Annotated in this window: 56 protein-coding genes (2 of these 56 cut by a window edge); 34 read left to right on the forward strand and 22 right to left on the reverse strand. The window is 68.5% G+C overall.

The annotated features are described in order from the left end of the window. Positions 1-127: the 5' end (the start) of a redox-sensitive transcriptional activator SoxR gene (gene soxR / locus FFS56_RS06365; RefSeq protein ID WP_082108542.1), read on the reverse strand. It extends 323 nt beyond the left edge of the window; 127 of the gene's 450 nt are visible here — the first part of the coding sequence; it begins with the start codon at positions 125-127; its stop codon lies beyond the left edge, outside the window. 119 nt (positions 128-246) lie between these two features. On the opposite strand from soxR, the gene fdxA reads away from it, so the two are divergent. From fdxA to FFS56_RS06385, 4 genes are read left to right on the forward strand one after another with little or no spacing between them, the layout of a single operon-like run. Further along, entirely contained in the window at positions 247-573 is a 327-nt protein-coding gene (gene fdxA, locus FFS56_RS06370; protein WP_046746806.1) for a ferredoxin, read from the forward strand. Continuing rightward, the gene (locus FFS56_RS06375; RefSeq protein ID WP_127011681.1) at positions 570-1,943 is read left to right on the forward strand and encodes an FAD-dependent oxidoreductase; all 1,374 of its coding nucleotides are present in this window, start codon (positions 570-572) and stop codon (positions 1,941-1,943) included. Before fdxA ends, FFS56_RS06375 begins: the two co-directional genes overlap by 4 nt. Continuing rightward, positions 1,940-2,449, forward strand: a complete 510-nt coding sequence (locus FFS56_RS06380; RefSeq protein WP_046746807.1) for a flavin reductase family protein — start codon at positions 1,940-1,942, stop codon at positions 2,447-2,449. Before FFS56_RS06375 ends, FFS56_RS06380 begins: the two co-directional genes overlap by 4 nt. Before the next feature lie 37 nt (positions 2,450-2,486). Then, on the forward strand, positions 2,487-3,116 hold the full coding sequence (locus FFS56_RS06385) for a superoxide dismutase (protein WP_046746808.1): 630 nt from the start codon (positions 2,487-2,489) through the stop codon (positions 3,114-3,116). A gap of 10 nt (positions 3,117-3,126) precedes the next feature. Here FFS56_RS06385 and FFS56_RS06390 read toward each other — a convergent pair whose 3' ends face one another. Further along, on the reverse strand, positions 3,127-3,447 hold the full coding sequence (locus FFS56_RS06390; protein ID WP_046746809.1) for a metal-sensitive transcriptional regulator: 321 nt from the start codon (positions 3,445-3,447) through the stop codon (positions 3,127-3,129). A 254-nt stretch (positions 3,448-3,701) separates the two neighbouring features. Between FFS56_RS06390 and FFS56_RS06395 the strand changes: the two genes are divergently transcribed. Then, on the forward strand, positions 3,702-5,348 hold the full coding sequence (locus tag FFS56_RS06395) for an FAD-dependent oxidoreductase (RefSeq protein WP_127011682.1): 1,647 nt from the start codon (positions 3,702-3,704) through the stop codon (positions 5,346-5,348). Here FFS56_RS06395 and FFS56_RS06400 read toward each other — a convergent pair. Continuing rightward, the gene (locus FFS56_RS06400; protein ID WP_046746811.1) at positions 5,345-6,352 is read right to left on the reverse strand and encodes a LacI family DNA-binding transcriptional regulator; all 1,008 of its coding nucleotides are present in this window, start codon (positions 6,350-6,352) and stop codon (positions 5,345-5,347) included. The genes FFS56_RS06395 and FFS56_RS06400 overlap by 4 nt on opposite strands. Before the next feature lie 81 nt (positions 6,353-6,433). Further along, positions 6,434-8,104 carry a glycoside hydrolase family 13 protein gene (locus FFS56_RS06405; RefSeq protein ID WP_046746812.1) on the reverse strand — a complete coding sequence of 557 codons (1,671 nt, stop codon included), beginning with the start codon at positions 8,102-8,104 and terminating at the stop codon, positions 6,434-6,436. Between the two features lie 226 nt (positions 8,105-8,330). Between FFS56_RS06405 and FFS56_RS06410 the strand changes: the two genes are divergently transcribed. Beyond that, positions 8,331-8,762 (forward strand): DUF1761 domain-containing protein, encoded by a 432-nt coding sequence (locus FFS56_RS06410; protein WP_046746813.1) that lies wholly within the window; start codon positions 8,331-8,333, stop codon positions 8,760-8,762. Positions 8,763-8,774: 12 nt separating this feature from the next. Here the strand turns inward: FFS56_RS06410 and FFS56_RS06415 are convergent, their stop codons facing one another. Beyond that, positions 8,775-9,671, reverse strand: coding sequence for an SDR family oxidoreductase (locus tag FFS56_RS06415; protein ID WP_046746814.1), 897 nt, complete (start codon positions 9,669-9,671; stop codon positions 8,775-8,777). A gap of 240 nt (positions 9,672-9,911) precedes the next feature. Between FFS56_RS06415 and FFS56_RS06420 the strand changes: the two genes are divergently transcribed. Beyond that, positions 9,912-11,174, forward strand: a complete 1,263-nt coding sequence (locus tag FFS56_RS06420) for a hypothetical protein (protein ID WP_046746815.1) — start codon at positions 9,912-9,914, stop codon at positions 11,172-11,174. A gap of 57 nt (positions 11,175-11,231) precedes the next feature. Here FFS56_RS06420 and purQ read toward each other — a convergent pair whose 3' ends face one another. The 3 genes from purQ to FFS56_RS06435 all read right to left on the reverse strand — a co-directional run bounded on the left by purQ (position 11,232) and on the right by FFS56_RS06435 (position 12,796). Next, entirely contained in the window at positions 11,232-11,939 is a 708-nt protein-coding gene (gene purQ / locus FFS56_RS06425) for a phosphoribosylformylglycinamidine synthase subunit PurQ (protein ID WP_046746816.1), read from the reverse strand. Continuing rightward, positions 11,936-12,184 carry a phosphoribosylformylglycinamidine synthase subunit PurS gene (gene purS / locus FFS56_RS06430; RefSeq protein ID WP_017831295.1) on the reverse strand — a complete coding sequence of 83 codons (249 nt, stop codon included), beginning with the start codon at positions 12,182-12,184 and terminating at the stop codon, positions 11,936-11,938. The genes purQ and purS overlap by 4 nt, the downstream gene beginning before the upstream one ends. 78 nt (positions 12,185-12,262) lie before the next feature. Further along, positions 12,263-12,796 (reverse strand): adenine phosphoribosyltransferase, encoded by a 534-nt coding sequence (locus FFS56_RS06435; RefSeq protein ID WP_046746817.1) that lies wholly within the window; start codon positions 12,794-12,796, stop codon positions 12,263-12,265. A gap of 234 nt (positions 12,797-13,030) precedes the next feature. Between FFS56_RS06435 and FFS56_RS06440 the strand changes: the two genes are divergently transcribed. From FFS56_RS06440 to FFS56_RS06460, 5 genes are all read left to right on the forward strand, one after another. After that, a complete protein-coding gene (locus tag FFS56_RS06440) occupies positions 13,031-14,341 on the forward strand; it encodes an extracellular solute-binding protein (protein WP_046746818.1) in 1,311 nt (436 codons plus the stop codon). A 77-nt stretch (positions 14,342-14,418) separates the two neighbouring features. After that, on the forward strand, positions 14,419-15,513 hold the full coding sequence (locus FFS56_RS06445) for a sugar ABC transporter permease (protein WP_127011683.1): 1,095 nt from the start codon (positions 14,419-14,421) through the stop codon (positions 15,511-15,513). After that, positions 15,510-16,400 (forward strand): carbohydrate ABC transporter permease, encoded by an 891-nt coding sequence (locus FFS56_RS06450; protein ID WP_046746820.1) that lies wholly within the window; start codon positions 15,510-15,512, stop codon positions 16,398-16,400. Before FFS56_RS06445 ends, FFS56_RS06450 begins: the two co-directional genes overlap by 4 nt. A 5-nt stretch (positions 16,401-16,405) precedes the next feature. Then, positions 16,406-17,836 (forward strand): GH1 family beta-glucosidase, encoded by a 1,431-nt coding sequence (locus FFS56_RS06455; RefSeq protein WP_171010930.1) that lies wholly within the window; start codon positions 16,406-16,408, stop codon positions 17,834-17,836. 127 nt (positions 17,837-17,963) lie between these two features. Next, positions 17,964-18,959, forward strand: coding sequence for a LacI family DNA-binding transcriptional regulator (locus FFS56_RS06460; RefSeq protein WP_046746822.1), 996 nt, complete (start codon positions 17,964-17,966; stop codon positions 18,957-18,959). An 88-nt stretch (positions 18,960-19,047) separates the two neighbouring features. Here the strand turns inward: FFS56_RS06460 and FFS56_RS06465 are convergent, their stop codons facing one another. Both FFS56_RS06465 and FFS56_RS06470 read right to left on the reverse strand, forming a co-directional pair. After that, on the reverse strand, positions 19,048-20,094 hold the full coding sequence (locus FFS56_RS06465) for a hypothetical protein (RefSeq protein ID WP_137771797.1): 1,047 nt from the start codon (positions 20,092-20,094) through the stop codon (positions 19,048-19,050). Next, positions 20,082-20,954, reverse strand: a complete 873-nt coding sequence (locus FFS56_RS06470) for a DUF1266 domain-containing protein (protein WP_046746824.1) — start codon at positions 20,952-20,954, stop codon at positions 20,082-20,084. The genes FFS56_RS06465 and FFS56_RS06470 overlap by 13 nt, the downstream gene beginning before the upstream one ends. A 124-nt stretch (positions 20,955-21,078) precedes the next feature. Here FFS56_RS06470 and FFS56_RS06475 point away from each other — a divergent pair, with 124 nt between their 5' ends. After that, positions 21,079-21,765 carry a TetR family transcriptional regulator gene (locus tag FFS56_RS06475; protein WP_233437372.1) on the forward strand — a complete coding sequence of 229 codons (687 nt, stop codon included), beginning with the start codon at positions 21,079-21,081 and terminating at the stop codon, positions 21,763-21,765. Between the two features lie 69 nt (positions 21,766-21,834). Here the strand turns inward: FFS56_RS06475 and FFS56_RS06480 are convergent, their stop codons facing one another. Both FFS56_RS06480 and FFS56_RS06485 read right to left on the reverse strand, forming a co-directional pair. Then, positions 21,835-22,653 carry a matrixin family metalloprotease gene (locus FFS56_RS06480; protein WP_046746826.1) on the reverse strand — a complete coding sequence of 273 codons (819 nt, stop codon included), beginning with the start codon at positions 22,651-22,653 and terminating at the stop codon, positions 21,835-21,837. A 234-nt stretch (positions 22,654-22,887) separates the two neighbouring features. Beyond that, complete coding sequence (locus tag FFS56_RS06485; protein ID WP_046746827.1) at positions 22,888-23,526, reverse strand: GntR family transcriptional regulator; 639 nt, start codon at positions 23,524-23,526, stop codon at positions 22,888-22,890. Positions 23,527-23,699: 173 nt separating this feature from the next. Between FFS56_RS06485 and FFS56_RS06490 the strand changes: the two genes are divergently transcribed. The 5 genes from FFS56_RS06490 to FFS56_RS06510 are packed head-to-tail and all read left to right on the forward strand — an operon-like array spanning position 23,700 to position 29,879. After that, on the forward strand, positions 23,700-24,977 hold the full coding sequence (locus FFS56_RS06490) for an NRAMP family divalent metal transporter (RefSeq protein ID WP_127011686.1): 1,278 nt from the start codon (positions 23,700-23,702) through the stop codon (positions 24,975-24,977). A 4-nt stretch (positions 24,978-24,981) separates the two neighbouring features. Then, on the forward strand, positions 24,982-25,746 hold the full coding sequence (locus tag FFS56_RS06495; protein WP_058631618.1) for a 5-oxoprolinase subunit PxpA: 765 nt from the start codon (positions 24,982-24,984) through the stop codon (positions 25,744-25,746). Between the two features lies 1 nt (position 25,747). After that, positions 25,748-26,548 carry a putative hydro-lyase gene (locus tag FFS56_RS06500; protein WP_046746830.1) on the forward strand — a complete coding sequence of 267 codons (801 nt, stop codon included), beginning with the start codon at positions 25,748-25,750 and terminating at the stop codon, positions 26,546-26,548. After that, a complete protein-coding gene (locus FFS56_RS06505) occupies positions 26,548-28,152 on the forward strand; it encodes an urea amidolyase family protein (protein WP_046746831.1) in 1,605 nt (534 codons plus the stop codon). Before FFS56_RS06500 ends, FFS56_RS06505 begins: the two co-directional genes overlap by 1 nt. Further along, a complete protein-coding gene (locus FFS56_RS06510) occupies positions 28,149-29,879 on the forward strand; it encodes a biotin carboxylase N-terminal domain-containing protein (RefSeq protein ID WP_127011687.1) in 1,731 nt (576 codons plus the stop codon). The genes FFS56_RS06505 and FFS56_RS06510 overlap by 4 nt, the downstream gene beginning before the upstream one ends. A 73-nt stretch (positions 29,880-29,952) precedes the next feature. On the opposite strand, the gene FFS56_RS06515 is transcribed toward FFS56_RS06510, so the two are convergent. Next, entirely contained in the window at positions 29,953-31,281 is a 1,329-nt protein-coding gene (locus tag FFS56_RS06515; RefSeq protein WP_046746833.1) for a solute carrier family 23 protein, read from the reverse strand. A gap of 111 nt (positions 31,282-31,392) precedes the next feature. On the opposite strand from FFS56_RS06515, the gene FFS56_RS20475 reads away from it, so the two are divergent. Continuing rightward, on the forward strand, positions 31,393-31,656 hold the full coding sequence (locus FFS56_RS20475) for a type II toxin-antitoxin system VapB family antitoxin (RefSeq protein WP_045262550.1): 264 nt from the start codon (positions 31,393-31,395) through the stop codon (positions 31,654-31,656). Beyond that, positions 31,653-32,048, forward strand: coding sequence for a type II toxin-antitoxin system VapC family toxin (locus FFS56_RS06525; protein ID WP_046746834.1), 396 nt, complete (start codon positions 31,653-31,655; stop codon positions 32,046-32,048). The genes FFS56_RS20475 and FFS56_RS06525 overlap by 4 nt, the downstream gene beginning before the upstream one ends. Before the next feature lie 18 nt (positions 32,049-32,066). Here FFS56_RS06525 and FFS56_RS06530 read toward each other — a convergent pair whose 3' ends face one another. Beyond that, positions 32,067-32,945, reverse strand: a complete 879-nt coding sequence (locus tag FFS56_RS06530; RefSeq protein ID WP_127011689.1) for a phosphoribosylaminoimidazolesuccinocarboxamide synthase — start codon at positions 32,943-32,945, stop codon at positions 32,067-32,069. Positions 32,946-33,163: 218 nt separating this feature from the next. Here FFS56_RS06530 and FFS56_RS06535 point away from each other — a divergent pair, with 218 nt between their 5' ends. The 5 genes from FFS56_RS06535 (at position 33,164) to FFS56_RS06555 (ending at position 38,237) form a co-directional block, all read left to right on the forward strand. Further along, positions 33,164-33,790, forward strand: coding sequence for a PadR family transcriptional regulator (locus FFS56_RS06535; protein ID WP_127011690.1), 627 nt, complete (start codon positions 33,164-33,166; stop codon positions 33,788-33,790). After that, on the forward strand, positions 33,787-35,358 hold the full coding sequence (locus tag FFS56_RS06540) for an MFS transporter (protein ID WP_127011691.1): 1,572 nt from the start codon (positions 33,787-33,789) through the stop codon (positions 35,356-35,358). Before FFS56_RS06535 ends, FFS56_RS06540 begins: the two co-directional genes overlap by 4 nt. Positions 35,359-35,424: 66 nt before the next feature. Then, a complete protein-coding gene (locus tag FFS56_RS06545) occupies positions 35,425-35,979 on the forward strand; it encodes a GNAT family N-acetyltransferase (protein WP_127011692.1) in 555 nt (184 codons plus the stop codon). A 54-nt stretch (positions 35,980-36,033) separates the two neighbouring features. Beyond that, entirely contained in the window at positions 36,034-37,512 is a 1,479-nt protein-coding gene (locus FFS56_RS06550; protein ID WP_127011693.1) for an amino acid ABC transporter substrate-binding protein/permease, read from the forward strand. After that, positions 37,509-38,237 (forward strand): amino acid ABC transporter ATP-binding protein, encoded by a 729-nt coding sequence (locus FFS56_RS06555; protein ID WP_058631627.1) that lies wholly within the window; start codon positions 37,509-37,511, stop codon positions 38,235-38,237. The genes FFS56_RS06550 and FFS56_RS06555 overlap by 4 nt, the downstream gene beginning before the upstream one ends. Positions 38,238-38,315: 78 nt before the next feature. Here the strand turns inward: FFS56_RS06555 and FFS56_RS06560 are convergent, their stop codons facing one another. From FFS56_RS06560 to FFS56_RS06575, 4 genes are all read right to left on the reverse strand, one after another. Beyond that, a complete protein-coding gene (locus FFS56_RS06560; RefSeq protein ID WP_208644310.1) occupies positions 38,316-39,617 on the reverse strand; it encodes an MFS transporter in 1,302 nt (433 codons plus the stop codon). After that, the gene (locus tag FFS56_RS06565; protein WP_127011695.1) at positions 39,614-40,093 is read right to left on the reverse strand and encodes a helix-turn-helix domain-containing protein; all 480 of its coding nucleotides are present in this window, start codon (positions 40,091-40,093) and stop codon (positions 39,614-39,616) included. Before FFS56_RS06565 ends, FFS56_RS06560 begins: the two co-directional genes overlap by 4 nt. A 256-nt stretch (positions 40,094-40,349) precedes the next feature. Continuing rightward, positions 40,350-41,627, reverse strand: coding sequence for a phosphoribosylamine--glycine ligase (gene purD, locus FFS56_RS06570; protein ID WP_046746842.1), 1,278 nt, complete (start codon positions 41,625-41,627; stop codon positions 40,350-40,352). Between the two features lie 68 nt (positions 41,628-41,695). Further along, entirely contained in the window at positions 41,696-42,370 is a 675-nt protein-coding gene (locus FFS56_RS06575) for a CoA pyrophosphatase (protein ID WP_127011696.1), read from the reverse strand. A gap of 50 nt (positions 42,371-42,420) precedes the next feature. Here FFS56_RS06575 and FFS56_RS06580 point away from each other — a divergent pair, with 50 nt between their 5' ends. Continuing rightward, the gene (locus FFS56_RS06580; protein ID WP_046746844.1) at positions 42,421-42,789 is read left to right on the forward strand and encodes a sterol carrier family protein; all 369 of its coding nucleotides are present in this window, start codon (positions 42,421-42,423) and stop codon (positions 42,787-42,789) included. A gap of 84 nt (positions 42,790-42,873) precedes the next feature. On the opposite strand, the gene FFS56_RS06585 is transcribed toward FFS56_RS06580, so the two are convergent. Beyond that, positions 42,874-43,692: a BtpA/SgcQ family protein gene (locus FFS56_RS06585; RefSeq protein WP_046746845.1), complete on the reverse strand. Its 819-nt coding sequence runs from the start codon at positions 43,690-43,692 to the stop codon at positions 42,874-42,876. A gap of 125 nt (positions 43,693-43,817) precedes the next feature. Here FFS56_RS06585 and FFS56_RS06590 point away from each other — a divergent pair, with 125 nt between their 5' ends. From FFS56_RS06590 to FFS56_RS06625, 8 genes are all read left to right on the forward strand, one after another. Further along, the gene (locus FFS56_RS06590; RefSeq protein WP_046746846.1) at positions 43,818-44,591 is read left to right on the forward strand and encodes a DeoR/GlpR family DNA-binding transcription regulator; all 774 of its coding nucleotides are present in this window, start codon (positions 43,818-43,820) and stop codon (positions 44,589-44,591) included. A gap of 172 nt (positions 44,592-44,763) precedes the next feature. Beyond that, entirely contained in the window at positions 44,764-45,798 is a 1,035-nt protein-coding gene (locus tag FFS56_RS06595; protein ID WP_046746847.1) for an autoinducer 2 ABC transporter substrate-binding protein, read from the forward strand. Positions 45,799-45,862: 64 nt separating this feature from the next. Continuing rightward, positions 45,863-47,401, forward strand: coding sequence for a sugar ABC transporter ATP-binding protein (locus tag FFS56_RS06600; protein ID WP_046746848.1), 1,539 nt, complete (start codon positions 45,863-45,865; stop codon positions 47,399-47,401). Then, positions 47,398-48,426 (forward strand): ABC transporter permease, encoded by a 1,029-nt coding sequence (locus tag FFS56_RS06605; protein WP_231589643.1) that lies wholly within the window; start codon positions 47,398-47,400, stop codon positions 48,424-48,426. The genes FFS56_RS06600 and FFS56_RS06605 overlap by 4 nt, the downstream gene beginning before the upstream one ends. 2 nt (positions 48,427-48,428) lie before the next feature. Next, positions 48,429-49,526 (forward strand): ABC transporter permease, encoded by a 1,098-nt coding sequence (locus FFS56_RS06610; RefSeq protein WP_082108545.1) that lies wholly within the window; start codon positions 48,429-48,431, stop codon positions 49,524-49,526. Between the two features lie 22 nt (positions 49,527-49,548). Beyond that, positions 49,549-51,036: an FGGY family carbohydrate kinase gene (locus tag FFS56_RS06615; RefSeq protein WP_127011697.1), complete on the forward strand. Its 1,488-nt coding sequence runs from the start codon at positions 49,549-49,551 to the stop codon at positions 51,034-51,036. Continuing rightward, positions 51,036-52,109: an aminopeptidase gene (locus FFS56_RS06620; protein ID WP_127011698.1), complete on the forward strand. Its 1,074-nt coding sequence runs from the start codon at positions 51,036-51,038 to the stop codon at positions 52,107-52,109. The genes FFS56_RS06615 and FFS56_RS06620 overlap by 1 nt, the downstream gene beginning before the upstream one ends. 1 nt (position 52,110) lies before the next feature. Next, entirely contained in the window at positions 52,111-53,811 is a 1,701-nt protein-coding gene (locus tag FFS56_RS06625) for a dihydroxyacetone kinase family protein (RefSeq protein ID WP_127011699.1), read from the forward strand. Between the two features lie 9 nt (positions 53,812-53,820). Here the strand turns inward: FFS56_RS06625 and FFS56_RS06630 are convergent, their stop codons facing one another. The 3 genes from FFS56_RS06630 to FFS56_RS06640 form a co-directional block, all read right to left on the reverse strand. Beyond that, positions 53,821-54,267, reverse strand: a complete 447-nt coding sequence (locus FFS56_RS06630) for a hypothetical protein (RefSeq protein WP_046746850.1) — start codon at positions 54,265-54,267, stop codon at positions 53,821-53,823. Between the two features lie 110 nt (positions 54,268-54,377). Beyond that, entirely contained in the window at positions 54,378-55,154 is a 777-nt protein-coding gene (locus FFS56_RS06635; RefSeq protein WP_127011700.1) for an inositol monophosphatase, read from the reverse strand. A 63-nt stretch (positions 55,155-55,217) separates the two neighbouring features. Next, positions 55,218-55,492, reverse strand: partial view of a VOC family protein gene (locus tag FFS56_RS06640; protein ID WP_046746852.1) — the 3' portion only. It continues 94 nt past the right edge of the window; 275 of the gene's 369 nt are visible here — the last part of the coding sequence; its start codon lies off the right edge, out of view; it ends in the stop codon at positions 55,218-55,220.

Genomic DNA, 55,492 nt, shown 5'->3' on the forward strand with positions numbered 1-55,492 from the left:
TGCCCGGCGTGCGGGTCGACGCGATGAGGCCGAGGCCCTCGTAGAAGTGCAGCGCGGAAGCGGCGACCCCCGTGCGTCGGGTCATCTCGCCGATCGTGAGCGGTTCGTCGGGTGCATGCGGACTCATCCGGCCGCCTTTCCTTCGATTTGACCTCAAGTGTACTTGAGGTTTTACGGTAGTCATGTGGCCCGGCAAGGGCTGATCGACCCGAACGAGGACAGCGTGACCCGAACGAAGACCCTGCGATGACCTATGTGATCGCCCTGCCGTGCGTCGATGTGAAGGACAAGGCCTGCATCGACGAGTGCCCTGTCGACTGCATCTACGAGGGCGAACGCTCGCTCTACATCCACCCCGACGAGTGTGTGGACTGCGGCGCCTGCGAGCCGGTGTGCCCGGTCGAGGCCATCTTCTACGAAGACGATCTGCCCGATGAGTGGCAGGACTATTACAAGGCCAACGTCGAGTTCTTCGACGAGATCGGGTCTCCCGGCGGTGCCGCGAAGACGGGCACGCTGACGTTCGATCACCCGATCATCGCCGCGCTCGCGCCCCAGGGGGAGCACGCATGACCGCCGCCGGATCACCCCCCGTGGAGCCGCGCATCGCCATCGTGGGGGCGGGCCCTGCAGGCATCTACGCCGCCGACATCCTGCTCGACCGTGTCCCCACCGCAGCGATCGACCTGTTCGAGAAGCTCCCGGCGCCGTACGGTCTCGTCCGCTACGGCGTCGCGCCCGACCATCCCCGCATCCGGAAGATCACCGACGCCCTGCACGAGGTGCTCGTGAACCCACGCATCCGGTTGCGGTGCAACGTCGAGATCGGCCGTGACGTCGAGATCGACGAGCTGCGTGCCGCATACGACGGAGTGATCGTGGCGACGGGTGCCGACCTCGACGTCGCTCTCGACATCCCCGGCATAGATCTCCCCGGCTCGTTTGGCGCCGCCGACTTCGTGGCCTGGTACGACGGGCACCCCGATGCACCGCGCACCTGGCCGCTCGCCGCCGAGTCGGTCGCCGTGCTCGGGGCCGGCAACGTGGCGCTGGATGTCACGAGGATCCTGGCCAAGCACGCCTCGGCGCTGACCCACACCGACACCCCTGATGCCGTGCTCGACCAGCTCGTGGCCAGCCCGTTGCGCGATGTGCACCTCTTCGCTCGGCGAGGACCGGCCGACGTGCGCTTCTCGGCCATGGAGTTGCGCGAGCTCGCCGAGCAGGACGACGTCGATGTGATCGTCGACCCCGAAGAACTCGCTCTCGACGAGCACGCCGAGCGGATGATCGCGCAGTTCTCGCAGCGGCGCATCGTCGTGCGCACCATGACCGAATGGGCCGCCGTCGACCCCGCGACGCGCACGGCCTCGCGCCGCATACACCTGCACCTGCGGCAACGCCCGGTGCGGCTGCTGGGGACCGACTCCGTGACCGGCATCGAGATGGAGCGCACCGCGTCAGACGAGCTCGGTCGCATGGTCGGCACCGGCGAGTTGCTGCGCTACGACGTCGGAGCGGTCTACCGTGCCGTGGGATATCGATCGACGCCCGTGCCTGGGATGCCGTTCGACACTACGCTCGGAGTCGTGCCGCACATCGAAGGTCGAGTCGTCGACGCGGAGGGCGTCCCGATCCCCCGGCTGTATGCCACGGGCTGGATCAAGCGCGGGCCGGTCGGACTCATCGGCTCGACCAAGTCGGACGCCGCGCAGACCATCGGCCACGTCGTCGACGACCTCGGATCGGTCGAGCTGGAAGCGCGTGACGATGATCCGATCGCCCACCTGTCGCACGCGGTCGACCTCGATGGCTGGCTGCGGATCGATGCCGCGGAGCGTGGGGCGGGAGCAGCCCGTGGCCGTGAGCGGACGAAGATCGTCGAGCGCGAGGAGATGCTGACGCATGCGAAGCAGGAACAGATGATGGAGGCCGGTCGATGACCGCGACACCCGTGCCCACCCCGATCGGCGAAGGGCTCAAGGCCGCGTTCCGCACGCATCCCGCCGGCGTCGCGATCATCACCGCGAGCACCCCGGACGGGCCGGTCGGCCTCACGGCGTCGAGCGTCGCCTCGGTGGCGGTCGACCCCGCGGCGATCGTGTTCTCCGTGACCAGGGCGACGGGGTCCGCGGGAGCGATCCTCGGAGCGGACACCTTCGTGGTGCATCTGATCGACGACGAGCACTCCGACCTCGCGCAGAGCTTCGCGGTCAGCGGCTCCGAGCGCTTCACCCCCGAGCAGGGGTGGGCGACGCTGCCGACCGGAGAACCGCACCTCCCCGAGGCCAGGGCGGCGCTGCGGTGTCGCACCATCGAGACCGTCGCAGTGGGGTCGTCGACCGTGGTCATCGCCGAGGTCATCGAGGTGCTGCCCGGTCCGTCCGGGCGTCCTCTGGTCTACCTCGACCGCCGATTCCACTCGCTCCCGCACGACCCCGAGCACTGATCCGCACCCACCGATAGCACCATCGAAAGGAAGCACAATGTCCACTCTCTACACGCTCCCCGAGCTCCCGTACGACTACTCCGCGCTCGAGCCGCACATCTCCGGCAAGATCATGGAGCTGCACCACTCCAAGCACCACCAGGCGTACGTGACCGGCGCGAACACCGCGCTCGAGCAGCTCGCCACCGCACGCAGCGCCGGCGACCTCGCGAACGTCAACAAGCTCGAGAAGGACCTCGCGTTCAACCTCGGCGGCCACATCAACCACTCCGTCTTCTGGCAGAACCTCTCGCCCGAGGGCGGCGGCGCTCCGGAGGGCGAGCTCGAGGCCGCGCTCGTCGACGCATTCGGATCGATCGATGCGTTCCGGGCGCACTTCACCGCGACCGCGCTCGGTGTACAGGGATCGGGCTGGGCCGTGCTCGCCTGGGACAGCGTGGGCGCCCGCCCCGTGATCTTCCAGCTCTTCGACCAGCAGGGGAACGCACCGCTCGGCGTGACGCCGCTGCTGCAGCTCGACGTCTGGGAGCACGCCTACTACCTCGACTACCTCAACGTGCGCGCCGACTACGTCAAGGCGTTCTGGAACCTCGTGAACTGGCCCGATGTGCAGCGTCGCTTCGAGGCTGCACGCACCGCGACGAAGGGACTCATCGTCGCGAGCTGACCGCTTCGCGTCAGGCGAGGGAGAGGAAGAGCTTCTCCAGTTCGGCCATCGACACCCCTGCGGTGTCGGTGGCCGCTTCCGTTCCTGAGCTCTCCGATGCGGCAGTGCCGCCCGATGCGGCCTCGTCGTCGGTCAGGCAGTCCTTCATGGCGGAGGCGATGATCTGGAACCCGGCCTTGTCGAGGGCCGAGGTGACGGCGGCGAGCTGGGTGACGACCGTCCGGCACTCGTCCCCCCTCTCCACGGCGGCGATCACTGCGCCGAGTTGCCCCTGGGCGCGCTTGAGGCGGTTGGCGATCTTTCGTTGGGTCTCGGCGTCTGCGGATGACATATCGCTCCCTGAATGGCGGCTGTGCGAACCACTATACCCCCTGGGGTATAGTTTCCTCGAATACCCACCGGGGTATCAGTGAGGAGCAAGAAGATGTGCCGAGCAGTTCGTTGCAAGACCTGCGGCAAGACCACCTGGGCGGGCTGCGGACAGCACGTCGACTCTGTACGTCGGACAGTGCCGGCGGCGCAATGGTGCACGGGGCACGCCGCCGAACCGGCTCAGGGCGGCTTCTTCTCGAGGCTGTTCCAGCGATGACCACGGCTGAACGGCGCCGGGTGGTCATCGTGGGAGGCGTCGCCGGCGGGATGTCGGCCGCCGCACGTCTGCGTCGCCTCGACGAACAGGCGGAGATCACGATCTTCGAGCGAGGGCCGGAGGTCTCCTACGCGAACTGCGGCCTGCCCTACTACGTCGGAGGGGTGATCGCCGAGCGTGATTCGCTGCTCCTGCAGACGCCCACGTCGTTGCACGATCGCTTCCGGCTCGACGTGCGCGTGCGCCACGATGTGGTGCGCATCGACACCGCGCGGAAGGTGGTCGAGGTGGTCGACCTCGAGGCGGGTCGTCGTTTCACGCAGCACTACGACACTCTCATCCTCGCCACGGGGGCCCGACCGCGTCGAGCGGCCCCGACGTCGGGCATCCCGGCGCACAGCCTGCGCACCGTCGAGGATGCGGACGCCATCGATGCCGCTCTCTCGAGGGCAGGGGTCCCGGTCGTGGTCGTCGGCGGCGGATACACGGGACTCGAGGCGGTCGAGAACCTCATCGCGCGTGGCGCATCGGTCACCCTCGTGCAGCGCGGACCCCGACTGCTCGCTCCACTCGATGCGGAGATGGCCGCCCCGATCGCGGCGGAGGTCCGAGCGCACGGCGTGGACGTGCGCCTGGGCGTCGAGGTCGTCGGCTCGGCCCCGGGACTGGTCATGCTGAGCGACGGCACCTCCGTTCCCGCGGACCTCGTGATCGACGCGGCAGGCGTCGTCCCTGAGACTGCGCTGGCAGAGGGCGCCGGCATCCGGATCGGCCCGACCGGGGGCATCGAGGTCGACTCGACGTGTCGCACGAGTGCTCCCGACGTGTTCGCCGTGGGCGACGGTGTCGAGAAGCACGATCTCGTGGGAGGGGAGGCGGCACTCATCACGATGGCGGGCCTCGCGAACCGTCACGGACGCCTGGTGGCCGATCTCATCGCGGGGCGGGCGGAGACCGCGCGACCCGCTCTCGGCACGGGAATCGTCCGGGTGTTCGGCGTGACGGCGGCGAAAGCAGGGTGGAGCGAGCAGCAGCTGCGCGCGGCGGGGCGCGATTTCTACGCGGTGCATGTGCACCCGGGGTCGCACGCCGGGTACTACCCAGGCGCCGAGACGCTGTCGATGAAGATGCTCGCCGATCCGACCTCCGACGCCATCCTCGGCGTGCAGGTCGTCGGGCGGGACGGCGTGGACAAGCGGATCGACGTGGTGGCCACTGCGATGCAGGCCGGACTCCCCGCCGCCGAGCTCGCGCATCTCGAACTGGCCTATGCGCCGCAGTTCGGCTCGGCCAAGGATGCGGTGAACATCCTCGGCTATGTCGCCGAGAACACCCGCACGGGGACGACTCCTACGATCCAGTGGCATGAGCTCGAGGCCGAGCTGCGAGCGGGCGCGACGCTCATCGATGTGCGTTCGCCGGCGGAGCACAGATCCGGCGCGATCCCCGGCGCCGTCAACGTGCCGCTCGACGAGCTCAGGGACCGATCCGGTGAACTGCCGGACGGGCCGATCGTCGTGCACTGCCAGGTCGGTCTGCGCGGACACATCGCTACGCGGATCCTCCGACAGCAGGGCGTCGCGGCACGCAATCTCGACGGAGGCTATCGCACCTGGCGTGACGCCGTCCTGCTGCCCGGCTAGATCAGTCGGGCGGTCGTTCCGCGCACGTTCAGCTCGTACGGCAAGGCTGACGGGATGTGCACGGCATCGGGGGTGGCGAGCTTCGCCAGCACGGCGTCTGCGGCGCGCTCCCCCTGGCCCAGCGGGAACTGGTCGACGGTGGTGAGACGGAAGAACTCGCCGAGCTCATGGCCGTCGATGCCCACGATCGACAACTCCTCCGGCACGCTGAAGCCGAGGTCGCGGGCAGCGAGCAGTGCTCCGATGGCCATCTCATCCGACGCCGCGAAGACCGCGGTCGGGCGGGGGCCCGGCCTGCCGAGCAGCTGCTTCGCCGCCCGGTAGCCGCCCTCCACCGTGAAGTCGGCTGGTTCGAGGAAGGCGTGGTTCAGGGGGATCCCTGCCGTGGCGAGTGCCTTCTCGAAGCCCAGACGGCGGTTGGTCGGGATGTGGAAGTCGATGTCGAACTCGGGGTTGGCTCCGATGTGCGCGATGTCGGTGTGGCCGAGGCTGATCAGATGCTCGGTGGCCAACTGCGCGACGGCGACGTCATCGACGGTCATGGTGTCGAGCTTCGGGTTCGGACCGCCGATCGCGATCACGGGGAGTCCGAGGTCGAGCAGGTACTGCGTCTCGTCCTCGTCGAGCTCGATCGACACCGCGATCACGGCGTCCACGCGCTGCCGTCGCAGGAAGGTGTCGAACACGTGTCGGCGCACGTCCTTGTCGGCGGTGATGTTGTACAGCGTGATGTCGTAGCCCTCGCGCATCAGCGCGGCCGAGACGCCGGAGAGCACCGTGCTGAAGAACCACCGGTCGAGGAACGGGACGATGACCCCGACGTTGCGGGTGCGACCCGATGCCAGGCTCGACGCACGGGACGACACCACGTAGCCGAGAGTCTGCGCTGCGGCCTGCACCCTCTCCTTCGCGGATTCGGACACGTGGCCGCGACCGCTCAGTGCGCGCGAGACGGTCGCGGTGGAGACTCCGGCGAGCCGGGCGACCTCATCGATGCTGGCCATGGTTCCTCTGTCGAAAAGCTCCGGTCGCGGTGTGTGTCGCTTCACGCGGGCGTGGGCGACGACAACCGCGACCGGAGGATGTCAGGCGTGGGTCGCGGTGGTGTACCAGACGGCCGTGTCGACCGGGATCGCGGCTCCTTCGAAGGGCTGGCTCTGCAGCAACACCAAGGCGTCGGCCGGCAGCTCGACGGGGGCGGTACCGAGGTTCGCGACCACGTGCACGTCACCACGGCGGAACGCGACCGCCTCGGGACCGGCGTCCTCCCACACCAGAGAGCCGCTGCCGAAGCCGTGCTCACGCCGTCCGGCCAGCAGGCGCTTGTACAGCGCGAGCGTCGACGCCGGGTCGACCTCTTCGACGTCGCGCGCGTAGGTCGCCCAGTCGGCGGGCTGGGGAAGCCACGACAGTCCGGTGTCGTTGAAGCCGAAGGCCGGAGCCTCTGCGTTCCAGGGCAGCGGCACGCGGCATCCGTCACGTCCGTAGCGTGCGCCGTTCGTGCGGAACCACGTCGGGTCCTGACGGTACTCGTCCGGGATCTCCATCGCCTCGGGCAGCCCGAGCTCTTCGCCCTGGTAGAGGTAGGAGGAACCGGGCAGAGCCAGCATCAGGGTCGTCGCGGCGCGAGCGCGGGCCAGTCCGGTCGCGGTGTCCGGCTTGTCAGGGGTGTTCGGTCCGATGCCCTCGCCCTGGGGGTTGTCGGAGGTGAGTGCGAGGCGCGTCGCGTGGCGCACCACATCGTGGTTCGACAGCACCCACGTGCTCGGGGCGCCGACCTCACCGAACGCGTCCAGCGACTCGCGGATCACGTCGCCGAGCTTCTTCGCGTCCCACTCCGTCATCAGGTACGGGAAGTTGAAGGTCTGGTGCATCTCGTCCGGGCGCACCCAGAGCGCGGTCTGCTTGAGGGTGGGCATCCAGGCCTCGCCGCACAGGGCGCGGTCGCCGTCGTACTCGGCGAGCACCTTGTGCCAGTCGCGGTAGATCTCGTGCACGCCGTCCTGGCCCCAGTACGGCACGTTCGACTCGCCGCCGCCCATGGAGTCCGCGTCGGTCGGGGGCGTGTAGTCGGGCAGACCCTCGGTCTTGATCATGCCGTGGGCCACGTCCACCCGGAAGCCGTCGACACCGCGGTCGAGCCAGAAGCGCAGGATCGAGCGGAACTCCTCCTGCACCTCCTCGTTGTTCCAGTCGAAGTCGGGCTGCGTCGCGTCGAAGATGTGCAGGTACCACTGGCCGGGGGTTCCGTCGGCCTCGGTCACGCGCTGCCACATGCCGCCGCCGAACACCGACTCCCAGTTGTTCGGCGGGAGCTCGCCGTTCTCGCCCTTGCCGTCGCGGAAGATGTAGCGCGCACGCTCGGGGCTGCCAGGTGCGGCCTTCAGTGCCTCCTGGAACCAGGGGTGCTGGTCGGACGAATGGTTGGGGACGAGGTCGACGATCACGCGGATGCCGCGGGCGTGCGCAGCCTCGAGCATGTCGTCGAAGTCGCCCAGCGTGCCGAACAGCGGGTCGACGTCGCGGTAGTCGGCCACGTCGTAGCCGGCGTCGCGCTGCGGGCTCGTCATGAAAGGACTGAGCCAGATCGCGTCGACGCCGAGCTCCTGCAGGGCATCGAGCCGGCTCGTGATGCCCGGCAGGTCGCCGATGCCGTCGCCCGAGGCGTCCGCGAAGGAGCGGGGGTAGATCTGGTAGATGACGGCGCTGCGCCACCACTCGGAACCGGGGGCTGCGATCTGCTCAAGCTGTGCCATGGGAACAGGCTAGTGCAAACGCTTACATTCATGCCAGGGCGGGGATCGAATCGGTTCGGCGTGCCCGACTTCCCCGGATCGCCCTGGCCGTTTGCATGACCGTTCCCCGCGCGCATGAGCGTCCCGGCTGTCCGAGTCATGCATCCGTCACAGGATCATGCAGGTGCCACCCGCCCTTCCGCCCGCCCCGGGAGTATGGTGAGGCATCCGACGAGTGGAGGCTGTCATGGTTCCCGAGATCAACTACTGGGCGGTCCTGCTGGCCACCGCATCGAGCATGGTCGTCGGCTCGATCTGGTACGCGCCGAAGGTGTTCGGCACACGCTGGTCGAAGCTCGCGAACGTCGACATGGACCGGCCTGCCGCGACGGCGGTGTGGCCCATCGTCACCACCGTCATCGTGAGCTTCATCACGGCCTGGGTCCTCGCCGGTGCCTCGTCGATCGCCTGGCACTTCTACGGCGGATCCTTCTTCTGGGGAACGATCGTCACCGCGGTCACGCTGTGGGCCGGGTTCACGGCGGCACGCTTCATCACCCATGACGCTTTCGAGGGGCGATCGACCCGACTCACCACGCTCAACATCGCGCATGAGCTGGTCACGGTCGTGGTCATGGCACTGCTCATCGGCGTGTGGCCGCCGGCCCTCGCCTCCTGATCGCCCTGAGCGTCACGGGGTCGGCATGCCGCCGTTCACGTTCAAGGTCTCCCCGGCCACGTAGCTCGACTCCGCCGAGGCGAGGAACACGTATGCGGGAGCGAGCTCGGCCGGCTGTCCCATGCGCCCGAGGGGTGTGTCCTTCCCGAACTCGGGGAGCTTGTCCTGCGGCTGTCCGTCGCTGGGCTGCAGGGGCGTCCAGATCGGCCCCGGTGCCACGGTGTTCACGCGGATGCCCTTCGGCGCGAGTTGTTCCGCGAGGCCCTTGGAGAAGGCGTTGATCGTGGCCTTCGTCGAGGCGTAGTCCACCAGGATGCCGGAGGGCGAGTAGGCCTGGATCGAGGTGGTGTTGATGATCGTCGAGCCCGCGGGGAGATGGGGCAGGGCGGCCTTGGTGATCCAGAACATCGCGTAGACGTTGGTCTTGAAGGTATCGTCGAACTGCTCGTCCGTGATGTCGGTCAGCGACTCCTGATACACCTGCTTGCCGCCGTTGTTGACGACGATGTCGAGGCCGCCTAGCTTCTCGACCGCCTCGGCGACGAGGGCACGGCAGTACTCCGGGTCGCGCAGGTCGCCGGGGATGGTGGCGACCGTCGCGCCGGCCTCCCGCAGGATCTCGGCGATCCGGCTCGCGTCCTCTTCCTCCTGCGGCAGGTACGAGATCGCGACATCGGCGCCCTCACGGGCGAACGCGATCGCGGTGGCAGCGCCGATGCCGGAGTCGCCGCCCGTGATCAGGGCCTTGCGTCCAGTCAGGCGCCCGGTGCCGCGGTAGGACTCCTCGCCCAGGTCGGCGCGCGGGGTGAGATCCGCGTCGAGTCCCGGCTCCGGCATGTGCTGCTTCCGCGGTTCGATGTCGGAGTAGAGCGCGGACGGGTCGGTGAAGGTGTACTGGTCGCGGGACATGGGCGATCCTTTCGAGGCTGTTCGGGGGCGGGGTGACCATGCTGAGCGCCGGGCCTGGATCGCGCAAACGCCTTGCACGGGGATGACCCGTGCGCTACGAGAGGCGGGCATCGTCATCCCGTGGCGAAGTGTGGCCGAAAGGCACTTCACCGATCGACCGCTGTCATGACAGGCTTCGCATCGTCCCCCGTGTCACCCGTGCGTCCCGCCCGCGGGGGCTGTCGCCTTCGAGAGGTCACGATGTCCGGTTCTGCCCGCCGATCCGCCCCCTGGGTGACCGTCGCCGCGCTCGTCGTCGGCGCCGTGCTCGTGGGTGCTGCGCCTGCGGTGTCGGATGCCTTCGCGGCGCGAGCCGACACCCCGGCGGACCCGGTCGCGGACCCGGCAGCCTCGGTCGCGCTGGCGTACGAGTTCCTGGACGCGCGCACCGACGAGTTCTGCGACGGGGATGGCCGCTGTCTGCCGCGCAGCTACGAGGGTGGCTTCTTCACGACTCCGACCTGGGATTTCACGCCCTCCTTCGTCTACGACGACGCCCTCGTGATCATCGCCTACACCGCCCGCGGCCTTCCGGACGACCTCCGGCGCGCACGGGCGATCGGCGACGCCCTCCTCTTCGTGCAGGAGAACGATCCGATCGGCGACGGGCGCACCAGAGCGTCGTACGAGCCGCACGGCATCCGTCAGGGGCGGGTGGAGATCACGGGAGCCGGCGCCTTCACCGGAAACCAGGCCTGGGTCGGGCTGGCCCTCGCCCGTCTCGCACACGCGACAGGGGACTCCCGATATCTCGACGGCGCGGTTCGGATCGGTGAATGGATCCAGGACCACACGGCGGACATGACCAGGGCGCCCTACGGCTACACCGGCGGTCAGCTCGAAGACGGCACTTCGCTGACGTGGAAGTCCACCGAGCACAACAGCGACATCGCCGGCTTCTTCACCCAGCTCGGCCAGCTCACCGGCGCCCGGGTCTGGACTGATCGGGCGGCGGTCGCCGCGGACTTCGTCGCCGCCATGCAGAGCGCAGACGGCCACGTGAACACCGGCACGGGCCTGGACGGCTCGACGATCAACACCCGCCCGATCCCGCTGGACGCCCAGACCTGGAGCTCCCTCGCCACGGGCGACCCACGCTACGGTGCGGCGCTCGACTGGACGCTCGCCAACCTGCTGGCAACAGATGGTCCGTACACGGGGCCGTCGATCAGTGAGGTCGATACGTCCAAGGCGTGGTTCGAGGGCAGTGGACACCTCGCGCTCGCACTCACGCTACGTGACGGCGACGGCGACGCCGACCGTGCTGAGACGCTTCTGAGCAGTATCCGGCTTGCGCAGCGCGATGCACCGAACGGCGATGGCAAGGGGATCGTCGCCACGTCGAGCGACGGCCTCGACTCCGGTTTCGGTGACCTGTACTACGCCAGCCTGCACACCGGCGCGACCGCCTGGTACCTGCTCGCAGCGGTCGGCGACAACCCGTTCGCCCTTCCGGTCGACTGAACAGACCGACCTGAACCGGTCGGCGGCGTCGAGTCGGTCCGGTTCGCGGTACGGAGGCTAGGCGGCGACGCGGGCGACCGCGGCGATCGCGCTCGTGAAGAAGTCGACACCGTCGACTCCGCTACGCATCGCGGCCGCGGTGTCGGGACCGAAGCCGGCCTCGGTGGCGTGCTCGGGGTGCGGCATCAGGCCGACGACGTTGCCCGCTGCGTTGGTGAGGCCGGCGATGTCGCGCAGTGATCCGTTCGGGTTGACCCCGGCATAGCGGAACGCCACCAGACCATCGCCCTCGATGCGATCGAGCGTCTGCTCGTCGGCGATGTAGCCGCCGTCGGCGTTCTTCAGCGGGATCACGATCTCCTGACCGGTGCGGAACGCATTGGTCCACGCGGTGTCGGAGTTCTCGACCGTGAGCTTCTGGTCGCGCCGCACGAAGTGCTGGTGGTTGTTGCGGATCAGGCCGCCGGGCAGCAGGTGCGCCTCGACCAGCATCTGGAAGCCGTTGCAGATGCCGAGCACGGGCATGCCCTTGGCGGCAGCATCCTTGACCTCGCTCATGATCGGCGAGAGCGCGGCGATCGCGCCGGCGCGGAGGTAGTCGCCGTAGCTGAAACCACCCGGCAGGACGAGCGCGTCGACGCCTTCGAGGTCATGCGATCCGTGCCACAGGGCGACGGGCTCGGCGCCGGCGATGCGGACGGCGCGCTGTGCGTCGCGGTCGTCGAGCGAGCCGGGGAAGGTGATGACGCCGATGCGGACGGTCACTCCGCGACCTCGATGCCGACGACGTCCTCGATCACGGAGTTGGAGAGCACCTCGTCGGCGATGCGCTTGGCCTCAGCGAGAACCTCGTCGGTGACCTCGCCCTCGACGGTGAGCTCGAAACGCTTGCCGATGCGGACGTCGGTGAAGCCCTCGACGCCGAGACGGGCGAAGGCGCCGGAAACGGCTTTGCCCTGCGGGTCGAGCAGTTCGGGCTTGGGCATGACGTCGACGACGATGGTGGGCATGACGGCTCCAAGAGTCGCGGGCGGAGGGGCGCACCCAGTCTACTGCCCTCGCCGCACCCGCTCGGCGCCGTGGAGGAGTCAGGCGGAGTGGAAGACGGTGTGGAGGTCGCCGACCGTTTCGCGGCCGCCGAGGCCGTCGATCTCGAACAGCACGGAGATGCCGATCACGTGGCTGCCGAGGCGCTCGACCAGTTCGCGACCGGCGGCGAGAGTTCCTCCGGTCGCGAGCACATCGTCGATCAGCAGCACCCGCGAGCCGGCGGGCAGGTCGTCGTGCATCTCGATCGTGGCGGTGCCGTACTCGAGCGCATAGTCGACGGACGCCGCGGGCCTGGGCAGCTTGCCGGCCTTGCGGATCGGGATCAGGCCGACGCCTGCGGCGATGGCGGCGGCGCTGGCGAGGATGAAGCCGCGCGCCTCGATGCCCGCGATCACGTCGAACTGTCCGGCGAAGGGCTCGATGATCGCCTCCGTCGTCACGCGGAGGGCCTCGGCATCGGCGAGAAGAGGCGTGATGTCGCGGAAGATGATGCCCGGCTGAGGGTAGTCCGGCACGTTGCGGATCAGGGCTTCGGCACGGACGAGGGCGGGGGAGAGGGTGGCGTCGGGCACTGCCCAAGGGTACCGCCGGTGCGCGACTCCTCAGAAACACCGGCCCCGCTACCCGCGAGGGGCCCGAGGTGGTGCCAGGAGCGAATTCTTGACGAGCTGTGCACGGCCCCGGGCGCGCACCGGCGCGGCTTGACACGCGTGGGAGCGCTCCCATAGAGTGACTGCTCAACGCGTGGGAGCGCTCCCACGCGTCCCGAAGCACCACACCGCACGACCACCACAAAGGAGTGAACTGTGAACACACGTGCCCGCCACCGGATCCTCGCGATCGCCGCCGTGGCCTCCGCATCCGCCCTCGCCCTCGCCGGCTGCTCCGGCGACAACGGCGGCAGCGGTGACGCGAACGGCGACGAAGAGGTCACACTGACCGTGACCACGTTCGGAACCTTCGGCTACGAAGACCTCTACAAGGAGTACGAGAAGGCGCACCCGAATGTGAAGATCGAGGCGACGAACATCGACACCGGCGGCAACGCCCGCACCGATGCCTTCACCAAGATCGCTGCCGGCTCCGGTCTCAGCGACGTCGTCGCGATCGAAGAGGGCTGGCTCGGCGCCATCATGGACGTCTCGGACACCTTCGTCGACCTGCGTGACTACGGCATCGAAGACCGCAAGGACGATTGGGTCGACTGGAAGTACGGCCAGGCCACCGACGCCGAGGGCCGCGTGATCGGCTACGGCACCGACATCGGCCCGAGCGGCATCTGCTACAACGGCGCCGCATTCGAGGCCGCCGGCCTCCCGAGCGACCGCGAGTCGGTGGCCGAGCTGCTGAACGGCGACTGGGCGAACTACTTCAAGGTCGGAGCCGACTACACCGCGAAGACCGGCAAGGCCTGGTACGACCACTCCGGCTTCGTCTGGAACGCCATGGTGAACCAGCTCGACGAGGGCTACTACACGAGCGACGGCAAGCTGAACGTCGAGGACAACGCCGAGCTCAAAGAGCGCTTCGACCAGCTCGGGGCCGCGACCGAGGGCGGCCAGTCGGCCGCGCAGACGGCCTGGGACTGGAACGGCGGCAAGTCGTTCGTCGACGGCACCTTCGCCACCTTCGTCTGCCCGGGCTGGATGCTCGGTGTGGTGCAGGGTCAGGTCGAGGCCGGCGGCGGTGACGCATCGACCGGATGGGACTTCGCCGACGTGTTCCCCGGAGGTGCGGCCAACTGGGGCGGCGCGTTCCTGTCGATCCCGGAGTCGTCGCAGCACAAGGAGGCGGCGGCCGAGCTGGCCGACTGGCTGACCCAGCCCGAGCAGCAGGTGAAGCAGTCGGCTGCTGCGGGCAACTTCCCCTCGACGATCAAGGCGCAGGAGACTCTCGCGGCCGACGCGACGCCGAACGCGTTCTTCAACGACGCTCCCACCGGCGCGATCCTCGCCGAGCGTGCCAAGGGAGTCGTCGCGCAGTTCAAGGGCGCCGACGACTCGGTCATCCAGGAGAACGTCTTCGGGCCGGCGCTCAGCAGCCTCGACCGCGGTGACACCGACACCCAGGGCGCCTGGGACCAGGCCATCGGCCTGCTGAACGACCTCGTCGGCTGATCATCTCCGCTCCGACAGGCTCAGCGCCCCCGCAGATCGGGGGGCTGAGCCTGTCGGAGCCCCGGCAAAGGACCCTCATGACTCTCACCGCACCGCCGGCGCAGCAGCAGCGCACCGCATCCGCGACCTCGGATGCTCCGCCGAAACGCTCCTGGCGCCACCGCCTCTCCCGGTTCGACCAGAACGCCTCGCCGTACTTCTACATCTCGCCGTTCTTCCTGCTGTTCGGGCTGGTCGGCCTGTTCCCGCTGCTCTACACGGTCTGGGTGGCCGTGCACGAGTGGGACCTGCTCAAGGGCGAGGGGGAGTTCGTCGGCGTCGGCAACTTCGCCAAGATCCTCGGCGATGCCATGTTCTGGAACTCGATCGGCAACACCCTGAGCATCTTCCTGCTCTCCGCGATCCCCCAGCTCGCGATCGCGCTGGTGATCGCCTACCTCCTCGACCGCGGGCTGCGCGCCCCGACGTTCTGGCGCATGAGCGTGCTCATCCCGTTCGTGGTCACCCCTGTCGCGGTCGCCATCATCTTCTCGAGCATCTTCAACGAGGCCGACGGCCTGGCGAACAACCTGCTCAACCTCATCGGCATCGCAGACCAGGAGTGGAAGCACAACACCGCCCTGTCGCACATCGCGATCGCCGTGATGGTGAACTTCCGCTGGACGGGCTACAACGCCCTCATCCTGCTCGCCGCGATGCAGGCCGTGCCGCGCGACCTGTACGAGTCCGCCGCCCTCGACGGGGCCGGTGCCGCTCGCCGCTTCTTCTCCATCACGATTCCCACGATCCGTCCCACCCTGATATTCGTGATCATCACCGCGACGATCGGCGGCTTGCAGATCTTCGCAGAGCCGCGTCTGTTCGACGTGTCGACGGCCGGGGGCATCGGCGGCAGCGACCGCCAGTTCCAGACGACGGTGCTGTTCCTGTGGGAGCTGGCGTTCTTCCGGCGCAACCTGGGTGAAGCGTCGGCGGTCGCGATCCTGCTGTTCCTGCTGATCGTGCTCATCGGTGTGATCAACTTCCTCATCTCCCGACGCATCTCCACCGGGGATGCACCGAAGGGCCGCGCCGCCCGCCGCAGCGCGCGCACCGCCGGCGCGGCTGCGAGCGCAGCCGCAGCCTCAGCCGGCACGACGATTGCCATAACGACCGAGGAGAACGCGCGATGACCGCCACGCAGGCGCTGAGCGTCCCCGAGAAGATCCGCCGGCGCCGTGCCGCCACCGGAGGCACGGCCGGCATCGGCAGCCGCCCCGGCTTCCTCACCTATGGCCTCCTCGCTGCCTTCATCATCGGCAGCGTGTATCCGCTGTGGTGGTCGGTCGTGGTCGCGAGCGGCACCAACGCGACGCGCGGGGAGACGCTGCCCCTCATCCCCGGCGGCAACTTCTTCACCAACGCCGCCAAGGTGTTCGACGCGATCCCGTTCTGGCTGGCGCTGGGCAATTCGTTCCTCATCTCGGGCATCATCACCGTCTCGGTGGTCACGTTCTCGACGCTCGCCGGATACGCGTTCGCCAAACTGCGCTTCAAGGGGCGCGACGGACTCATGGTCTTCGTGATCGCGACGATGGCCATCCCGACGCAGCTGGGCATCATCCCGCTGTTCATGCTGATGCGCGAGCTGGGCTGGACCGGCTCGATCGGCGCCGTCATCGTGCCGACTCTCGTCACGGCATTCGGTGTCTTCTTCATGCGCCAGTACCTGGTGGACGTGATCCCCGACGAGCTGATCGAGGCTGCGCGCATGGACGGCGCGAACCAGTTCCGCACGTTCCTGACCGTCGGGCTCCCCGCGGCCCGGCCCGCCATGGCGATCCTCGGCCTCTTCACCTTCATGACGGCGTGGACCGACTACCTGTGGCCGCTGATCGTGCTCTCCCCCCAGAACCCGACCCTGCAGACGGCGCTCAGCCAGCTGCAGTCGGGGTATTACATCGACTACTCGATCGTGCTCGCCGGAGCGGTGCTCGCGACCCTTCCGCTGCTCGTGCTCTTCGTGGTCGCGGGTCGGCAGCTGGTCAGTGGCATCATGGCTGGCGCGGTGAAAGGATGACCCCTATGACCCGCTCCTTCCCCGAGAACTTCCTCTTCGGCGCAGCCACGGCCGCGTACCAGATCGAAGGGGCGGCGTTCGAGGACGGGCGCACCGCATCGATCTGGGATGCGTTCTCGCGTGAGCCGGGCGCCGTGATCGGAGCGGAGAACGGCGACGTCGCGTGCGATCACTACCATCGGTACCCGCAGGATGTCGCGCTCATGAAGCGGCTCGGCCTGCAGACCTACCGGTTCTCCACCTCGTGGTCCCGGGTGCGTCCTGACGGCGGAGCGGTGAACGCCACGGGCGTCGACTTCTACGAGCGCCTGGTCGACGAACTGCTCGCCGCCGACATCCTGCCCTGGCTGACGCTGTACCACTGGGACATGCCGCAGGCGCTGCAGGAGGTCGGGGGATGGACGAACCGCGACACCGTCGACCGCTTCCTGGAGTACGCGGGGACCATGCACGATGCGCTCGGCGACCGGGTGAACGTCTGGACCACGCTGAACGAGCCGTGGTGCTCATCGTTCCTCTCCTACACGGCGGGTGAGCACGCGCCGGGGCACACCAGCATCGCGGAGGGGCTGCTCGCCGCGCACCACCTGCTGCTCGCACACGGCAAGACGGTGCAGGAGCTGCGGGGGCGCGATGCCTCGCTCAATCTCGGCATCACGCTCAACCACACGGTCGCCGATCCTGCCGACCCGCAGAACCCGGCCGACGTCGACGCCGCCCGCCGCGTGGACGGACAGTTCAACCGCTGGTTCCTCGACCCGATCTACCGCGGCAGCTATCCGGCCGACATCGTCGAGGACATCCGTGCGGTGGACGTTGAAGCCGTCGCGACGTTCGAAGCGGCCGTGCACGACGGCGACCTCGATACGATCGCGCAGCCCATCGACACCCAGGGCGTGAACTACTACCACGGCGACTTCGTCTCGGGCACGGCACCGACCGAGGAACCCGTCTCGGCCGAGCCCGACACCGAGCGCGTGCGCCGCAGCCCGTATCCGTCGAGTGAGGGCATCCACGCGGTCGAGCGAGGTCTGCCCCGCACAGCGCAGAACTGGGAGGTGCAGCCCGAGGGGCTCACCCGTGTGCTGCAGCGGGTCTGGACGGAGTACGCCGAGCCCGCGGGAACGGTGCTCTACATGACCGAGAACGGCGCGGCCTACGACGACGTCGTGGTGGTCGAAGACGGCGAGACACGCGTGCACGATGCCGACCGGGCCGAGTTCCTCCGGCTGCACCTGGGGGCCGTGCTCGACGCGGCCGAGGCGGGTGTCGACGTGCGCGGCTACTTCTACTGGTCGCTTTTCGACAACTTCGAGTGGGCCTGGGGCTACGACAAGCGCTTCGGCATCGTGCGCGTCGACTATGACACGCAGGAGCGCACCCTCAAGGACTCCGCCCACGAGTACACCCGCATCATCGCCGCTCGCGCGCTCTGAGCACCGTTCTGGCTTTCGAATCGCGTGAATGGTTCGATCCGCGGTCGAGATGCGACCATTTGCGCGATTCGAAGCGAGATGGCCGCGTGACCGGTGAGAATAGGGCGATGGAAGAGGACGTGCGTTGATGTCGCCCCGAGCGACCATCGAAGAGGTGGCGTCGGCTGCCGGTGTCTCCCGGTCCACTGTGTCGCGGGTCGTGAACGGGTCGACGGCCGTGAGTCCCGAGGCCCTCGCCGCCGTGCGCGCAGCCATCGACGAGCTCAACTACGTGCCCAACCGTGCGGCACGCTCACTGGCGTCGCGTCAGACGCACGCCATCGCGCTGATCGTTCCGGAGGACACCACGCGGTTCTTCGGGGACCCGTTCTTCGCTGCGATCGTCGCGGGCATCACCGGGGCGCTGGGCGGCTCGGACTACCTGCTCAACCTGCTGATCGCGAGCGATGACCCCGGCGACAAGATGACCAGCTTCGTGCGCAACGGCGGAGTCGACGGCGCGCTCATCGTGTCGCACCACACGAGCGATGCGTTCGTCGATCGGATAGCGGATGCGGTGCCCGTCGTGTTCGGCGGACGCCCTGTGCGTCGAAACGAAGGCGACTACGTCGTCGACGTCGACAACGTCGCGGGGGCGAGGAATGCCACCCAGCGATTGATCGACATCGGTCGCACGCGCATCGCCACGATCTCGGGTCCGCTCACGATGGTCGCCTCCGAGGATCGCGTACAGGGCTTCCGGGCCGCTCTCACCGGTGCGGGGCTCACCCCATACGCGGAGGAAGAGGGCGACTACAGCGAGAGCAGCGGGGCAGAGGCCGCGAGGCGCTTGCTCGACGGGGGCCGACCTGATGCGATCTTCGTCGCGAGCGACCTGATGGCCCGCGGTGCGCTGACAGCCCTGCGCGCGGCCGGACTGCGGGTGCCGGAGGACATCGCGCTGGTCGGCTTCGACGACTCCTCGGTCGCCGTCACGACGGACCCGCCGCTCACCACGATGCGCCAGCCGATGTACGCGCAGGGTGAGGCCATGGCGCGGGTGCTGCTGTCACGTCTCGCGGGCGAGAATCCGCCGACCACGACGATCCTTCCGACCGAGCTGGTCGTCCGCGGCTCCGCCTGAGCGCCGCGCGGCCGTCAATGAGGGGAAGGACACGGCTGCGGCCCTGGCGCCCCCTCCGGGCCAGGCCCACAGCCGTGCGTCTGAGGGCTCAGTCGACGAGCGAACTGAGCAGATCACCGCCGAACAGGGAGAAGGCGGTGATGCCGGCCGAGAGCAGCAGCACCGCGGCGGTGCCGGCCACGGCGAAGACGGAGATCCCGCGACCTCCCAGCCGCTGACCGCGGAGGCCGATCGAGACGCCGGCCCTGGCGGCGAGGCCCCCGGCGTCGTCGTCGCGATACAGCTCGGTGCGTGCGGTGAAGCGCCGGTGGAAATCCTCGGCCAGGGTGACGGCGGCCGCCATGGTCTCGGCCCGATCGAACCGTGTGCGCGACGGCAGGTAGACGTACAGGCGATCGGAGACGAGCTCGATCTCGGCACCGGAACCGAGGTCGAGCACCCGGGCCATCAGGTCGGGGGTGAAGATGTACAGGGCGTCCTGCTGATACCCCTCGGGAACGATGAGACGGAACGTCTTCGCGAAATCCCCCTCCAACTCCATGCGGGCTGCTCCGCGTCCGAGCCCGAGCGTGGGGACGATGCTGTGCTTCCGGTTCGCCAGCACGATGTGCGGGACGGATGCGGGCAGCGGCAGCTCGATGAAGGCGAACGGGCGCTGGATCGTCGCGCGCTCCTGCCCACGCGAGACCGAATGGTGCATGCCCAGCTCGAACGGCATCCGCGCGTCATCGCAGGCGATGACCGCTCGTTCGCGACCGTGCACGACTCTGGTGAAAGCCGAGCCGGGGCGGCGGGTGCGCTCGAGCAGGTCGGCGTACGCCCAGCCGTTCTGCCACGCGAATGCGGCGATCTTCACCCGACGACTCAGGCCCACCGCCCACCAGAGGAAGCCGACGGCGGCGAGCACCGTGTACCCGATGACGAAGATCCCGAGGATCGGCGCGACCGTGAGGATGTCGCCGCGCCCGAGGAACCACAGCCCTGTCAGCATCGCGACGGCGAACAGCAGCACGGCCACCAGGATCACGAGGAATCGGCGGTGCGGCGGGATCCCGCAGATGCGCTCGTAGGTCAGGATGTCGCGGAGGCCGGCGCTTCGTCGCAGCGGTTCCAGGTCGACGGCTACAGGCTCCATGACAGCGTCGCCCACGGCCCGTTGCGCTTCTCCGTCGCAGCGGCCTTGAAGTCGGACCAGCCGTCTCCGAACTTCTCGAACGACTTCTCGTCGACGTTGCCGTCCGACCAGTGCATGACTCGACCCACGATGTAGCTCAGCCCGAAGTCGGCCCAGGACTCGAAGGCCGGGCGGCCGTCGACGTTGATGCGGTGGATGATCGCCCGCGCTTCGGCGACATCGGCGTGCCCGAGCGCGACGCCCCATGTGGCCATCGCCACGGCCTGGCCGATCCCGTAGCCGTCGAGGGTCTTCACGAACAGGTCGGGCGTGACGATGTCCTTGCCGACGCGCTTGCGCACCTGTGCCTCCGCGTACTCGATCGAGGTGACGAAGGTGCGGGCGTCGCGCTTGTCGCCGCCCTCCTGCACGATCGCGGCGAGCCATTCCTTCGCCTTCGGGGCGCGGCCCAGACGCTGAGCGAGTTCGGTGCGCACGGCGAGGTAGAGCACCCACACCTCGCGGCGTCGACGCACGGTGCTGAGGCGCTCGATGTTGGCCAGCCACTCCTCGCGCGTGTGCACACCCCACTGGTCGACGAGCACCTTCTTGTCGCGGTCGCCGAGGAGCGAGGCCGTCGGATCGTTCCAGTGCCCGGAGGGGAGGTTGACGATCTGCAGGAAGCCGAGCGCGATCTCGTCGGCCTCCGCGCCGGTGGTGGAATACTCCGGCGACGCCTTGACCTTCGCGTCGGGGAGGATCCAGGTCACGAGGAAGAACAGCACGATGACGCCGACGATCGCCCAGGCCCACCACTGACCGACGAGCCACTCGAAGATCGAGGTGATGCTGTTGAAGTCGACGCTCGCGAAAGAGTGCATTGAGGCTCCTGGGAGGGGGTGAATCCGCGCCTGCTCATAGATTGAACAAACATTCAGTGAGTAATCTATACGGCGGGGGGCGATTCGGAAAGACAGGCCGGCGGGACTCAGGAGGTGGATGCCGATGGCACGCTCCGACGAGCAGAACAGGGTGGCCAGGGAGCGCGCCAGGGAGAACATCCTGCAGGCGGCGATCGAGGCGTTCAGCGAGCGAGGCGTCGCGGGGGCGAGCATCGCCGAGATCACGAAGCGGGCCGGCGTCGCGCAGGGCCTCGTGAACTATCACTTCGGCGGCAAGGAGCAGCTCGTCGCCGCCGTGATCGACCGGTGGTTCGAGACCGTGCTCGGGTTCGCCCGTGTCGAAGGCACGCCAGATGAGATGCTCGCCGCGGTGATCGACGGCGCCCTCACCGCGACGGCGTATGCCATACCCCTGCAGCGGGCCGTGCTCGCGATGCAGCAGCAGCCGGCCACGCATCGGCTCTTCGCGGAGTCGGAGGCGCGGCACGAGGCGGGCGCCACTGCGGCGGAGGACGCGGTCCGCGACCTGTTCCGCGCGCGCGGGGCCGAGGACCCGGCACTGGAAGAGGTCATGCTGCGCAGCACCATCGAGGGCGTCTTCGTGAAGTCCGCCGTCTTCGGCGAGACCTATCCGCTCGAAGAGGCGCGACGGTGGATGTTGCGTCGATACGGACTGCCGGAGCCCACCGCTCCCATCGCGCCCCCGGCTCCGCTCCGCGACGGCGAACCGCGGCCGCGGGCGACAGCGGCTCTGCGTCCGGATGAAGCTGTGCCGAACCCGCGCCTCTGATGCCGCGGCAGCCAGCGGGGCCCGGTCGAGAACGACCGGGCCCCGCTGTCTCCGGCGGTGCGGAGCGTGTCAGTTGCCGTAGAGGGAGACGACGCCGGCGGTGTCGACGCTCGTCATGGACAGGTCGTCAGAGGAGCCGTTGCACTGCGGGTAGTGCATGATCGACGAGGAGTCGTACGGCGTCAGCGGACGCCAGTTGTTGTCCTCGAAGCAGGTGCCGGCCTCCGGGCGGGTGTGCTCGTGGCGGAAGCCGAGAACGTGGCCGAGCTCATGTCCGAGGACATTCGTCGGGGTCCAGGATGACCCGGGGGTCCAGATCGAGTCGTCGATGAGCACGTTCTGCAGACGCGGTGCCGTGCTCGGGAAGAACGCCCTGGCGATGTACTGCGTCGTCTGCACCGGCTCGACCGAGAACAGGACGGCGTTGTTACGCGTCGTGCAGTTGGCGTCGGCGCTGCTGTCGTAGATGAAGTCCACCTTCGACGACGCGGCCTCCCAGAGTGCGGCGCCGCTCTCCATCGCGTTGACCACGTCGGCGTGACGAGCACCGAAAGCGGTGCTGACGCAGTACGTGAGGTTGCCCACCTGGGTGTTCGACCACTTGTCGTCGATGTTGTTGACCGTGTTCACGATCAGGCCGTTGGTCACGGGGTCGGCGCCGAGGAGCTGCTCGTAGAACGATCGCAGCTCGCCCTGGTTGGAGATCACCTCGTCTCCGTTGACGACGTAGGCGCCGTCGACGTCTCGGTAGGTCGACGCCTCGAACTCCTGGAAGGTGGGGATGTCGTCGGCGTCGGGCGTGGAGTTGGCGGCAGCGGGGATGACCGTGCCGAGGCAGAGCGCAGCAGCCGCGGTAGCGGCGAACGCCAGTTTTCTCGTGAGTCGCAAAGTAGTGGTCCTTTTCGATCTGAACGATTCCGCGCACCCCCTCGGTACGCGGCCTCCGGGTGGACAGGGGAGCAGCTCTGCGTCCCGATCCGCCGAAGTCCGCTCACGGTAAGCACCGCTTTCACGGGATGGCAAGACATTTCCCGGCACGTTCACAGATTTATGCACTCAGGTCAGAAATACCGAACACTGTTCTGGTCGAAGGTGCTGCCAGGAGCCGCGAGAGGTCAGGGGTCAGGCATGACCCATGCGGGCGAAGGCGCCGAGCACGCTCCGTTCGGATGCCGTGAGGTATCGCTCCAGCTCTTCCGCGGCCGCCTCGGGACCCCTCTCGAGGAGGGTTGTGAGCACCGCACGGTTCCGACGGACGAATGGCTCATGCAGGGACCGCGGCTCGTCGATCTCGAGGAAGACGAGCCGCAGTTCGGCGGCGACGTCGCGGTAGGTGCGGGCCAGGCGCGCGCTGTCGGCGAGGGCCACGATCGCATCATGGAAGGCCATGTTGGCGCTGCCGATGCGCCGCCAGTCCTCGTGCGGCAGCTGCTCCTCGGCCTCGGCGAGGGCGTCGTGCATGAGCTGTACGGCGGGGTGCTCCGGCTCCGACTGGCGCAGGGCCGTGCATTCGATCACGCGGCGGGCGCGGTAGATGTCGATCACGTCGGCGATGGTGGGGGAGGCCACCGAGACGCCACGGTGCGGGATGTGCTCGACGAGGCCCTGCTCCGCGAGGACGCGGAACGCTTCGCGAAGGGTGTTGCGCGAGACGTCGAACTGCTCGGCGAGGGCAGACTCCGAAAGGCGGGACCCCGGCGCGAAGTCGCCGTCGATGATGCGCTGACGGAGCACGTCGGCGAGCGGACCCTGCTGGTTCATGCCTTCATCGTAGGCGTCGGTTCACGGGGGTCGTCGCCGATCGGGTGCCGGAAATCACACGACGGCAACCGTTCTGTAGCGCGGCCGTAACATGATTGTTGAACAATCGGGTTCTATCCGTTCTACACTGGGGGTCACCCGACACCCACCAACGACGATGGGAATCCCCCTCCATGTCTGAGCAGACCACTGCCTCCCTCTCGCCGGAAGACGAAGCCCGCCTCTCCTCCGTGAAGAAGCGCGCCGGGCGCAGCGCCGTCATCGGCGCGATCTTCCTCATGGCCACCAGTGCCATCGGTCCCGGCTTCATCACGCAGACCGCCACGTTCACGGCGACGATGGGCGCGGCGTTCGCGTTCGCGATCCTCGTCTCGATCCTCGTCGACATCGCGGTGCAGCTGAACATCTGGCGCATGATCACCTCTTCCGGAAAGCGCGCGGGTGAACTCGCCAACAGCGCCATCCCGTTCTCCGGGCATCTGATCGCGGTGCTCGTCGTGATCGGCGGGTTGGCCTTCAACATCGGGAACATCGCCGGTGGAGGTCTCGGCCTGAACGCGCTGCTCGGCATCGACGCGAAGCTCGGCGGGATCATCACCGCAGTCCTCGCGATCATCATCTTCCTCGTGAAGAAGGCCGGCTCCGTGATGGACGTCGTGCTCGTGGTGCTCGGCATCGGCATGATCGTCATGACCGTGGTCGTGGCCGTGATCGCGCAGCCGCCGATCGGCGAGGCGCTGCGTCAGACCTTCGTGCCCGATGAGCTCAACTTCGCCACCATCACCACGATCGTCGGCGGAACCGTCGGCGGATACATCACCTACTCCGGCGCCCACCGCTACCTCGACTCGGGTCACACGGGTCCGGAGCACGCCGGCCCCGTGATGCGCGCGGCGACCAACGGCATCCTCGTGACGGGCATCATGCGCTACGTGCTGTTCCTCGCGATCCTCGGCGTCGTGGCCTCCGGCGTCACCCTCGACCTCTCTGGTCAGGGTGCGAACCCGGCCGGTCAGGCGTTCGGCGCGGTGCTCGGCGACGCAGGCCTGCGCATCTTCGGTGCGATCTTCTGGGCCGCGGCGATCAGCTCGGTCATCGGCGCCGCGTACACCTCTGCGACCTTCCTCTCCACGTTCACGAAGAAGCTCAAGGGCGGATGGCCGCTGCAGCTCGCGACCGTCGCGTTCATCGTCGTGTCTCTGGCGGTGTACCTGTCGATCGGCACGGCCCCGGCGGCGATCCTCGTCTTCGTCGGCGGCTTCAACGGCCTGATCCTGCCGATCGGACTCACGGTGTTCATGTACATCGGCTGGTTCCGGCGCGATCTGCTCGGCTCGAAGAAGTACCCGATGTGGCTGCTCGTCGCCGGTACGCTCGTGACGCTGCTCACCTGGTACATGGGGATCGTGTCGATCGGTCCCATCTTCGCCTTCCTCGGAATCGGAGCGTGATCGCATGACGTCGATCGACCTGAACTCGGACCTCGGCGAGAACGTCGCCGACCGGATCGTCAGCGACGACGAGAGCATGCTGCGGCTGGTCACGAGCGCGAACGTGTCGTGCGGCTTCCACGCCGGGAGCCCGGAGGGCATCCGAGAGACGCTCGCGGCCGCGGTGCAGGGCGGCGTCGTGATCGGTGCGCACCCCGGCTACCGTGACTACGAGAACTTCGGACGGACGAAGGTCGACATCGACTCGGCCGCGCTGCAGGCGCACGTCGAGTACCAGCTCGGTGCGCTCATGGGTCTGGCCTCGGCGGTCGGCGGCAGGGTGTCGTACGTCAAGCCTCACGGCGCGCTGTACAACACGATCGCGCGTGACGAACGGCAGGCGAAGGATGTCGTCGCGGCCATCAGGGCGATCGACCCGAAGCTCGTGCTGCTGGGGCTCTCCGGTGGTGTCGTGCTCGACGTCGCCCAGCGTGCAGGACTCGAGGTCGCGGCCGAGGCCTTCGCCGATCGCGCCTATCAGCCGGACGGCCAGCTCGTCTCCCGCGCCGAGGAGGGGGCCGTGCTGCACGACCCCGCCGAAGTCGCCGAGCGCATGGTGCGCCTCGCCGCCGACGGCGTGATCCGCGCGATCGACGGCACCGATGTACCCGTGGTCGCGCAGTCGATCTGCGTGCACGGCGACAGTCCCGGCTCGGTGGCCATGGCGGCGGAGACCAGACGGATGCTGCAGGATGCGGGCATCACGATCGCCCCGTTCGCGGGAGCCTGACGTGTCCGTCCTCGCCTCCGCCGCTCAGCTCGCCGATGCTCGCAGAGCTCGGGCCGCCATCCGTGCCGGGCATGCCGAGCCGACCAGTGGCGTCGCGGTCGGGCTGACGCAGGCGAACCTGATCGCGGTGCCGGCCGACTGGGCTTTCGAGACGCTGCTGTTCGCCCAGCGCAACCCGAAGCCGTGCCCCGTGCTGGAGGTCATCGAGCAGGGTCAGGTGGAGTCTCGGCTCGCGCCCGGCAGCGACATCCGCACCGACATCGGCCGGTATCGCGTCTGGCGCGACGGCGAGCTGGCGGAGGAGGTCGGCGACGCGAGAGCGGCCTGGGCCGAGCACCCTGATCTGGTCGCCTTCCTCATCGGATGCAGCTTCACCTTCGAATCCGGGCTCGTGCAGGCCGGCATCCCGATCCGGCATCAGGAGCTCGGACGCAACGTGCCGATGTACCGCACCGATGCGGCGTGCGCTCCCGCGGGACGACTGCGCGGCGAGATGGTCGTGTCGATGCGCCCCATCCCCGCGTCCCGGGTGGCGGACGCGGTGCAGATCTCCGGGCGGACTCCCGCTGTGCACGGTGCTCCCGTCCACATCGGCGACCCGGCCTCGCTCGGCATCGACGACCTGGCGCATCCGGACTTCGGTGACGCCCCCGAGGTGCGCGACGGCGAGGTCCCGGTGTTCTGGGCGTGCGGTGTCACTCCGCAGGCGGCGATCATGGCCTCGAAGCCGCCGTTCGCCATCACGCACGCTCCGGGCTACATGTTCATCACCGATGTCCCCGATGCGGAGTATCTCGTCTGATGCGCATCCTCACCGCATCCGATCACGCCCTGCTCGTCGAGGCGGCCGACCTCGACGAGGCGATGCGCCTGAACCTCGCCTGGGACGGACTGCCCGGAGTCCTCGAGCGCATCCCCGGCGCCAGGACCGTCCTGGTGCGTTTCGACCCCGTCCGCATCTCCGCGGATGATCTGAGCACCGTGCTGGAGGCGACGGAGGTCGATGCGGCGCACCTCCCGGCGACCGGCGATGCCGTCATCCCCGTGCGGTACGACGGTGAAGACCTCGACGAGGCGGCGTCGCTGCTGGGCGTGTCGGCGGAAGAGCTCGTCAACAGGCATCTCGCTGCCGATTGGCGGGTCGCGTTCTCCGGGTTCGCCCCCGGCTTCGGATACGTGGTGAGCAGCGATCCGCTGTTCGACGTGCCGCGCCGATCGTCGCCGCGTACGCGCGTGCCCGCCGGCTCGGTCGCGCTCGCCGGACAGTTCACCGGGGTGTACCCCCGCGAGAGCCCGGGCGGATGGCAGCTGATCGGTCGCACGGATGCCGTGATGTGGGACATCGACCGCACGCCGCCTGCGCTGCTGGCGCCCGGCGCGACCGTGCGCTTCGAGCCCGTGCGGGAAACCGCTCGGCTGGCAGAAGGTCATCCAGGCCGAAACGGAGATGACCCGGCGCGGCCTGGGCGCGTCGCGGCGCAACACGCGGCGTCGGCTGCGGACGGTCTGGGTTTCGGCACTGATGCCGCGGTCGAGGTGGTCCGCCCGTCGCTGCAGCTGCTGGTGCAGGATGCCGGTCGCCCCGGCTATGCGGCGCTCGGGGTCTCGGCATCGGGGGTGGCCGACCGTCGGGCGATGCGCGATGCCAACCGGGCTGTGGGCAACGCGACCGATGCCGCGGTGCTTGAGAGCGTCGGGGGAACGGTCCTGCGGTTCCGGGGTGCCGGTGTCGCGGCGGTCACCGGTGCTCTCGGTGCGCTCACCCTGCAGGACGCCGAGGGGCGCGAGCGCTCTGTCGCACACGGTGAACCCTTCGCCACGGTCGACGGCGATCACCTCACTCTCGGGCACCCCGAACGCGGACTGCGCTACGTCGTCGCCGTCCGTGGGGGCCTGGACGCGGCGCCGGCGCTGGGAAGTCGCGCGGCGGACACGCTCGCCGGTCTCGGCCCGGAAAGGCTCGGAGCCGGTGCCGTCATCCGGGTCGGCGATGCCGGCGTGCATCCCGTCGAGCCCGATGCCCTTCCGCGCGATCTGCCGGCCCCCGGCGAACTCATCGAGCTCGAGATCACGCTCGGTCCGCGCGACGACTGGTTCACGCCGTCGGCACTCGCCACCCTCACCGACCAGGAGTGGACGGTCACGCCACGGTCCGATCGCGTCGGCATCCGCCTGCACGGTGAGGTGCCTCTGGAACGTGCGCGCGTGGGCGAACTCGCCAGCGAGGGTGCCGTCACCGGTGCGATCCAGGTGCCGCCCGACGGACAGCCGGTCCTGTTCCTCCCCGACCATCCGCTCACCGGGGGATACCCCATCATCGGTGCGCTCACGGATCGCAGCCTCGACCTCGCGGGTCAGCTGGCTCCAGGAGTGCGTCTTCGTCTCACCGTCAAGGAGCCCTCATGACCACGGCGTCACCCACGCAGAAGGTGCTGATCGCGAATCGCGGAGAGATCGCGGTTCGTGTGATCCGTGCCTGCGCTGAAGCCGGATACACCTCGGTCGCGGTCTATGCGGATCAGGATGCCGATGCCCTGCACGTGCGCCTGGCCGACGAGGCCGTGGGGCTGGGCGGCTCCACGGCGGCCGAGACGTACCTGTCCGTCGACGCGCTGCTCGCGGCCGCGCGGCAGTCAGGGGCGACTGCCGTGCACCCCGGATACGGATTCCTGTCGGAGAGCGCGGGCTTCGCCCGTGCCGTGGAGGATGCGGGGCTGGTCTGGATCGGACCGACCCCCGAGAGCATCGACGCGCTCGGCGACAAGATGACGGCCCGCCGCATCGCCCAGCAGGTCGGCGCACCGCTCGCCGCCGGCACCGACGAGCCTCTGGCAGGGCCCGCGGAGGCGGTGGCGTTCGCCGAGGAACATGGCCTCCCGATCGCGATCAAGGCCGCGTTCGGCGGCGGCGGACGCGGGCTCAAGGTGGTGCGTGAGCTTTCCGAGGTCGCGGAGGCCTTCGACGCGGCCACTCGCGAGGCGGTCGCGGCTTTCGGCCGAGGAGAGTGCTTCGTGGAGCGCTTCCTCGAGAGCCCGCGCCACATCGAGGTGCAGGTGCTCGGCGACGGACTCGGCGGTGTCGTGGTGGTCGGCGACCGCGACTGCTCGATGCAGCGCCGCAATCAGAAGCTGATCGAGGAGGCGCCTGCTCCCGGGCTCTCCGTCGAGCAGCGCGCGCGGTTCCACGACGCGGCACGGTCGATCTGCGCTGAGGTGAACTACCGCGGGGCCGGCACCGTGGAGTTCCTGCTCGCGGCCGACGGCACCATCTCGTTCCTCGAGGTGAACACCCGGCTCCAAGTGGAGCATCCGGTCACCGAAGAGGTCACCGGAACCGACCTCGTGTGCGAGCAGTTCCGCATCGCCTTCGGGGAGGGACCGTCGTTCGTCGAGACGCCCACACCCGTCGGGCATGCCTTCGAGTTCCGCATCAATGCCGAAGACCCCGGGCGCGGATTCCTGCCGAGCCCCGGTCGTGTCGAGAGGCTGCGGATCCCCGGCGGACCCGGTGTGCGGTGGGACAGCGGCATCGAGGAGGGCGACGTCGTGCAATCGGCCTTCGACTCGATGATCGCCAAGCTGATCGTGCATGCCGACTCCCGCGATGCCGCCATCGTGCGCGCGCGGCGGGCGCTGCGGGAGCTCACGGTCGATGGACCGGCCACCGTCATCCCGTTCGACGTGATGGCGCTCGACGAGCAGGCGTTCGCCACGGCGACCTTCGCGGTGCACACCCAGTGGATCGAGAAGGCGCTGCTGCCGAAGCTCGAGACTCAGTCGCGACCTGCAGCGGTGCCGGACGACGTGCTGCAGCGCTTCCCGGTCGAGATCGACGGTCGACGTGTGATGCTCGGGATCCCCGCCGGATTGTTGTCGGGCCTCGGTCGTCCCGTCGACCCTGCGGCCGCAGCACCCACGACCGATCCGAGTGAGCTGCGCTCGCCGGTTCCCGGCACTCTCGTGCGGTGGCTCGTCGACGACGGCGCCGAGGTCACGGAGGGCGAACCCGTCGCGGTGCTCGACGCCATGAAGATGGAGACCACGGTGACCGCGCACCGGACCGGGACCCTTTCCTACCGAGCTGAGGTCGCGGAGATGGTGTCGGCGGATCAGGTTCTCGGGGCCATCGGCTGAGCGCTCCACGGCGAACGCAGAGATCCCGGATGCCTCAGGAGAGGCATCCGGGATCGTCGTCTGTGGGGCTGGCTTACTCGGGATCGCCGCCGAGCGGACCGACCGCCTCCAAGGGCTTGGGGTCGTCGGCGCCTGTCTTGCGCAGGCGGGCGATGAGGTTGCCCAGGTGATAGATCAGGATCGCAGCGACGGTGGCGATGACGATGCCGCCCAACTCGAAGCCGGATGCCTCGTCCTTGATCATGAAGCCTCCGACGGCCATGATCAGCGCGACAGCTGCCGTGTACTGGTTGACCGGGCGCGAGAAGTCGACCCGGTTGTCGACCCAGATCTTGATGCCGATGACGCCGATCAGGCCGTAGAGCGCCGTGGTCACGCCGCCGAGCACTCCCGCGGGCACCGAGTTGATGACCTCGCCGAACTTGGGGGAGAGGCTGAGGAGGATCGCGGCCGCGCCGGCCACCCAGTACGCGGCGGTCGAGTAGACGCGGGTGGATGCCATCACGCCGATGTTCTCGCCGTAGGTCGTCGTGCCCGAACCGCCGAAGAATCCCGCGAGCGTGGTGGAGACGCCGTCTGCGATCAGGGCCTTGCCGGTCTGCTGGTTCACGGTCGTGTCACCCGTCATGGTCGCGACGCCGCGCACGTGTCCGACGTTCTCGGCGATCAGGACCAGGACCACGGGAAGGAACATCGCGAGCGCAGTGAGGGTGCCGGGCTCGGTGAAGTTCGGGAAGTGGAAGGTGGGAAGTCCCACCCAGTCGGCCTTCTCGACGGCCGAGAAGTCGAGTTCTCCCCGGAACGCCGCGAAGATGTACCCCGCGATGACGCCGAGGAAGATCGAGATGCGGCCGAGGAAGCCGCGGAAGACGACGGCGAAGAGGATGGTGATGGCGAGCGTGAAAGTCGCCGTCACGGGCGCTGCCGCGTAGTTGTTGTGCGCGGCACCGGCGAGGTTGAACCCGATGAGGGCGACGATCGTGCCGGCGAGGACCGGCGGCAGGAAGCGGTCGACCCACTTCACCCCGACCGTGTGCACCACGACCCCGATGATCGCCAGCAGTATGCCGACCGCGACGATCCCGGCCAGGGCCGTGCCCATGTTCGCGGAGGCGGTGGCGGCGGTCACGGGCGCGATGAAGGCGAACGACGAACCGAGGTAGCTGGGCAGCTTGTTGCGTGTGACCAGCAGGAACAGGATCGTTCCCACACCGCTGAAGAGAAGCGTGGTGGCGACCGGGAACCCGGTGATGATCGGCACCAGGAACGTGGCCCCGAACATCGCCACGACATGCTGGAGTCCGATCGCGATCGTCGCGGGCCAGTTCAGGCGCTCGTCGGGACGGACGACGGCACCGGGCTCGACCGTGCGGCCGTTTCCGTGCAGCTTCCACAGGGCCATGCGGGCTCCTCAGGTTCGGGGGATGGCAGGAGTGCCGGAGCAACACTACCGATTCCTGAGTTTTCACTGAACGTCTTCTACCATGGTAGACGGCGAGGTAGAATGGTAGACATGAGTCTGAACATCAAGAACGAGACGACGCATGAGCTGGTGCGCCGGCTCGCGGCGCTCACCGGGCAGAGTCAGACCAGTGCGGTGGAAGATGCCGTTCGGCGGCGCCTCGCCGAGTTGGAGGAGCAACGCTCGGGCGAAGAAGAGGAGCGCCGTCGCCGTATCCGTGCGGTGATCCGCCGGGCGCAGCAGATTCCCTCCACCGGACGCACGACCGAGGAGATCATGGACGAGCTCTACGACGAGACGGGTATGCCGCGTTGATCGTCGATTCCTCGGCCCTCGTGGCTGTCTTGATGGCTGAGCCCGAAGCTGCCGAGATGAGCGAACTGTTGGAGGAGGGCCCCTTCTCACTGTCCGCGGCCACGCTCACGGAGTGCATGATCGTGCTCCGCGGCAAGGGAGGCGAGGCGAAGGTGCTCGCGCTGGACGAGCTTCTGGAAGCGACGGGTGCGACCGTCGTTCCGCTCGACGAGGCCCAGGCGCGTCTGGCGGCCAGGGCGTACGTCAGATTCGGACGCGGTTCCGGGAGCGCGGCTCGGCTGAACTATGGCGACTGCTTCTCTTATGCGCTCGCGATCAGTCGCGACGAGCCTCTGCTCTTCAAGGGTGACGACTTCATCCACACAGACGTGCGCCGGGTGGAGCTGAGCTGAGTCGTCAGGCCTGAAGCGTCAGGCGCCGAGGCGCTCGATCAGCTCGCGGTAGCGGTCGGCGGTGCGCTCGACCACGTCGTCCGGGAGCAGGGGTGGCTCGCCCTCCTGGTCCCAGTTGGCGGCGAGCCAGTCGCGCACGATCTGCTTGTCGAAGCTCGCCATCCGCGCGCTCGGTGTCGTGCCGGTGCGCCAGGCCTCGGCATCCCAGTAGCGGGACGAATCGCTCGTGAGCACCTCGTCGGCCAGGCGCAGCGTGCCGTCGGCGTCCGTGCCGAACTCGAACTTGGTGTCGGCGAGGATCAGACCCTTCTCCTCGGCGATGGTGGCCGCAGCCGTGTAGATGGCAAGGGAGGTGTCGCGCAGGTCGGCCGCGCGCTCGGGGCCGACGAGCTCGACCGCGCGCTCGAACGTGATGTTCTCATCGTGTTCGCCCATCGGGGCCTTGTAGGCCGGAGTGAAGAGAGGTTCGGGCAGTCGGTCGCCGTTCTGCAGGCCGGCCGGCAGCGGGATGCCGCACACCGTCCCGCTCTCCCGATACTCCGCCCATCCGGAACCGGTGATGTAACCGCGTACGACGCACTCGATCGGCAGTATCTCGAGCGACTGGGCGAGCATCGCGCGATCCGCCACGGCCTCTGGCAGCTCGCCCTCGGCGATGTGGTTGGGGAAGTCGGAGAGCTGCGCGAACCACCAGCGGCTCAGTCGCGTCAGCAGGGCGCCCTTGTCGGTGATACCGGGGGAGAGGACGAAGTCGAAGGCGCTCACCCGGTCGGAGGCGACGACGAGGATGCGCGTATCCGCCGGATCCTCGGAGGCGTACAGGTCGCGGACCTTGCCCGAGTAGATGTGCCGCCAGCCGGGAATGCTCTGTGCCGTGCCTTCTGAAGGTGTGCTCACCCGCCCATTATCCCGGTTCCCTCGCGATGCTCTCGCCCGCACTCCTTCGCGACCCATGCTCCGCGCCGACACCCATCCCCGCACACGCCGGGGGGCGTGGGTCTCGACGGAGAGCATGGGTCTCGACGGAGAGCATGGGTCTCGGTGAGAAGTTCGACCCCGTCTGTTCAAGGGGCGGAAACAGGCGTATAGTCCACATGGACTATTTGAGGTGGGACATGAAGAAGGATGCGGTCGACCGGCTCACTCCCATGGGGGTGATGGTGCTCGCGCTGCTGCGCGAAGGCGACATGCACCCCTATGAGATGGTGCGTCTCATGCGGGCGCGCCATGATGATCGCCTGCTCTCGATCACCAACGGGACGCTGTACCACACGGTGTCCCGGCTGCACCGCGCCGGCCTGATCGACGAACTCGGCATCGACCGCGAGGGAAATCGGCCCGAGCGGACGACCTACTCCTTGACGGAGACCGGACGTGAGGCCGTCGTGAGGTGGGTGCAGCGTGAGCTGCCCCGCGTCGATCACCCGGCCGACTTCCGCATCGCGCTCGCCGAGGCGCACAACCTCGAGCGCCCGGAGGTCATGGACCTCCTGCGCGCGAGGCGCGTCGCGCTCGTCGAGGATCACGCTCGCCACCGCGACGGGCTCGGCAACGCGAGGGAGAAGCACGTGCCCGAGCAGGTGCTGGTCGAGATCGAGCGTCAGGAAGCTCTGCTGGCGGCCGAGCTCCGCTGGCTCGACTCCCTCCTCGATCGTCTCGAAGCCCGTGTCCTGCCGTGGGGTCCCACGGCATTCCAGAACTCAGACCGCTACCGCGCTCAGCGAAAGGCTGCACAGCAATGACAGATATCCCTCGCGACGGAGACCGCCCGCCGGTCTCCGCGCCCTCCACCTCCGGTCCGTCGACCGGTACCTACTCGGTCGGGCACAAGCCCGCGAGCCCCTGGCCCGCCCTCTGGGCGCTGGTCATCGGCTTCTTCATGATCCTGGTCGACACCACGATCGTCTCGGTCGCGAACCCGGCGATCAAGGCCGCCCTCGACCCCGACACGAACAACCTCGACAACGTCGTGTGGGTCACGAGCGCCTACCTGCTCGCGTATGCGGTGCCGCTGTTGATCACCGGGCGCCTGGGTGACCGCTTCGGCCCGAAGAACATCTACCTCATCGGCCTTGCGGTGTTCACCCTCGCCTCGCTGTGGTGCGGGCTGTCCGATTCGCTCGAGATGCTCATCGCCGCACGTGCCGTGCAGGGTCTCGGCGCCGCGTTCATGACCCCGCAGACCATGGCCGTGATCACCCGCACCTTCCCGCCCGAACGTCGAGGCGCGGCGATGGGCCTGTGGGGTGCGACCGCCGGTGTCGCCACGCTCGTCGGTCCGCTCGTGGGTGGTCTGCTCGTGGACGGCTTCGGCTGGGAGTGGATCTTCTTCGTGAACATCCCGGTCGGCATCGTCGCCTTCGTGCTCGCTTGGCGCCTGGTCCCGAAGCTGGCCACGCACCCGCACCGCTTCGACATCGTGGGTGTGGTGCTCAGCGCCGTGGCGCTGTTCCTCATCGTGTTCGGACTGCAGGAAGGCGAGAAATTCGACTGGGGCGTGATCTGGGGCCCGATCTCGGTGTGGAGTCTGATCATCGCCGGACTCGTCGTGCTCGGGTTGTTCATCTTCCAGCAGGCGAAGACACGCAGTGAACCTCTTGTTCCGCTCGAACTGTTCCGCGACCGCAACTTCTCCGGAGCGAACGTGGCCATCGCCGCCGTGGGCTTCACGGTGACGAGCATGTCGCTGCCGATGATGTTCTTCCTGCAGACCGCGCGGGGGCTCACCCCGACGGAGGCGGCGCTGCTCCTCATCCCGATGGCGGTGCTGTCGGGAGTGCTCGCTCCGGTCGCGGGCAAGATCCTCGACCGCGTGGACCCGCGCATCATCCTCATCCCCGGGCTGCTCTGCGTCGCCGCCGCGTTGATCTGGTACTCCGCTCTGATCAACATGGACACCCCGATCTGGATGTTCCTGCTGCCCTCGGCGCTGATGGGTATCGGCAACGCCGGCATGTGGGGTCCGCTCGCCACCACCGCGACGCGCAAGCTGCCCCCGCGCCAGGCGGGTGCAGGTGCCGGCATCTACAACACCACCAGGACCATCGGATCGGTGATCGGGTCGGCCTCCATCGCCGCGTTCATGCAGTCCCGTCTCGAAGCGAACCTTCCGGGGCTCGCTGACGCACCGGCGGGCATCTCCACCGGGGGTGCACTGCCGCCGCAGGTGGCGGACGGGTTCGCTGCGGGGATGTCGCAGGCGATCCTGCTGCCGGCGTGCGTCATGGCGGTCGCGCTCATCGCCTCGCTGTTCCTCGGTCGGTACGACAAGACGGAGGCGGCAGCGCCCGCATCCGCGCGCACCGAGTAGTCGAACCAGGGGAGGGGCCGTGTCCGTCGGTTTGCGGACGCGGCCCCTTTCTGGTGTCATCGGGCGATGACGATCGCACTCTCTCGACCGAACATCGACCTCTTCGACTCCTGGGCCGCCGCAGTGGCCGAGTTCGAGGGTGGACACGTCGACGGGGGCGGTCTCGAGAAGGGCTTCGTGCCGGACCGGGCCGCTTTCGAGGCGTTCGTCGAGCGTGCAGAGCTCTACGCCACACCTGGCGCGGTGCTCCCGGAGGGGCACGTGCCCTGCGACTACTACTGGATCACCGAGGGCGATCAGGTGGTCGGCTTCCTCTCCTTCCGCCGAGAGCTCAACGACTACCTGCGCCGTTTCGGCGGCCACATCGGTTATTCGGTGATCCCTTCCCGTCGCCGCGAAGGGATCGTCCGCGAGGCGATGCGGCAGGTGCTCCGCCAGGCGAAGGAGGAGGGCTACGGACGGGTCATGCTCACCTGTGACGACGACAACGTCGGGTCCATCCGCACCATCGAGGGAGCCGGTGGCGAGCTCGAAGACGTGATCGAGGCACCGCAGGCGGGGCAGCCGCTCGTCCGCCGGTATTGGATCGACGTTTCGGGCACCCGACTCGCCGCGAGCTAGGGTAGTTCCTCGGCGGTCGTCCGGTCGCTGCTGTCGACCCGAGGAGCACACGTCGTGATCCGAAATCCATCCACCGCGGCTGGCCGTCTGCGCCGATCGGTGCGCACCGCCGGCGCAGCCGCACTCGTCGCCTTCGTCGGCGTCGGGGCGCTCCTCGCCGGTTCCGCCCCCGCCGCCGCAGCGAATGACGGCGACAAGTACGTCATCGGCACCGACACGACGTTCGCGCCGTTCGAGTTCACGAATGCCGACGGCGACCTCGTCGGCATCGACATGGACCTGCTCCGAGCGATCGCGAAGGACCAGGGTTTCGAGGTCGAGATCCGCCAGCTCGGATTCGACGCCGCCGTCCAGGCGCTGCAGTCGAACCAGGTCGATGCGGTCATGGCCGGCATGTCGATCACCGAGGAGCGGCAGAAGACGTTCGACTTCAGCGAGCCCTACTTCACCAGCGGCATCCAGCTCGGCGTGCTCGAGTCGAGCGACATCACGTCGCTCGACGACCTCGACGGCAAGGCCGTCGCGGTCAAGACCGGTACGCAGGGGCAGACCTTCGCCGACGAGAACAAGGACGAGTACGGGTTCAAGGTCACCCCCTACCAGGACACGACCGACATGGTCGACGCGGTGAAGGCCGGCCAGGCGGTCGGCTACTTCGAGGACTTCCCGGTGCTGGCCTACGGCATCCAGCAGGGCTCCGGCTTCCGCCTCGTGGGTGAGCCCGAGCTCGGCGGCGAGTACGGATTCGCGGTCAACAAGGGGCAGAAGCCCGAGCTGATCGAGATGTTCAACGCCGGGCTCGCGAACCTGAAGGCTTCAGGGGAGTACGACAAGATCGTCGACACCTACCTGTCGGGTGGCGAGGAGTCCACCCAGCCGACCGACATCTTCTCCGTCGCGGTGAAGTACTGGCCGGCTCTCATGGAGGGCCTGTGGCTCACGATCCTCGCGACGATCGTCGCCATCGTGGCCGCGTTCATCCTGGGGCTCATCTTCGGCTTCGGACGGGTCTCGAAGTTCGCGCCGTTCCGCTGGGTCGCGACCGCCTACGTGTACGTCTTCCGCGGCACTCCGATCCTCATCCAGGCGTTCTTCGTGTTCTTCGCGATCCCGCAGCTGTTCCCCGGCCTCACCTTCAACCCGTTCGTCGCCGGAGCGATCACGCTCTCGCTGAACACGGGTGCCTACATGACCGAGATCATCCGCGGTGGCATCCAGGCGGTCGACCCCGGCCAGAACGAGGCCTCGCGTTCGCTGGGTCTGAGCCACTGGAAGACCATGCAGAAGGTCGTGCTCCCGCAGGCGTTCCGCATCATGGTGCCCTCGTTCGTCAACCAGGGCATCATCACCCTCAAGGACACGTCGCTGATCAGCGTCATCGGCCTCGCCGAGCTGACGTTCGTCTCCCGCCAGATCATCGCCTCGACGTACCTGTCGGCGCAGGTGCTGACGATCGTCGCCATCATCTACTTCGTCGTGATCACGCTGCTGACGCTGCTCGCGAACCGCCTGGAGAGGACGTTCAACGCATGAGCAAGATCCTGGTGCAGGACCTGCACAAGTCGTTCGGTGACAACGAGGTGCTCAAGGGCATCGATCTGGCCGTGGAGGATGGCGAGGTCGTCGCGGTCATCGGCCCGTCCGGCTCGGGGAAGTCCACGCTGCTGCGTTGCCTCAACAAGCTCGAGGAGCCCACGTCGGGGCACGTCATCATCGATGGCGTCGACCTGACGGACAAGAGCGTGAAGCTCGATGAGGTGCGCCAGCGCATCGGCATGGTGTTCCAGCACTTCAACCTCTTCCCGCACATGACCGTGCTCGAGAACATCACTCTCGCCCCGGTCGAGTGCGGCAAGCTGACCAAGGCCGAGGCGAAGGAGCGGGCGCTCTCGCTCCTCGAGCGTGTCGGCCTGTCGGAGAAGGCGGGCGCGAAGCCGGCATCCCTCTCCGGCGGTCAGAAGCAGCGCGTGGCGATCGCCCGTGCGCTGGCGATGGACCCCGAGATCATGCTGTTCGACGAGGCGACGAGCGCGCTCGACCCGGAGATGGTCGGCGAGGTGCTCCAGGTCATCCGCGACCTCGCCTCCGGCGGCATGACCATGGTGCTGGTGACGCACGAGATGGGCTTCGCGCGTGAGGTCTCCGGCCGCACGGTCTTCATGGACGGCGGCGTCGTGGTCGAGGAGGCCCCGCCCGCCGAGCTGTTCGGTGCCCCCAAGAACGAGCGTCTGAAGGACTTCCTCTCCAAGGTGCTCTGACGCCCTTCCTCGTCACCAATCGCGCAAATGGTTGCATTCCGCCCCGGGATGCAACCATTTGCGCGATTCGAACGAGGGTCAGGGTGCGGGATGCCTGCGGATGGTCGCGCTGACCAGGGCGGCGACCGCGCAGAGACCCGCGGCGGCGAACCACGCGACCGTGTACTGGCCGGTGTGGTCGCGCACGACACCGGCGAGGATCGAGGCGATACCGGCGCCGATCTGGTGCGCTGCGAACACCCAGCCGAACACGAGCGGACCCTTGTCGCCGAAGACCTCGCGGCAGAGCGCGATCGTCGGCGGCACTGTGGCGACCCAGTCGAGCCCGTAGATCACGATGAAGACGATGATGCTCGGCTGCACCTCCGCCGAGAGCAGGCTCGGCAGGAAGAGCAGGCTCACCCCGCGCAGCGCGTAGTAGGCGGCGAGCAGGATGCGCGGGTTCACCCGGTCGGTCAACCAGCCGGAGAACACGGTGCCGACGATGTCGAAGACGCCGACGACGGCCAGCAGCCCGGCTGCGGTCGTCGTCGCCATCCCGTGATCATGCGCGCTGGGGATGAAATGCGTGCCGATGAGTCCGTTGGTGGTCGCTCCGCAGATCGCGAAGCCGATCGCCAGCGCCCAGAAGGTCTTGGTGCGCGCGGCTTCTCTCAGCGTCGAGAGGGCGAGCTTCGCTGCGCCCCAGGCAGAGCCGCGACGGACGGGTGCAGGGGAGGGCGCGAGTGAGGTCTCGCCGTAGCGGGCGACGCCGAGGTCGCTCGGCCTGTTGCGCAGGAAGATCCAGACCAGGGGCACGACGGCGAGAGCTCCGCCCGCGATGATGAGTGACGCTCCGCGCCATCCGACGTCTTCGGCCGCGGCCGCGATCACGGGGAGGAAGATGAGCTGACCTGTCGCGCTGCCTGCGGTCAGAACGCCCGAGACGAGTCCGCGCCGGGTGGCGAACCAGGTGTCGGTGATGGTCGCCGCGAACACGAGCGCCATCGACCCCGTGCCGAGTCCGATCAGCACGCCCCAGGTCAGGATGAGCTGGCCGGGGGTCGCCACGAACATGCTCAGCGCTGAGCCCGCCCCGATCACGAAGAGAGCGACGACCGTGACCGCGCGGATCCCGAACCGCTGCATGAGGGCTGCTGCGAACGGGGCGATGAGTCCGTAGAGCAGCAGATTGATGGAGACGGCGAGCGACAACTCCGCCGTGGTCCATCCGAACTCCTCCTCGAGTGGCACCATGAGCACGCCGGGAGCTGCGCGGAAACCGGCGGCGCCGATCAGGGCGATGAGAGCCACGAGGGCCACGGTCCACGCGGGGTGGAATCGACGCTGCCGAGTGCCGAGGGGTTCCTCGATCGGCCCGTCGAGCGATTCGGCGGTCACGCCGCGCGTCCGGTGAGGAGGGCGAACGGCTCCTCGCCCATGCTGCGTCGCGCCCAGCGGGTGCTGTCGACGTCGAGGGGTGCCGCGCACGTGACGCACCAATCGACCGAATCCGAGATCTCGCCGCATCGACCGCAGCTCACCGTAAGACCCCAGGGGCCGTCCGGGTCGGTGACGCGGGAGAACCGGGCGTAGGCGTGCAGGATCGGGAGTGTCTGATGCCCCGCGGCCGTCACGCGGTAACCGCTGCGCGCATCGGCGGGGTCTTCGCGCTCGACGAGTCCTGCCTCGCTCATCGCCGTGAGTCGCCGGGACAGTACGGAGTCGGCCGCGCCGGTGGCTTCGCGCAGGTGGTCGAACCGAGTGCGTCCGGAGAAGAGCTCACGCAGGATGAGCAGCACCCAGGGGTCGGCGAGGATGTCGGCGGAGCGCGCGATGGGGCAGGTCGCAGACGACCAGTCGGAGCGGAGCGGCATGCGATAACTTTCTTGAAGAAAGCTTCGAGTGTCAATCGCGTTCACGCACGTTGGCAGTCATCCGCCCCGTATTCGGCAGCTTTCATGCCCTACGCCTCGTGCGCTCACGGACTCCTCGGGCCTCGCCGACTGCCCGTGCACTCGCCGAGCGCACGGGCAGTCGGTGTGGGGAAGCCGTGCGTTCGGGAGGAGCCGTGCGCTCCGCGGCACGGCAAGCGCGACGACGCGGCGGGCGTGACGATGCGGGCGGCGCCGGTTACTCGGCGACGCGGGCGGCGATGTCGGTGCGGTAGTGGGAGCCGTCGAGGCGGATACGGGCGATCGCGTCGTAGGCGCGGTCCCGCGCGGTGCGGAAGTCGGAGGCGACAGCCACCACGTTCAGCACCCGACCGCCCGTGGCGATGAGCGATCCGCCCGGGGCATCGGGGCTCGCAGTGGCGGCGTGCACGATCCGGACGCCCTCGACGGCTGCGGCGTCGGCCAGACCCTCGATCGGGCGGCCGGTCTGCGGCGACTCGGGATATCCCTCGCTGGCCAGCACGACCGTGATCGCGACGTCGTCGCTGAACACGGGCTCCGGCTGATCCTCGAGGGTGCCGGATGCCGCGGCGAACAGCAGTTCCGACAGCGGGGTGACCAGGCGCGGAAGCACGATCTGCGTCTCGGGGTCTCCGAAGCGGGCGTTGAACTCGATCACGCGTACGCCGGCGGGGGTGAGGATCAGGCCCGCGTAGAGGAGTCCGATGAACGGGGTGCCCTCCGCGTCGAGCTGCCGCACGACGGGAAGTGCCACGTCGCGGGTGACCTCTTCGACGAAGGCCCGCTCGCTGCCGAACTGCTCGTCGAGCCACGGGAGCGGCGAGTAGGCGCCCATGCCTCCCGTGTTGGGCCCTTCGTCGCCGTCGAGCGCACGCTTGAAGTCCTGTGCGGGGCTGAGTGCGCGCACGGTGTCGCCGTCGCTCAGGAAGAACAGGGAGACCTCGGGGCCGGAGAGGAATTCCTCGATCAGCACGGGGCCTGCGGGAAGATACTGCTCGGCGTGTGCGAGGGCGTGCGCGCGGTCGGACGTGACGATGACGCCCTTGCCCGCAGCGAGTCCATCGGCCTTGACCACGTAGGGGGCGCCGAGGTCGTCGAACGCCGACTCGACATCGGCCGTGGTGGCGGCGCGGACAGCGCGGCCGGTGGGGACGCCGGCGGCATCCATCACGCGCTTCGCGAACGACTTCGAGCCCTCCAGCTGGGCGGCGGCCTTCCCCGGTCCGAACACCGGGATTCCGCGGACACGCAGTGCATCGGCGACCCCGGCGACGAGCGGGGCCTCAGGACCGACGACGACCAGATCGATCGCGTGCTCATGGGCGAAGGCGGTGACCGCTCCACCATCGAGCGGATCGACCGAGACCGGGGTGGCATCCTGAGCGATGCCGGCGTTGCCCGGCGCGACGAAGATCTCGTGCTCCGTCTGCTCTGCCCGCAGGGCGAGGATGATCGCGTGCTCACGGGCACCGGAACCGAGGACGAGAATCTTCACCCGTCCAGACTACCGAGGGTCGTGGACCGGGTTTCGGCGGTCTGTGGCGTGCGGCCCTCTGGCGACGTTCAGAGCTCTACGGGGCGCTCTACCGTGGAGTCCCACGGCACGGTCCAGCCGGCCGCGTCGAAGAGCGCGTCGAGCACCATCGCGGTGAAGCCCCAGACGATCGTGCCGTCGACATCGAACGCCGGGCCGCGGAAGGTGTGGCCCATGCGGGTGATCGTCGAGGTGAACCTGGTCTCCGGATCGAGCAACTGCGCGACAGGGACTCGGAACACCTCGACCGTCTCCGCATGATCGACCGCCACGACCCGGGACGGCGACTGCCACCACGCCAGCACGGGGGTCACGAGATGGTTGCTCGCGGCGAGCGGGATCTCGGGCAGGGTGGCCAGGATCTCGACACCGGCCGGGTCCAGTCCGGTCTCCTCTTCCGCCTCGCGCAGGGCCGTGGCGACGACGTCGGCATCTTCCGGTTCCACCCTCCCGCCGGGGAAGGAGACCTGTCCGGGGTGCGACGAGAGCGTGGGGGCGCGCCGCTGCAGCAGCACGTCGAGGTCTCGGGCGACGGCCGCAACGGTCGTGGAGGCCGGGACGCTGTCGAGCACACCGAACAGAATGAGGACAGCCGCGTCGTGGGCGCTCTGCGGGTCGGCCAGCGGGGGAATGCGCACGCCCCACGAGTGGTCGGCGACCGCCGCGAGCAGCTCGGCGCGGGCGCCCTGGGGATGCATGCTCATGCGTTCGAGCATAGGACTCGGCGTGGTGCGGTCGGTCGTAGTCTGGAGCGATGGCCAGGAAGATCGACATCGTGGACGGACGCGCGGCGCTCGACGCTGTCCGCACCGCGGAGGCCTCCGGTGCGAAGCCGCAGCGCACCGATCTCGCCACTGCCGTTCGCTACCTGCTGCAGCTGCTCGATGAGAAGGCGCCGGGCAACAGCGTCGAGGTGCGGGTGCCGCCGTTCGGCGCTGTGCAGGTCATCCAGGGGCCGCGGCACACGCGTGGCACCCCGCCGAACGTGGTCGAGATGGATGCAACGACCTGGATCGCCGTCTCCACCGGCACGGAGGCCTGGGCGGATGCCGCAGCATCCGGTCGTATCCACGCCTCCGGCACGCGCGCCGATCTGAGTGATGTCCTGCCGGTACGACCGTGATCGGGCCACTCGGCCCGAGACGCACGGAGCCGCCCCGCGACCACCAGGATCGGGAGCGGCTCTGCGCGTAGCGGGAGCTCGCGGTCAGACGAGCTGCGAGCGGAACGCCTTCGCGGCGCCCATGAGCTCTTCCACCCGTGCGCGGTCGGCACGGTTCTCGAACTTGCCGTCCTGCTTGAAGTAGGTGCCGACGACCGCGCCGTCGGCCACCGCCAGCTGGTCGGCGACGTTGGAGGCCCGCACGCCGGTGTTGACGAACACCGGCACATCTCCGGCGTTCTCCTTCACGATGGCCAAGGACTGCGTGTCGGTGGGGGCGCCGGCGGTGAGTCCGGAGACGCAGAGGGCATCGGGGTTGGTCGCGAACACCGTGGAGCGAGCGATCGCGCCGAGGTCGCGCTCGGCGAGGTAGGCGGCAGACTCCGGCACGATGTTGAAGAGCAGCTTCACGTTCGCCGCACCGATGCGGTGCCGATGACGGGCCACCTCGCCGACGTTCGTGTTCCACAGCCCGAAGTCGCTGGCGTAGACGCCCGTGAAGATCTCGCGGACGAACGCGGCGTCGGTGGCGGTGGCGAGGTCGATGGAGGCACGGCCGTCCCACAGCACGTTCACGCCGAACGGCACGGCGAGCTCGCCCTGCAGTTCGCCGATGATGCGGGCCATAGTGATCGCGGTGATCGGCTCGGTCTTCGTCAGGTACGGGAGGCTGAACTCGTTCGAGATGAGCACGGCATCCACTCCACCGCTCTGCAGCGCGTCGAGTTCGCCCTTGGCGCGGTTCACGATCGCGGCCACTCCGGCAGCGGTGTCGTAGCCGGGGTCGCCGGGGAGCGGGGCCAGGTGCAGCATCGCCACGATCGGCTTCTGCGTGCCGAACACCTCGGGGAGCCAGTTGGGCATGTCTTTCCTCGTTTCTTCGGAATGGATCACAAGCACTGTGAAAGATTCACGATGAGCAAAGCACAAGTTACTCATTCACACAAGCGGGTCGCCTAAGGTGGGATCTGCCACACGAGGAGGTAGGGATGGAAGCCCACGAGCGCCGCGCGCTGATCGAACAGCGGGTCCTCTCTGACGGCGAGGCCGAGTTCAAGGCCCTCGCCCTGGAGTTCGACGTCTCCGAGATGACCATCAGGCGCGACCTGGAACTCCTCGAGGAGCGCGGCAGCGTACGTCGGGTGACGGGTGGTGTGATCGCAGCCCACGGGACCGCCGTGGAGCCGGGATTCAACTCCCGGGCGCTGATGGGGGCGCGCGAGAAGATCAACATCGCCGCAGCGGCCGTCGCTCACCTCGACCACGGCGAGACCGTCGTGCTCGACAGCGGCAGCACCGCCCTCGCGGTGGCCCGCGCGATCGTCGGCAAGGGCCTCGGGCTCACCGTCGTCACGCCCAGCATCCTCGTCGCCCTCGAGCTCCACGACGAGCCCAACACCACGATCCTCGTCACGGGTGGGCGTGTGCGCCCCGGCGAGCTCAGCCTGGTCGGGGCCGAGTCGATCGAGGCGTTCAAGCGCTACAACTGCGACGTGTACGTGATGGGCGTCTCGGGTGTCGACGGCAAGCGCGGCCTCTCGGACTACAGCAATGAAGAGGGTGCGGTGAAGCGCGCGGCGATCGATGCGTGCGACCGGGTCATCGTCGTCGCCGACGCATCGAAACTCGGTCGGGTGCACCTGACGAATGTCGCAGGTCCAGGCGAGATCGATCTGCTGGTGACCGACGGCGCGGTGGATCATCCCGCGCTTGTCGGCCTGCGGGCTGCCGGCGTGCAGATCGAGGCCGTCGCCGCGCTCTAGCCGCGTCGCTCCTTCGGCCTCCCCGTTGCGCAACGGTTGCGCAACGGGTGTGAGATTTCGCATTGACAAGCGGCAGGATCACGTTTTACTGTTCCACAGCGATGAGATTTCTTCCCATTCCTCCCTGGGGGTGGTGGAAACTAACACTGGCTCACACACGAAGGAGTGGAACATGCGTAAGACGAAGTTGCTTGCAGGTGTCGGATTCGGTGCCGTGGCGATGCTCGCCCTCGCCGGCTGCGGTCAGGTCGGCGGCACCACCGGTGGTGGCGAGACCGGCGGAAGCACCGAAGACGGCGCGATGGTCACCGTGGTCAAGATCTCGGGTGTCGGCTGGTTCGACCGTATGGAGGTCGGCGTCAAGGAGTTCGCCGAGGAGACCGGGATCGACGCCCGCCAGGAGGGTGCGGATGACGCCAGCCCCGAGAAGCAGATCCAGATCATCCAGGACCTGATCGCGCAGTCGCCCGCCGCGATCACGGTCGTCCCCAACTCGCCCGAGGCGCTGGAATCCGTGCTCAAGCAGGCCAGGGACCAGGGGATCATCGTCGTCGCTCACGAGGCGGCGGGCATCAAGAACGCCGACATCGACATCGAGGCGTTCGACAACCGGGCCTACGGCGCGAAGATCATGGACAACCTCGCCGAGTGCATGGGCGACTCGGGACAGTACGTCTCGTTCGTCGGTGGCCTCACGGCCAAGACCCACATGGACTGGGTCGGCGGCGCCTACGACCAGCAGCAGGCGGAGTACCCCGACCTGACTCGCGTCGAGGAGCCGGTCGAGAGCAAGGAAGACGAGAACGTCGCCTACCAGCGCGCGAAGGAGCTGCTCGCGAAGTACCCCGACATCAAGGGCTTCCAGGGCTCGGCCGGCACGGATGTCGCCGGTATCGCCCGGGCGGTGCAGGAGGCGGGCCTGGAGGATCAGGTCTGCGTGATGGGCACCAGCATCCCGTCGGTGGCGAAGAAGTACATCGTCGACGGATCGATCGACAAGATCTTCTTCTGGGACCCGGCGATGGCCGGCAAGGCGCAGCTCAAGATCGCTCAGCTGCTCGTCGACGGAGAGAAGATCACCGACGGCACCGACCTCGGCATCGAGGGCTACAACTCCCTGAAGAAGCTCGACGGCTTCGACAACGTGTACGTGGGTGACGCCGCGGTCATCGTCGACAAGGACAACGTCGACGACTACGACTTCTGATCCCGACGTCCACCACCACTCAGGGCGGGGCCGCCAGCGCGCGGCCCCGCCTCGGAGGAAGAACATGAACGAAGAACAGGCGCAGCCGGCATCCGAGGCCGGGCTCGCTCCCGATGCCGGACCCGTTCTCGAGGTCAGAGGCGTGCGGAAGGTGTTCGGCGGGGTCGTCGCGCTCGACGACGTCGGCATCACCCTCTACCCCGGGCGGGTGCACTGTCTGGCCGGCGAGAACGGGTGCGGCAAGTCCACGCTCATCAAGATCATCAGCGGGGTCGAGAAGCCGGAGGCCGGCGAGATCCTGCTCGACGGCGAACCGCTTACCCACCTCTCGCCGACCCAGGCCCTGCGAGCCGGTATCCAGGTCATCTACCAGGACTTCTCGCTCTTCCCCAACCTGACCGTGGCGGAGAACATCGTGCTCCCGGCCGCGATCGCCGCGCGACGCAAGCTCTACAGCGCGAAGAACCGCCGTCCCGAGGCGCAGCGCATCGTGGAGGAGCTGGGACTCACCCTCGACCTCGACGCCGACGTCGAACGGCTCTCGGTCGCCGACCGACAGCTCACGGCGATCTGCCGGGCGCTCGTGCAGGACGCGCGGGTCATCTTCATGGACGAGCCGACAACCGCTCTCACGCACTCCGAGGTCGAGCGGCTCTTCGCCCTCGTGCGGCGGCTGCAGCAGCGCGGTGTCGCCCTGGTGTTCGTCAGCCACAAGCTCGACGAGGTGCTGCAGGTGTCGCAGGACATCACGGTGCTGCGCTCCGGGCGCCTGGTCGCGAACGGCCCGGCCGACGAGTTCGACGTCGCCTCCCTCACCCACGCGATGACGGGCCGCGCCGTCGACGACTCGCGCGTCGTGGTCGAGGTCGATGACGACGCCGAGCCGCTGCTGCGCGTCGAGCACCTCGATCTTCCCGGTGCCTTCACCGATGTCTCCTTCGACCTGCAGCCGGGCGAGATCCTCGGCCTCACCGGTCTGCTCGGCTCGGGTCGTGGCGAGATCGCCGACGCGTTGTTCGGCCTGTTGACCCCCCAGTCGGGAGCCGTCACCGTCGGCGGCCGCGCCGTGCGACCCGGCAGCATCCGGGCCTCCGTCGAGGCGGGCATCGGGTACGTTCCGGAGGACCGGCTCACGCAGGGCCTGTTCCTGGACAAGTCGATCTCCGACAACATCATCGCGGGCTCGCTGAGCGAGCACGCTGTCGGCAAGGTGCTGCTGAGTCGCAAGCGCACCGCCGAGACCATCTCCCGTCTCTTCTCGCGCCTGCGCATCAAGGCGCCGAGCGTCGAGGCACCCGTGCGGTCGCTCTCCGGCGGAAACGCGCAGCGGGTCGTGCTGGCGAAGTGGCTCGCGACCAAGCCGCGCGTGCTGATCCTGAACGGACCGACGGTCGGCGTCGACGTGGGCTCGAAGGAGGAGATCCTGCAGATCCTCCGCGAGGCAGCGAGCGACGGGATGGGCGTGATCATGATCTCCGACGACGTTCCCGAGCTCGTCTCGCTCTGCAACCGGGTGCTCGTGGTGCGTCGCGGCGAGATCGTCTCACGACTGGCGGGCGACGACATCGCAGCGCCCCGAATCCAGGAGGTGATGGCCGCGTGAGCGCCACCGACACCCGCATCCGCCTTCCCCGCATCGGACGCATGTCGAACGAGCTCGTGCTCGCGAGCATCATCGTCGTCCTGGTGATCGTGATGTGTGCCGTGAACCCCGCTTTCTTCAGCGTGCACACACTGTTCTCGATCCTGCGCTCGGCGCTGGTCCCGATGGTGTTCGCGCTCGCGGTGCTCTTCGTGATCATCTCCGGCGGCATCGACGTGTCGTTCGCCGCGATCGGAATCTTCGCCGCATACACGACGGTGTCGCTCGCCCAGGGCGGGGGCGTGGACTTCGGCCTCGTCGGCATCCTCGCCTTCGCGATCGTGATCGGCGGCGCCCTCGGGTTCGTCAACGGCATCGTGATCGCCCGGTTCCGGCTCCCGACCCTGATCGTGACTCTCGCGACACAGGGCATCTTCAAGGGCGTGCTGCTCGCCTACATCGGCTCCAAGTACATCGCCGAGCTGCCCGACGGCATCTCCTGGCTGTCGACCGCGAACCTGATCTCGGTCGAATCGACCCGCGCGTACCTGCCGATGCTGATCGTGCCGGTCGTGCTGCTCGTGTTCGGGGCCGCGTTCCTGCTGCGCCGCACGATGTTCGGCAGGGGCATCTACGCGATGGGTGGTGACCTGGAAGGGGCACGACGTGCCGGATTCCCGGTCGTGCGCCTGCAGATCATGCTCTACGTGCTGGTCGGGGCGGTCGCCGCGATCGGCGGACTCATCCACGTCGTGCTGGGCCGCAGCGCGAACCCGCAGGACCTGGTGGGTACCGAGCTCGACGTGATCGCGGCTGTCGTGCTCGGCGGCGCCTCGATCTTCGGCGGGCGCGGTACCGTCACCGGCACAGTGCTCGGCGTGCTGCTGGTACAGATCATCAACAACAGTCTCATCCTGATGGGCGTGCCAACGGCCTGGCAGCGCGCCGCCGTCGGGTTCCTGCTGGTGATCGGCGTGGGGATCCAGGCCGTCATGGCCCGCCGCGCCTCTCGCCGGACGTTCGTCCTCGACACGGTGAAGGAATGACCATGCCTCAGTCGACCCCTCCCGGGCAGTTCGCCCGGATGAACGACCAGGTCGATCGGTCGGTGCGCTCCCTGCTCGGCCGTATCCACGTCGGCCGCGGCGTCGGTCGGATGCTGGTGCTGTTCGCGCTCGCCTTCGGGCTGTTCGCGATCCTGAACCCGAGGGTCTTCCTCAATCCGATCAACCTGCAGAACATGATGGTCGCCTCGCCGGAGGTGGGCATCCTGGCGATCGCCATGGCCCTCGCGATGCTCACCGGCGGGATCGACCTGTCCCTGGTCGCGATCGCGAACCTCTCGGCGATCACCGTCAGCACGATGTTCACCGCGATCGCGAGCAGCGATCCGGCCACGGCGGAGTCGATGGGCGGCCTCATCGCCCTGGTCGGCGTCCTGGTCGGCGCGCTCGCGGGAGCCGTCAACGGCTTCCTGATCGCGACCGTCGGCATCACGCCCATCCTCGCGACGCTCGCCACGATGCAGATCTTCAACGGCATCGCGATCGTCTGGACCGGGGGCACCACGCTCTACGGCGCCCCGGCGGTGCTCTCCTCGGTCGGGCAGGCGACGGTCGGCGGCATCCCTGTCCTGTTCCTCGAATTCCTCGTGGTCGCTGTTCTGATCGGGGTGCTGATCACGCGCACGCCGTTCGGACGGCGCACTCAGCTGCAGGGGGCGAACCCGACGGCGGCGATGTACTCGGGTATCCGCAGCACGAGCGTGCTCTACGGCACGTATGTGACGACGGGGCTGCTCGGCGGCATTGCAGGGCTCGTGTTCCTCTCACGCAACCCCACCGCGAGCGCCGACTACGGCACGTCGTACGTGCTGCTCGTGATCGTGATCGCCGTGCTCGGCGGCACGAACCCGACCGGCGGCTTCGCGACCATCACCGGCGTGGTCCTCGCGACGCTCGTGCTGCAGGTCGTGCAGTCCGGCTTCACGGCCATCCGGCTCTCGGCATATGAATACGCGATCGCGCAGGGGGTGATCCTGATCGCCGTGATGGTGTTCGATCAGGTGAGGGTGAGGCGAAGGCCACGCCGTGCACCGAGCAGCCAGACCGAGACGATCGCGCTCGCCGAGATCCCCCGCGCCTGAACCGCATCCGAAAGGCATCCTGATGGAACTGTTCCTTGGCATTGATGTCGGAACATACGAGACCAAGGGCGTGCTGGTCGATGCCACCGGTCACGTGCACGCCGAGGCGCGCTCTCGGCACGGCATCAGCACCCCGGCGCCCGGCATGGTCGAGCAGGACGCGGATGCGGTGTGGTGGCATGACCTCGTCGAGGTCGCCTCGACTCTGCGTCAGGCGGTTCCGGATGCCGCGATCGTCGCGGTCGCGTGCAGTGCGATCGGTCCGTGCGTGCTCCCGGTCGATGCCGAGCTGCGTCCACTGCGCCCTGCGATCCTCTACGGCGTCGACACCAGAGCCACCGAGGAGATCGATCTGCTCGAGACGCGTCTCGGGCGCGAGGAGATCTTCCGGCGGGCGGGCAACGCCCTCACGAGCCAGTCCTCGGGGCCGAAGATCCTGTGGATCGAGCGCAACGAGCCCGAGGTCGCCGCCCGAACCCGGTGGTACCTCACGAGCCAGAGCTACCTCGTTGCGCGCCTGACCGGTCAGGTCGTGATCGACCATGCGACGGCCGGGTACTTCCACCCCTGCTACGACCTCGCTCGGCTGGAGTGGAACCTCGACGGGATCGACGACCTGATCCGCCCGGAGACCCTGCCCCCGCTCGGGTGGTCGACGGATGTCGCCGGCGCCGTCACCGCCGCGGCTGCCGCGGCGACCGGCATCCCCGAGGGAACTCCGGTGCTGGTCGGCACGACGGATGCCGTCGCAGAAGCGGTCGGCGCCTCGGTCATGGCGGCCGACGACCTGATGCTCATGTACGGATCGAGCGGCTACTTCATCCGCGTGACCGATGAGCCGCATGCGGATCCGCGGTTGTGGGCGGCGCCGTTCGCACTCCGTGGGCGCTACGTGCTCGCGGCCGGCACCTCGACGGCCGGCACGGCGACACGGTGGATCGCCGACCTGCTCGGACTCGACCATGGCGACGGTGACACCGCGATGTTCGGGCGCTTGATGGAACTCGTCCGTTCGGCCCCGCCCGGCGCGAACGGAGTGCTGCACCTGCCGCACTTCAGCGGGGAGCGCACACCGCTGCACGACGCCGATGCGCGAGCATCCTTCAGCGGCCTCACGCTGTCGACGGGCCGCGCCGACCTCGCGCGCGCGGTGGTCGAGGGCGTCGGGCAGTCGATAGCGCTCGCCGTCTCCGCGTTGCTGGATGGCGGTGCCGCAGCGCCGCGCGTGGTCGCGATCGGCGGCGGAACGCACAACGAGGTGCTGGTGCAGACGGTCGGCGACTTGACGGGCCTTCACCAGCGCACGGCCGCAACCCTCGGAGCCGCGTACGGCGATGCGATGCTCGCAGCGATCGGACTCGGCATCGTGACCGAGGAGCAGGCCGCGAGCTGGGTCGCCTTCTCGGGCGAGGTCGTGCCCGACGAGGACGCCAACCCGCAGCTGCAGACGGCTTACGAACGATTCCCGAAGACGTACCGCGCGCTGCGCGCGCTGAGAGAGGTGGACTGATGAGCAGGTGGCAGGAACTGGCCGTGCATCTGGCCGAGGTGAACGAGGTCGGGCAGGGGACGAGGGTCTCGGTGTTCGCGACCACGGCTTCCGTGCTCGACGCGGTCGACGCCTTCGTCGAAGAGGTGTACCGCCGTGGCGGGATGCCCCAGGTGCTGCTCGTAGAGGAGAAGTACGACCGCTTCGCGCTGGAGCACGCGAGCGAATCTCTGCTGCGTGAGGCGGCACCTCTCGAGCTGGCATCGATGGAGTGGGCAGACGTGCACGTCTCGTTCCGCGGCATGGAACCGCCCGCGGATGAGATCGACGGCGCCAGGCTCAGCCTGCAGCGGGAGGGCAAGGGCCTCGTGTCGACCGCGCGGTGGCAGGGAACGAAGTGGACGCTCGTGCGCATCCCCACACCCGAATGGGCGACGCTCATCGGAGTCCCGAGGGAACAGCTGGAGCAGGAGTTCTTCGCCGGCACCCTCGCCGACTGGACCGCGCACCGCGCCCACCTCGATCGGCTGTGCGCCGCGTTGAACACCACCTCGCTGGTGCGCATCCTCGATGACGACACCGATCTGCGCCTGAACTGCGCCGGCCGCACGTGGGTGCCGTTCGCGGGGGAGGCGAACCTGCCCGACGGCGAGGTCGCGACCGCACCGGTTGAGGACGGCGTCGAGGGGCACATCACCTTCCCCGGCTCGTTCTGGTTCGGCGGCGCGACCATCACCGACCTCCGACTCGACTTCGTCGCAGGGCGGGTGGAGAAGGTGTCGGCCACCCGTGGCCTCGACCTGGTGGAGCGTATCCTCGACGCCGACGGCGCTCGCCGTGTGGGAGAGCTCGGCATCGGCACCAACCCGCATGTGCAGACCATGACCGGCGACCTGCTGATCGACGAGAAGATCCTCGGCACCGTCCACATCGCTCTCGGCCGCTCGTACCCGCAGTGCGGGGGCACGAACGAGTCGGCGATCCACTGGGACATCGTGAAGGACCTCCGCGCCTCGGGACGGCTCGAGGCGGATGGTCGGGCGCTCATCGACCGCACGACGTACGATCCGATCCTCTCCGGAGAGGAGCACTGACATGCGCAAGATCATCAACGACCCTCAGACGTTCGTCGACGAGACGCTGGAGGGCATCCTCCTCGCGCACCCCGATGAGCTGCGGGCGGTCACCGCGGACCGGCGCGCGCTGGCGCGGACGGATGCTCCGGCACCGGGGCGCGTCGGCATCGTCACGGGTGGCGGCTCGGGACACCTGCCGTTCTTCCTCGGATACGTCGGCCGCGGGCTGTGCTCGGCGGTCGCCGTGGGCAACGTCTTCTCCTCGCCGAGCTCCGCTCAGATCCACGCGGCCTCGGTGGCCGTGCACTCGGACGCCGGACTCCTCTATCTCTACGGCAACTACGGCGGCGATGTGCTGAACTTCGACATCGCGGCCGAGCGCTGCCGTGCCGAGGGCATCGAGGTGCGCACGGTGCTCGGGGCGGACGACATCCAGTCCGCACCGAGCGAGCGGGCGGAGTCGCGCCGCGGGGTGGCCGGGCTCGTCCTCGTCTACAAGGTCGCCGGAGCGATGGCCGATCGCGGCGCCTCTCTCGCCGAGGTCGAGCGCGTGACCCGCAAGGCCGCCGATTCGACTCGCACGATGGGCGTCGGTCTCTCGCCGACCGTTCTCCCGGCCGCGGGGGAGGAGACCTTCACGCTGGATGAGGGCGAGATGGAGATCGGCGTCGGCATCCACGGAGAGCGCGGCAGCCACCGCGGCCCTCTCGAGACGGCCAATGCCATCACGGATCGGTTCCTGGTCGAGATCGGTACCGAACTCGACCTGAGTGAGGGACGGCGCGTTGCCGTGCTCGTGAACGGTCTGGGATCGACACCGCTCGAAGAGCTCTACGTGATCTACCGCCGAGTGCACCACACGCTCGCGGACGCGGGGGTCACCATCGGCTACCGGCTCATCGGGGAGTACGTCACGAGCCTGGAGATGGCCGGAGCGTCGCTCTCGATCATGCAGCTCGATGATGAGTTGGAGGAGCTCCTGCATGACCCGGCGGGGTCGCCGTTCTTCCGTCAGGGCACTGTTCCGGTGGGGGAGGCGTTCACCGCAGGCGCGGCCGTGGACGAAGATGCAGTCGCTGTCGAGGCGACGGTGGTCGGGTCCCGTAGCGACCTGCGCGACCTGCTCCTCACCGTGCTGCCGCGGATGGAGCGACACCGCGAAGAGCTGCGCGCCCTGGATGCCGCGCTCGGCGACGGAGACCTCGGCGTCACGGTCGCGGTGGGCAGCGCGGCGGTCGCAGATATGCTGCAGCAGCTTCCGGACGACCTCGATGCCCGCAGCGTGCTGCGTGCTTCGGGTGACGCATTCGCCGCAGCGAACCCGTCGACGTTCGCGGCCCTGATCGGCAACGGTCTGCTCGCCGCGGCGGAGCAGACGCCCGTGGGTGCACACCTCGACCGTGCGGGTCTCATCGACGTCGTGCGCACTGCGGCGGCGAAGATCGGCGCACAGGGCGGGGCCGTGCCCGGTGACAAGACCGTGATCGACGTGCTCCTCCCGATCGCTGAGGCGCTGGAGGCCGGGGCGGATGCGGGCGCGGCTTCGAAGGCGGCGCTCGCCGCGGTCACCGAGAGCACCGGATGGCAGTCACGACGCGGTCGCGCCGGATGGCAGCAGGAGCGCTCGGTCGGTCACGCGGATCCCGGTTCTGTCGCCGTCGCGCGCTTCGTCGAGGAGATCGTGCGGGCTCAGGACGGGACCGGTCAGACCGGCGCATAGGGCTGCGGGTCAGGCCCGTTTGCGTCGCGCGATCTCGTCAGCGAGCTGCTGCACGAGGGCGGGGTCCGCGTCTCGGGCGAGGGTGACGTAGTGGTCCATGACGGCCGGCCGGTAGCGCACGGGCATCGTCTGTCCTGGCGCGAGCCGGGTGAGGTCGGTGATGGTGAGGTCTTCGTCGGCGATACCGCGGAACGAGATCCCGTCGGCGGTCTCCACGTCGAGCATCAGGACCACACGGGGGTTGCTGTTGACCTCTCGCCAGTCGACGAGAACGCCGAGCGCAAGCTCGCCCGTACGCAGTTCTGCATTGCGAGTGCGTGCCTCACCGCTCAGGAGCGGGTTCGGGGCGACGCCGGGGAAGTCGGGTCCGACGCCGAGCGATTCCCGACTCAGATCGGGCCTGAGCTGCTCCATCAGATCGTTGAGGCGCTGCTTCTTCTTCTTCGAACCGAACATCCTGGCCCTCCCTCGCACCCCTTCGCCGTTGCCGGTATCCCGGCCTGGCGCGTCGCCTTCACCGCGATTGTATGGTGCCGGGCAGATCCCTCCGGGCTTTGCCAGATCCTCTAGTGGACCGGCAGATGCGGCGGGTGAGCGACGATGCCGCCGCGCATCGTCGCCGGACGCTTCACGATGAGCCCGGCCTCTTCGGCGATCAGCGCGCCCGCCGCCCAGTCGAACTCGTACAGGTCGGTCTCGATGAAGGCGTCGACGCTGCCCTCTGCCACGAGGCACAGCCCGAGCGCTGCCGAGCCCACGCTGCGGAGATCCGTGAACGCCGACATCCTCGCCGGCAGGTCGGTGAGCTGCCGCGCCCGCTGCTCGGCGTCGTACGAGAAGCCGACTGCGAGCAGCACAGGGGTCGCGTCTGCTGCCGGCCCGTGAAGCCTTCGCCGCGTGCCGCGGGACTCGCGGTACGCCCCCAGTCCCGCTCCGGCGGAGTAGACGTGCTCGAGCTCGGGGGCGTGCACCACGCCGGCGAGCCAGGCGCCGGAGTGCACGTCCTGCACCGCGACCGACGACCCGTAGTGCGGCAGTCCGCGCACGAAGTTCGAGGTGCCGTCGAGCGGGTCGATCGACCAGCGGAGCGCGGAGCCGGTGCCGGTGGTCGCGTACTCCTCGCCCGACACCTCGTCGTCGGGGCGGTGTTCGGCGATCACAGCGCGAATCGCGCGTTCGGCGCGCAGGTCGATCTCGGTCACCACGTCGCCGGACGCGCCCTTCGTGCGAAGGCCGAGTGCGTCGGGCGATGCATCGCGCTCGTCTGCCGCCTCGGCGAGGACTGCGGCGCCGGCAGCGGCGGCGGAGAGGGCGATGTCGAGCAGTTCGGATGCAGACGGCATGGCGTATCGATCCTCCGGTGGGCGATCCTCCAGCGTAGCGGCGGGCAGGCACGCGGCGGGGAGTCAGGCGCGGTCGTGGAGGGTGATCCGGTACCCGTCGGGATCGGCGAACGTGAAGGTCCGACCGAACGGGCCGTCGATCGGTTCCGCGACGATGGTGTGTCCGTCGGCGAGGAGTGCATCGTGGATGGCCTGGACATCGGTGGCGTGCAGCCAGATGGCGGCGCCGATGCCGGGCTGGGCTACGCCGGTCAGGTCGGTGCCCGGTGCGATGTCACGCAGCGCGAATGCGATCGGGGCTGTGTCGAACACCACGGCGTGGGGAGGGCCTGCGGGAG

The sequence above is a fragment of the Microbacterium sp. Beta genome, from assembly GCF_005502545.1.
Classification (GTDB): domain Bacteria; phylum Actinomycetota; class Actinomycetes; order Actinomycetales; family Microbacteriaceae; genus Microbacterium; species Microbacterium oxydans.

Coding starts and splice junctions, on each gene's coding strand:
- fdxA (WP_046746806.1), top strand. CDS start 247: ATGACCTATGTGATCGCCCTGCCGTGCGTCGATGTGAAGGACAAGGCC.
- FFS56_RS06375 (WP_127011681.1), top strand. CDS start 570: ATGACCGCCGCCGGATCACCCCCCGTGGAGCCGCGCATCGCCATCGTG.
- FFS56_RS06380 (WP_046746807.1), top strand. CDS start 1,940: ATGACCGCGACACCCGTGCCCACCCCGATCGGCGAAGGGCTCAAGGCC.
- FFS56_RS06385 (WP_046746808.1), top strand. CDS start 2,487: ATGTCCACTCTCTACACGCTCCCCGAGCTCCCGTACGACTACTCCGCG.
- FFS56_RS06390 (WP_046746809.1), bottom strand. CDS start 3,447: ATGTCATCCGCAGACGCCGAGACCCAACGAAAGATCGCCAACCGCCTC.
- FFS56_RS06395 (WP_127011682.1), top strand. CDS start 3,702: ATGACCACGGCTGAACGGCGCCGGGTGGTCATCGTGGGAGGCGTCGCC.
- FFS56_RS06400 (WP_046746811.1), bottom strand. CDS start 6,352: ATGGCCAGCATCGATGAGGTCGCCCGGCTCGCCGGAGTCTCCACCGCG.
- FFS56_RS06405 (WP_046746812.1), bottom strand. CDS start 8,104: ATGGCACAGCTTGAGCAGATCGCAGCCCCCGGTTCCGAGTGGTGGCGC.
- FFS56_RS06410 (WP_046746813.1), top strand. CDS start 8,331: ATGGTTCCCGAGATCAACTACTGGGCGGTCCTGCTGGCCACCGCATCG.
- FFS56_RS06415 (WP_046746814.1), bottom strand. CDS start 9,671: ATGTCCCGCGACCAGTACACCTTCACCGACCCGTCCGCGCTCTACTCC.
- FFS56_RS06420 (WP_046746815.1), top strand. CDS start 9,912: ATGTCCGGTTCTGCCCGCCGATCCGCCCCCTGGGTGACCGTCGCCGCG.
- purS (WP_017831295.1), bottom strand. CDS start 12,184: ATGCCCACCATCGTCGTCGACGTCATGCCCAAGCCCGAACTGCTCGAC.
- FFS56_RS06445 (WP_127011683.1), top strand. CDS start 14,419: ATGACTCTCACCGCACCGCCGGCGCAGCAGCAGCGCACCGCATCCGCG.
- FFS56_RS06450 (WP_046746820.1), top strand. CDS start 15,510: ATGACCGCCACGCAGGCGCTGAGCGTCCCCGAGAAGATCCGCCGGCGC.
- FFS56_RS06455 (WP_171010930.1), top strand. CDS start 16,406: ATGACCCGCTCCTTCCCCGAGAACTTCCTCTTCGGCGCAGCCACGGCC.
- FFS56_RS06460 (WP_046746822.1), top strand. CDS start 17,964: ATGTCGCCCCGAGCGACCATCGAAGAGGTGGCGTCGGCTGCCGGTGTC.
- FFS56_RS06465 (WP_137771797.1), bottom strand. CDS start 20,094: ATGGAGCCTGTAGCCGTCGACCTGGAACCGCTGCGACGAAGCGCCGGC.
- FFS56_RS06470 (WP_046746824.1), bottom strand. CDS start 20,954: ATGCACTCTTTCGCGAGCGTCGACTTCAACAGCATCACCTCGATCTTC.
- FFS56_RS06475 (WP_233437372.1), top strand. CDS start 21,079: ATGGCACGCTCCGACGAGCAGAACAGGGTGGCCAGGGAGCGCGCCAGG.
- FFS56_RS06485 (WP_046746827.1), bottom strand. CDS start 23,526: ATGAACCAGCAGGGTCCGCTCGCCGACGTGCTCCGTCAGCGCATCATC.
- FFS56_RS06490 (WP_127011686.1), top strand. CDS start 23,700: ATGTCTGAGCAGACCACTGCCTCCCTCTCGCCGGAAGACGAAGCCCGC.
- FFS56_RS06495 (WP_058631618.1), top strand. CDS start 24,982: ATGACGTCGATCGACCTGAACTCGGACCTCGGCGAGAACGTCGCCGAC.
- FFS56_RS06505 (WP_046746831.1), top strand. CDS start 26,548: ATGCGCATCCTCACCGCATCCGATCACGCCCTGCTCGTCGAGGCGGCC.
- FFS56_RS06510 (WP_127011687.1), top strand. CDS start 28,149: ATGACCACGGCGTCACCCACGCAGAAGGTGCTGATCGCGAATCGCGGA.
- FFS56_RS06515 (WP_046746833.1), bottom strand. CDS start 31,281: ATGGCCCTGTGGAAGCTGCACGGAAACGGCCGCACGGTCGAGCCCGGT.
- FFS56_RS20475 (WP_045262550.1), top strand. CDS start 31,393: ATGAGTCTGAACATCAAGAACGAGACGACGCATGAGCTGGTGCGCCGG.
- FFS56_RS06535 (WP_127011690.1), top strand. CDS start 33,164: ATGAAGAAGGATGCGGTCGACCGGCTCACTCCCATGGGGGTGATGGTG.
- FFS56_RS06540 (WP_127011691.1), top strand. CDS start 33,787: ATGACAGATATCCCTCGCGACGGAGACCGCCCGCCGGTCTCCGCGCCC.
- FFS56_RS06545 (WP_127011692.1), top strand. CDS start 35,425: ATGACGATCGCACTCTCTCGACCGAACATCGACCTCTTCGACTCCTGG.
- FFS56_RS06555 (WP_058631627.1), top strand. CDS start 37,509: ATGAGCAAGATCCTGGTGCAGGACCTGCACAAGTCGTTCGGTGACAAC.
- FFS56_RS06565 (WP_127011695.1), bottom strand. CDS start 40,093: ATGCCGCTCCGCTCCGACTGGTCGTCTGCGACCTGCCCCATCGCGCGC.
- FFS56_RS06575 (WP_127011696.1), bottom strand. CDS start 42,370: ATGAGCATGCATCCCCAGGGCGCCCGCGCCGAGCTGCTCGCGGCGGTC.
- FFS56_RS06580 (WP_046746844.1), top strand. CDS start 42,421: ATGGCCAGGAAGATCGACATCGTGGACGGACGCGCGGCGCTCGACGCT.
- FFS56_RS06585 (WP_046746845.1), bottom strand. CDS start 43,692: ATGCCCAACTGGCTCCCCGAGGTGTTCGGCACGCAGAAGCCGATCGTG.
- FFS56_RS06590 (WP_046746846.1), top strand. CDS start 43,818: ATGGAAGCCCACGAGCGCCGCGCGCTGATCGAACAGCGGGTCCTCTCT.
- FFS56_RS06595 (WP_046746847.1), top strand. CDS start 44,764: ATGCGTAAGACGAAGTTGCTTGCAGGTGTCGGATTCGGTGCCGTGGCG.
- FFS56_RS06600 (WP_046746848.1), top strand. CDS start 45,863: ATGAACGAAGAACAGGCGCAGCCGGCATCCGAGGCCGGGCTCGCTCCC.
- FFS56_RS06610 (WP_082108545.1), top strand. CDS start 48,429: ATGCCTCAGTCGACCCCTCCCGGGCAGTTCGCCCGGATGAACGACCAG.
- FFS56_RS06615 (WP_127011697.1), top strand. CDS start 49,549: ATGGAACTGTTCCTTGGCATTGATGTCGGAACATACGAGACCAAGGGC.
- FFS56_RS06620 (WP_127011698.1), top strand. CDS start 51,036: ATGAGCAGGTGGCAGGAACTGGCCGTGCATCTGGCCGAGGTGAACGAG.
- FFS56_RS06625 (WP_127011699.1), top strand. CDS start 52,111: ATGCGCAAGATCATCAACGACCCTCAGACGTTCGTCGACGAGACGCTG.
- FFS56_RS06630 (WP_046746850.1), bottom strand. CDS start 54,267: ATGTTCGGTTCGAAGAAGAAGAAGCAGCGCCTCAACGATCTGATGGAG.
- FFS56_RS06635 (WP_127011700.1), bottom strand. CDS start 55,154: ATGCCGTCTGCATCCGAACTGCTCGACATCGCCCTCTCCGCCGCCGCT.